59 protein-coding genes (2 of these 59 running past the window's edge) are annotated in these 57122 nt (G+C 57.0%); 24 read left to right on the plus strand and 35 right to left on the minus strand.

Annotated elements, in window-relative coordinates; all coding sequences use genetic code 11:
• A protein-coding gene (gene serA / locus PGR23_RS17690) for a phosphoglycerate dehydrogenase (RefSeq protein WP_015369774.1) crosses the window boundary here: on the minus strand, positions 1–595 show its start. The gene continues 638 nt to the left of window position 1, outside the view; the window shows 595 of its 1233 coding nt (coding positions 1–595); it begins with the start codon at positions 593–595; its stop codon lies off the left edge, out of view.
• A gap of 268 nt (positions 596–863) precedes the next feature.
• A complete protein-coding gene (rpiA, locus tag PGR23_RS17695; RefSeq protein WP_045392023.1) occupies positions 864–1526 on the minus strand; it encodes a ribose-5-phosphate isomerase RpiA in 663 nt (220 codons plus the stop codon).
• 167 nt (positions 1527–1693) lie between these two features.
• Between rpiA and argP the strand changes: the two genes are divergently transcribed.
• Entirely contained in the window at positions 1694–2587 is an 894-nt protein-coding gene (gene argP, locus PGR23_RS17700; protein WP_008806448.1) for a DNA-binding transcriptional regulator ArgP, read from the plus strand.
• 54 nt (positions 2588–2641) lie between these two features.
• Here argP and PGR23_RS17705 read toward each other — a convergent pair whose 3' ends face one another.
• From PGR23_RS17705 to tkt, 7 genes are all read right to left on the minus strand, one after another.
• A complete protein-coding gene (locus PGR23_RS17705; RefSeq protein WP_015369771.1) occupies positions 2642–3409 on the minus strand; it encodes an oxidative stress defense protein in 768 nt (255 codons plus the stop codon).
• An 85-nt stretch (positions 3410–3494) separates the two neighbouring features.
• A complete protein-coding gene (argO, locus tag PGR23_RS17710; protein ID WP_015703435.1) occupies positions 3495–4136 on the minus strand; it encodes an arginine exporter ArgO in 642 nt (213 codons plus the stop codon).
• A gap of 154 nt (positions 4137–4290) precedes the next feature.
• The gene (locus PGR23_RS17715; protein ID WP_015369769.1) at positions 4291–5148 is read right to left on the minus strand and encodes a small-conductance mechanosensitive channel MscS; all 858 of its coding nucleotides are present in this window, start codon (positions 5146–5148) and stop codon (positions 4291–4293) included.
• 190 nt (positions 5149–5338) lie between these two features.
• Positions 5339–6418 carry a class II fructose-bisphosphate aldolase gene (gene fbaA / locus PGR23_RS17720; protein WP_004144748.1) on the minus strand — a complete coding sequence of 360 codons (1080 nt, stop codon included), beginning with the start codon at positions 6416–6418 and terminating at the stop codon, positions 5339–5341.
• Between the two features lie 110 nt (positions 6419–6528).
• Positions 6529–7692, minus strand: a complete 1164-nt coding sequence (gene pgk, locus PGR23_RS17725) for a phosphoglycerate kinase (RefSeq protein ID WP_015369762.1) — start codon at positions 7690–7692, stop codon at positions 6529–6531.
• A gap of 51 nt (positions 7693–7743) precedes the next feature.
• Positions 7744–8763, minus strand: a complete 1020-nt coding sequence (gene epd, locus PGR23_RS17730; RefSeq protein WP_015369761.1) for an erythrose-4-phosphate dehydrogenase — start codon at positions 8761–8763, stop codon at positions 7744–7746.
• 384 nt (positions 8764–9147) lie between these two features.
• The gene (tkt, locus tag PGR23_RS17735; RefSeq protein ID WP_045359402.1) at positions 9148–11139 is read right to left on the minus strand and encodes a transketolase; all 1992 of its coding nucleotides are present in this window, start codon (positions 11137–11139) and stop codon (positions 9148–9150) included.
• Between the two features lie 279 nt (positions 11140–11418).
• Here tkt and PGR23_RS17740 point away from each other — a divergent pair, with 279 nt between their 5' ends.
• Together PGR23_RS17740 and PGR23_RS17745 are read left to right on the plus strand one after the other, a co-directional pair.
• Positions 11419–12177, plus strand: a complete 759-nt coding sequence (locus tag PGR23_RS17740) for a M48 family metallopeptidase (RefSeq protein ID WP_015703437.1) — start codon at positions 11419–11421, stop codon at positions 12175–12177.
• 377 nt (positions 12178–12554) lie between these two features.
• Complete coding sequence (locus PGR23_RS17745) at positions 12555–13823, plus strand: OprD family outer membrane porin (RefSeq protein WP_015958965.1); 1269 nt, start codon at positions 12555–12557, stop codon at positions 13821–13823.
• Positions 13824–13959: 136 nt separating this feature from the next.
• Here the strand turns inward: PGR23_RS17745 and PGR23_RS17750 are convergent, their stop codons facing one another.
• From PGR23_RS17750 to PGR23_RS17815, 14 genes are all read right to left on the minus strand, one after another.
• The gene (locus PGR23_RS17750; RefSeq protein WP_320482715.1) at positions 13960–15600 is read right to left on the minus strand and encodes a thiamine pyrophosphate-binding protein; all 1641 of its coding nucleotides are present in this window, start codon (positions 15598–15600) and stop codon (positions 13960–13962) included.
• 13 nt (positions 15601–15613) lie between these two features.
• Positions 15614–17083, minus strand: coding sequence for an aldehyde dehydrogenase (locus tag PGR23_RS17755; RefSeq protein WP_396279418.1), 1470 nt, complete (start codon positions 17081–17083; stop codon positions 15614–15616).
• A gap of 15 nt (positions 17084–17098) precedes the next feature.
• Positions 17099–17863, minus strand: coding sequence for an aspartate dehydrogenase (locus tag PGR23_RS17760; protein ID WP_396279417.1), 765 nt, complete (start codon positions 17861–17863; stop codon positions 17099–17101).
• A gap of 9 nt (positions 17864–17872) precedes the next feature.
• Positions 17873–18667: an SDR family oxidoreductase gene (locus PGR23_RS17765; protein ID WP_047065724.1), complete on the minus strand. Its 795-nt coding sequence runs from the start codon at positions 18665–18667 to the stop codon at positions 17873–17875.
• A complete protein-coding gene (locus PGR23_RS17770) occupies positions 18651–19421 on the minus strand; it encodes an alpha/beta fold hydrolase (RefSeq protein ID WP_122542288.1) in 771 nt (256 codons plus the stop codon). The genes PGR23_RS17765 and PGR23_RS17770 overlap by 17 nt, the downstream gene beginning before the upstream one ends.
• A gap of 9 nt (positions 19422–19430) precedes the next feature.
• A complete protein-coding gene (locus PGR23_RS17775; protein WP_045392044.1) occupies positions 19431–19961 on the minus strand; it encodes a cupin domain-containing protein in 531 nt (176 codons plus the stop codon).
• Positions 19962–19971: 10 nt separating this feature from the next.
• Positions 19972–21228: an MFS transporter gene (locus PGR23_RS17780; RefSeq protein WP_047078918.1), complete on the minus strand. Its 1257-nt coding sequence runs from the start codon at positions 21226–21228 to the stop codon at positions 19972–19974.
• Positions 21229–21254: 26 nt separating this feature from the next.
• Positions 21255–22451: an NAD(P)/FAD-dependent oxidoreductase gene (locus PGR23_RS17785; RefSeq protein ID WP_396279415.1), complete on the minus strand. Its 1197-nt coding sequence runs from the start codon at positions 22449–22451 to the stop codon at positions 21255–21257.
• Positions 22448–23374 carry a VOC family protein gene (locus PGR23_RS17790; RefSeq protein WP_289575921.1) on the minus strand — a complete coding sequence of 309 codons (927 nt, stop codon included), beginning with the start codon at positions 23372–23374 and terminating at the stop codon, positions 22448–22450. The genes PGR23_RS17785 and PGR23_RS17790 overlap by 4 nt, the downstream gene beginning before the upstream one ends.
• An 88-nt stretch (positions 23375–23462) precedes the next feature.
• The gene (locus PGR23_RS17795; protein WP_045392053.1) at positions 23463–24251 is read right to left on the minus strand and encodes an IclR family transcriptional regulator; all 789 of its coding nucleotides are present in this window, start codon (positions 24249–24251) and stop codon (positions 23463–23465) included.
• A gap of 13 nt (positions 24252–24264) precedes the next feature.
• Positions 24265–25014 (minus strand): SDR family oxidoreductase, encoded by a 750-nt coding sequence (locus tag PGR23_RS17800; RefSeq protein WP_396279413.1) that lies wholly within the window; start codon positions 25012–25014, stop codon positions 24265–24267.
• A complete protein-coding gene (locus PGR23_RS17805; protein WP_020077956.1) occupies positions 25014–26036 on the minus strand; it encodes an aromatic ring-hydroxylating oxygenase subunit alpha in 1023 nt (340 codons plus the stop codon). Before PGR23_RS17805 ends, PGR23_RS17800 begins: the two co-directional genes overlap by 1 nt.
• Before the next feature lie 10 nt (positions 26037–26046).
• Positions 26047–26355: a recombinase-like helix-turn-helix domain-containing protein gene (locus PGR23_RS17810; protein ID WP_004144765.1), complete on the minus strand. Its 309-nt coding sequence runs from the start codon at positions 26353–26355 to the stop codon at positions 26047–26049.
• A complete protein-coding gene (locus tag PGR23_RS17815) occupies positions 26352–26675 on the minus strand; it encodes a Rieske (2Fe-2S) protein (RefSeq protein WP_004151769.1) in 324 nt (107 codons plus the stop codon). Before PGR23_RS17815 ends, PGR23_RS17810 begins: the two co-directional genes overlap by 4 nt.
• A gap of 427 nt (positions 26676–27102) precedes the next feature.
• Between PGR23_RS17815 and PGR23_RS17820 the strand changes: the two genes are divergently transcribed.
• The gene (locus tag PGR23_RS17820; RefSeq protein WP_396279412.1) at positions 27103–28323 is read left to right on the plus strand and encodes an MFS transporter; all 1221 of its coding nucleotides are present in this window, start codon (positions 27103–27105) and stop codon (positions 28321–28323) included.
• 3 nt (positions 28324–28326) lie between these two features.
• Here PGR23_RS17820 and speB read toward each other — a convergent pair whose 3' ends face one another.
• From speB to PGR23_RS17850, 6 genes are all read right to left on the minus strand, one after another.
• Positions 28327–29247, minus strand: coding sequence for an agmatinase (gene speB / locus PGR23_RS17825; RefSeq protein ID WP_015369744.1), 921 nt, complete (start codon positions 29245–29247; stop codon positions 28327–28329).
• Between the two features lie 153 nt (positions 29248–29400).
• The gene (locus PGR23_RS17830) at positions 29401–30075 is read right to left on the minus strand and encodes a hypothetical protein (RefSeq protein WP_047044077.1); all 675 of its coding nucleotides are present in this window, start codon (positions 30073–30075) and stop codon (positions 29401–29403) included.
• A gap of 150 nt (positions 30076–30225) precedes the next feature.
• Positions 30226–32202, minus strand: coding sequence for a biosynthetic arginine decarboxylase (gene speA, locus PGR23_RS17835; RefSeq protein WP_020077953.1), 1977 nt, complete (start codon positions 32200–32202; stop codon positions 30226–30228).
• A gap of 8 nt (positions 32203–32210) precedes the next feature.
• Positions 32211–32327, minus strand: a complete 117-nt coding sequence (yqgB, locus tag PGR23_RS17840; RefSeq protein WP_015369741.1) for an acid stress response protein YqgB — start codon at positions 32325–32327, stop codon at positions 32211–32213.
• An 84-nt stretch (positions 32328–32411) separates the two neighbouring features.
• Entirely contained in the window at positions 32412–32561 is a 150-nt protein-coding gene (locus tag PGR23_RS17845; protein WP_418269008.1) for a hypothetical protein, read from the minus strand.
• Positions 32562–32731: 170 nt separating this feature from the next.
• Positions 32732–33004: a hypothetical protein gene (locus tag PGR23_RS17850; protein ID WP_152906363.1), complete on the minus strand. Its 273-nt coding sequence runs from the start codon at positions 33002–33004 to the stop codon at positions 32732–32734.
• Positions 33005–33140: 136 nt separating this feature from the next.
• On the opposite strand from PGR23_RS17850, the gene metK reads away from it, so the two are divergent.
• From metK to ruvX, 8 genes are all read left to right on the plus strand, one after another.
• The gene (metK, locus tag PGR23_RS17855; protein ID WP_004149807.1) at positions 33141–34295 is read left to right on the plus strand and encodes a methionine adenosyltransferase; all 1155 of its coding nucleotides are present in this window, start codon (positions 33141–33143) and stop codon (positions 34293–34295) included.
• 391 nt (positions 34296–34686) lie between these two features.
• Entirely contained in the window at positions 34687–36081 is a 1395-nt protein-coding gene (locus tag PGR23_RS17860; protein WP_045379571.1) for a sugar porter family MFS transporter, read from the plus strand.
• 78 nt (positions 36082–36159) lie between these two features.
• A complete protein-coding gene (locus tag PGR23_RS17865; RefSeq protein WP_396279411.1) occupies positions 36160–36660 on the plus strand; it encodes a SprT family zinc-dependent metalloprotease in 501 nt (166 codons plus the stop codon).
• 94 nt (positions 36661–36754) lie between these two features.
• Complete coding sequence (gene endA / locus PGR23_RS17870; RefSeq protein WP_045392065.1) at positions 36755–37462, plus strand: deoxyribonuclease I; 708 nt, start codon at positions 36755–36757, stop codon at positions 37460–37462.
• A gap of 88 nt (positions 37463–37550) precedes the next feature.
• Entirely contained in the window at positions 37551–38282 is a 732-nt protein-coding gene (gene rsmE / locus PGR23_RS17875; protein WP_015369736.1) for a 16S rRNA (uracil(1498)-N(3))-methyltransferase, read from the plus strand.
• Positions 38283–38330: 48 nt separating this feature from the next.
• A complete protein-coding gene (gene gshB, locus PGR23_RS17880) occupies positions 38331–39281 on the plus strand; it encodes a glutathione synthase (protein WP_045392071.1) in 951 nt (316 codons plus the stop codon).
• Between the two features lie 130 nt (positions 39282–39411).
• Positions 39412–39975: a YqgE/AlgH family protein gene (locus PGR23_RS17885; RefSeq protein ID WP_045392076.1), complete on the plus strand. Its 564-nt coding sequence runs from the start codon at positions 39412–39414 to the stop codon at positions 39973–39975.
• On the plus strand, positions 39975–40391 hold the full coding sequence (ruvX, locus tag PGR23_RS17890; RefSeq protein WP_015369733.1) for a Holliday junction resolvase RuvX: 417 nt from the start codon (positions 39975–39977) through the stop codon (positions 40389–40391). The genes PGR23_RS17885 and ruvX overlap by 1 nt, the downstream gene beginning before the upstream one ends.
• 362 nt (positions 40392–40753) lie before the next feature.
• Here the strand turns inward: ruvX and PGR23_RS17895 are convergent, their stop codons facing one another.
• Positions 40754–41407: a LuxR C-terminal-related transcriptional regulator gene (locus tag PGR23_RS17895; RefSeq protein WP_047078911.1), complete on the minus strand. Its 654-nt coding sequence runs from the start codon at positions 41405–41407 to the stop codon at positions 40754–40756.
• A 341-nt stretch (positions 41408–41748) separates the two neighbouring features.
• Positions 41749–42738, minus strand: coding sequence for a type IV pilus twitching motility protein PilT (locus PGR23_RS17900; protein WP_396279410.1), 990 nt, complete (start codon positions 42736–42738; stop codon positions 41749–41751).
• A 16-nt stretch (positions 42739–42754) separates the two neighbouring features.
• Between PGR23_RS17900 and PGR23_RS17905 the strand changes: the two genes are divergently transcribed.
• From PGR23_RS17905 to PGR23_RS17940, 8 genes are all read left to right on the plus strand, one after another.
• Complete coding sequence (locus PGR23_RS17905) at positions 42755–43459, plus strand: YggS family pyridoxal phosphate-dependent enzyme (RefSeq protein ID WP_063416375.1); 705 nt, start codon at positions 42755–42757, stop codon at positions 43457–43459.
• A 17-nt stretch (positions 43460–43476) separates the two neighbouring features.
• A complete protein-coding gene (locus tag PGR23_RS17910; protein WP_015369729.1) occupies positions 43477–44043 on the plus strand; it encodes a YggT family protein in 567 nt (188 codons plus the stop codon).
• A complete protein-coding gene (gene yggU / locus PGR23_RS17915) occupies positions 44040–44330 on the plus strand; it encodes a DUF167 family protein YggU (RefSeq protein WP_015369728.1) in 291 nt (96 codons plus the stop codon). Before PGR23_RS17910 ends, yggU begins: the two co-directional genes overlap by 4 nt.
• A 12-nt stretch (positions 44331–44342) precedes the next feature.
• On the plus strand, positions 44343–44936 hold the full coding sequence (locus PGR23_RS17920) for an XTP/dITP diphosphatase (RefSeq protein WP_047044090.1): 594 nt from the start codon (positions 44343–44345) through the stop codon (positions 44934–44936).
• Positions 44929–46068, plus strand: coding sequence for a radical SAM family heme chaperone HemW (hemW, locus tag PGR23_RS17925; protein ID WP_396279409.1), 1140 nt, complete (start codon positions 44929–44931; stop codon positions 46066–46068). Before PGR23_RS17920 ends, hemW begins: the two co-directional genes overlap by 8 nt.
• Positions 46069–46361: 293 nt before the next feature.
• Positions 46362–47408 carry an ABC transporter substrate-binding protein gene (locus PGR23_RS17930; protein WP_045392084.1) on the plus strand — a complete coding sequence of 349 codons (1047 nt, stop codon included), beginning with the start codon at positions 46362–46364 and terminating at the stop codon, positions 47406–47408.
• Positions 47409–47467: 59 nt separating this feature from the next.
• Positions 47468–48277 (plus strand): ATP-binding cassette domain-containing protein, encoded by an 810-nt coding sequence (locus tag PGR23_RS17935; protein WP_004181271.1) that lies wholly within the window; start codon positions 47468–47470, stop codon positions 48275–48277.
• A 4-nt stretch (positions 48278–48281) separates the two neighbouring features.
• Positions 48282–49529, plus strand: a complete 1248-nt coding sequence (locus PGR23_RS17940; protein WP_047044097.1) for a sugar ABC transporter permease — start codon at positions 48282–48284, stop codon at positions 49527–49529.
• A 46-nt stretch (positions 49530–49575) separates the two neighbouring features.
• Here PGR23_RS17940 and PGR23_RS17945 read toward each other — a convergent pair whose 3' ends face one another.
• Genes PGR23_RS17945 through trmB form a run of 3 tightly spaced genes read right to left on the minus strand, consistent with a single transcriptional unit; the run spans position 49576 to position 51391 of the window.
• Entirely contained in the window at positions 49576–50292 is a 717-nt protein-coding gene (locus PGR23_RS17945; protein WP_015369723.1) for a DUF2884 domain-containing protein, read from the minus strand.
• A gap of 53 nt (positions 50293–50345) precedes the next feature.
• Complete coding sequence (locus PGR23_RS17950) at positions 50346–50672, minus strand: YggL family protein (RefSeq protein ID WP_015369722.1); 327 nt, start codon at positions 50670–50672, stop codon at positions 50346–50348.
• A complete protein-coding gene (trmB, locus tag PGR23_RS17955; RefSeq protein WP_045392086.1) occupies positions 50672–51391 on the minus strand; it encodes a tRNA (guanosine(46)-N7)-methyltransferase TrmB in 720 nt (239 codons plus the stop codon). Before trmB ends, PGR23_RS17950 begins: the two co-directional genes overlap by 1 nt.
• A gap of 136 nt (positions 51392–51527) precedes the next feature.
• Between trmB and mutY the strand changes: the two genes are divergently transcribed.
• From mutY to PGR23_RS17975, 4 genes are all read left to right on the plus strand, one after another.
• Positions 51528–52586, plus strand: coding sequence for an A/G-specific adenine glycosylase (gene mutY / locus PGR23_RS17960; protein ID WP_396279408.1), 1059 nt, complete (start codon positions 51528–51530; stop codon positions 52584–52586).
• 28 nt (positions 52587–52614) lie between these two features.
• Positions 52615–52890, plus strand: a complete 276-nt coding sequence (locus PGR23_RS17965) for an oxidative damage protection protein (RefSeq protein ID WP_396279407.1) — start codon at positions 52615–52617, stop codon at positions 52888–52890.
• Between the two features lie 48 nt (positions 52891–52938).
• Complete coding sequence (mltC, locus tag PGR23_RS17970) at positions 52939–54021, plus strand: membrane-bound lytic murein transglycosylase MltC (protein ID WP_045392092.1); 1083 nt, start codon at positions 52939–52941, stop codon at positions 54019–54021.
• A 189-nt stretch (positions 54022–54210) separates the two neighbouring features.
• A complete protein-coding gene (locus PGR23_RS17975) occupies positions 54211–55464 on the plus strand; it encodes a nucleoside permease (RefSeq protein ID WP_045387267.1) in 1254 nt (417 codons plus the stop codon).
• Between the two features lie 309 nt (positions 55465–55773).
• Here the strand turns inward: PGR23_RS17975 and PGR23_RS17980 are convergent, their stop codons facing one another.
• Positions 55774–57122, minus strand: partial view of an ornithine decarboxylase gene (locus PGR23_RS17980; protein WP_396279406.1) — the 3' portion only. Its footprint extends 790 nt past the window's final position; only the last 1349 of its 2139 coding nucleotides appear in the window; the start codon falls outside the window, past its right edge; its stop codon occupies positions 55774–55776.

A 57122-nucleotide genomic window follows, 5' to 3' on the forward strand; every position in this document is an offset into this window, starting at 1 on the left:
CGGAGAGGTGCTGAACCTGCGTGGCGTTGCCCAGCGGCAGTTTGTTTTCGATATCATAAAAATAGACGTGCATCCCCAGCGATTCCGCCAGAATGCCGAGCTGGGTGCCGATATGGCCGTAACCGATAATCCCCAGTTTTTTGCCGCGCGCTTCAAAGCTGCCTACCGCCTGCTTATTCCACACGCCGCGATGCGCCTTGGCGTTAGCTTCCGGCACGCCGCGCAGCATCAGCAGTAGCTCGCCGATGACCAGCTCAGCCACCGAACGGGTGTTCGAGAACGGGGCGTTAAATACCGGGATACCGCGCTTCGCCGCCGCATCCAGATCGACCTGGTTGGTGCCGATACAGAAGCAGCCCACCGCCACCAGTTTTTCCGCCGCGGCGAAGATCTCTTCAGTCAGATGAGTACGGGAACGCAGGCCGATAAAATGGGCATCACGGATCGACGCTTTCAGCTCTTCAGTATCCAGCGCGCCTTTGTGAAATTCGATGTTGGTGTAACCTGCCGCACGAAGGTTATCGATTGCTTTCTGATGCACGCCTTCAACTAGCAGAAATTTAATCTTGTCTTTTTCCAGTGATACCTTAGCCATTTCCCCGTCCTGTTTTTATTGGTACTGATGTCGTGCTGAACAAAAACTCTTCCAGCAACATATCAAAAAAAACTATCGCGGCAATATGAACGTTTGCCTCGCCGACCTGAAGAAATATCACGTTGAAGCAAAAGACAGGACAAAACACCAGAAAGAGAATAGATGGCAGATTGTTACTCAGAAAGGTTACGTAAATGTGACACAAGTCACCAAATTAAGGCCATAGAAAAAAATTTAGGGGGAAGCGCGAAACTTCCCCCCGATCGTCTTATTTACTGACGATGGTCTTCACGCCGTCGGCGGTACCGATCAGCGCCACGTCGGCGCCGCGGTTGGCGAACAAGCCGACGGTCACCACGCCCGGGATACCGTTAATGGCGTTTTCCAGCGCGATAGCGTCCAGGATTTCGAGGCCGTGTACATCGAGGATCACGTTGCCGTTATCCGTCACCACGCCCTGACGATATTCCGGGCGGCCGCCCAGCTTCACCAGCTGACGCGCGACGGCGCTGCGCGCCATCGGGATCACTTCCACCGGCAGCGGGAAGTTGCCGAGGATATCAACCTGCTTGGAGGCGTCGGCGATGCAGATAAACTTATCGGCAACCGAGGCGATGATCTTTTCGCGGGTCAGCGCCGCACCGCCGCCTTTGATCATCTGCATGTGGCCGTTAATTTCATCCGCGCCGTCAACGTAGATGCCCAGGCGGTCGACGGAGTTAAGGTCGAATACCGGGATACCGAGGCTTTTCAGCTTTTCGGTAGAGGCGTCGGAGCTGGATACCGCGCCTTCAATCTGCCCTTTCATGGTCCCCAGCGCATCAATAAAATGCGCCGCCGTGGAGCCGGTGCCGACACCGACAATGGTGCCCGGTTGTACATATTGCAGCGCTGCCCAGCCGACTGCTTTTTTCAGTTCATCCTGCGTCATGATTATCGTCCGAGATGTGAATACTTACCGCGCATTATAGAACATCGACGGATGAAATGTCCCTGCGATGGCGATCACACATCTGAGCAGACCATTTTCGTCTTTATCAAAAACAAATTTATGTCATAGTGCGGGTTAACGAAAAGTTATGGGGGTACGCCAGAATAATGAAACGACCGGACTACAGAACATTACAAGCGCTGGATGCGGTGATTAGGGAACGTGGGTTTGAGCGCGCCGCGCAGAAGCTATGCATTACACAGTCCGCCGTCTCACAGCGTATCAAACAGCTGGAAAACATGTTTGGCCAACCACTGCTGGTGCGTACCGTACCGCCGCGCCCGACCGAGCAGGGGCAAAAACTGTTGGCTCTGCTGCGCCAGGTTGAGCTGCTGGAAGAAGAGTGGCTTGGCGATGAGCAGACCGGCTCCACGCCGCTGCTGCTGTCGTTGGCGGTCAACGCCGACAGTCTGGCGACCTGGCTGCTGCCGGCGCTGGCCAACGTGCTATCCGACTCCCCTATTCGCCTCAATCTGCAGGTTGAAGATGAAACCCGCACCCAGGAGCGCCTGCGCCGTGGGGAAGTGGTCGGCGCGGTGAGTATTCAGCCGCAGGCGCTGCCAAGCTGCCTGGTCGATCAACTCGGCGCGCTCGATTACCTGTTCGTCGCCTCGAAGGAGTTTGCGCAACGCTACTTCCCTAACGGGGTAACGCGTTCTGCGCTGCTGAAAGCGCCGGTGGTCGCCTTCGATCATCTCGACGATATGCACCAGGCGTTCCTGCAGCAAAACTTCGACCTGCCGCCGGGCAGCGTGCCCTGCCATATCGTCAACTCGTCGGAGGCCTTCGTGCAGCTGGCGCGTCAGGGCACCACCTGCTGTATGATCCCGCATCTGCAGATCGAGAAAGAGCTGAAGAGCGGCGAGCTTATCGACCTGACGCCAGGGCTGTTCCAGCGCCGGATGCTCTACTGGCACCGCTTTGCACCGGAAAGCCGCATGATGCGCCGGGTGACCGATGCGCTTATTGATTACGGCCACAAGGTGCTGCGCCAGGATTAAACGGCGGGCATAAAAAAAGCCACTTCACTGAAGTGGCTTTTTTGTCGCTGTGGCTTACTGAGCCGGTTTCGGCGCTTCCGCTGGTTTCGCCGGCGCGGCAGGCGCAGCGGCCTGTGCTGGCTGCAGTTCGAAGACCACGTCAACCTGATCATCAAACTGGATGGTCGCCTGCTCGTAGGTTTCCTGCGCGGAGACCGGCGCGGCGTCAGCCGCCTTCATCATGCGAACCATCGGGCTCGGCTGATAGTTGGAAACATGGTAACGCACGCTATAGACCGGACCCAGCTTGCTGTGGAAGCCAGCAGCCAGCTCCTGCGCCTGATGCACCGCATCATCGATAGCCGCTTTACGCGCTTTATCTTTGTAGGCATCCGGTTGCGCAACGCCCAGCGATACGGAACGAATTTCGTTCAGCCCCGCTTTCAGCGCGCCGTCCAGCAGGCCATTCAGCTTATCGAGCTGACGCAGGGTAACTTCGACGGTACGCACCGCGCGATAGCCTTTAAGGATGCTTTTCCCGTTCTGATAGTCGTAATCAGGTTGGGTACGCAGGTTCGCCGAGCTGATATCCTTTTTGGCAATGCCGCTCTTTTCAAGGAAAGAGAGATATTGCGCAACGCGATCGTCAGCCTGTTTTTTTGCCGATGCCGCATCTTTTGCCGCGACGTTAACTTCAATCGCCAGAGTGGCGATATCCGGAACCGCTGCAACGCTTGCTGTGCCTGAAGTCACAATATGCGGGCCATCCGGCAATTCACTTGCCTGCGCCGCCATAGTACTGAATCCGAGTGCTGCCGCCAGGGCTAAGACTTTTAACTTCACTGTCGTTTCTCCATCTTGCTTAGGTCGCCCATTTTAAGGACGCATGCCAGCTAGCTTAGCGCTTACGCGCGGAAAGTCCATCGGACTAAGCCTGGTTGATGAGCATCTGTATATGTTGCAGGCCATCTTTTGCCAACTGCAGGGCGATAAACCACATCACCAGCCCGACAAGCACGTTGATGATTCGCTGCGCCCGCGCGGTGCGTAAACGCGGCGCCAGCCACGCGGCCAGCAGCGCCAGGCCGAAGAACCATAAGAATGACGCGCTAATCGTCCCCAGCGCGAACCAGCGTTTGGGCTCGACTGCCAGCTGTCCGCCGAGGCTTCCAAGCACCACAAAGGTATCGAGATACACATGAGGGTTAAGCCAGGTCACCGCCAGCATGGTAACAATGATTTTCCAGCGCCCCTGCTTCATCACCTCGGCGCTGGCCAGCTCGAGATTATTGCTCATCGCCGTCTTCAGCGCGCCGAAGCCATACCATAACAGGAAAGCGACGCCGCCCCAGGTGACCAGCGCCAGCAGCCACGGCGACTGCATCAGTAGCGCGCTACCGCCGAAAATTCCGGCGCAGATCAACGCCAGATCGCTAAGCGCGCACAACAGCGCAATCATTAAATGATACTGGCGGCGGATACCCTGATTCATCACGAAAGCGTTTTGCGGCCCGAGCGGCAGGATCATCGCCGCGCCCAGCGCAAGCCCTTGAAAGTAATAAGATAGCATCGTTTAATTTTCCGGTTTCATCGTTAATGCCGGAGAATATAGCGCGCCGTCAACATTAGCGGAAATTGATAATTTTAATCATTAATAAGTGAAGCTAATAGCTACAGGCAAAAAAAGACCGGCGATGCCGGTCTTGTGCCATTGCTGGAAAAAATTACTGCGCTTTTTCCTGCTGATTCACCATATGTACGTCCATCTGCGGATACGGGAAGCTGATGCCATTGGCGTCGAAATCACGCTTAATGCGCTCCAGCACGTCCCAGTAGACGTTTTGCAGGTCGCTGCTTTTGCTCCATACGCGAACCACGAAGTTTACCGAAGAGGCGCCCAGTTCGTTAAGACGAACGGTCATTTCGCGATCGCGCAGAATGCGGTCGTCGGATTCGATAATCGCGGTCAGCAGTTGTTTCACCTTATCGATATCGGCATCGTAGGAGACGCCGATAATAAACTCATTACGGCGCGCCGGCTCACGGGAGAAGTTAATGATATTGCCAGCGATGATTTTGCCGTTCGGCACCACCACGATTTTGCCATCGACGGTACGCAGAGTAGTGGAGAAAATCTGCACGTTCTGCACGGTGCCCGCGATGCCGCCGAGATCGACATATTCACCGGCGCGGAACGGGCGGAACATCACCAGCAGCACGCCTGCGGCAAGGTTCGACAACGACCCCTGCAGCGCCAGACCCACGGCCAAACCGGCGGCGCCCAGCACGGCAATCACTGAGGCGGTCTGCACGCCAACGCGGCCCAGGGCGGCAATCAGCGTAAAGGCGATAATCGCATAGCGTACCAGCGCGGAGAGAAAATCGGCGACAGTCGCGTCGATCTTACGCGCCAGCATCAGGCGGTTGACGGTGTTAGAAACGATGCGCGCCACGATCATCCCGATGATCAGGATAACGATAGCGGCAACGATGTTGACGGCATAGCTCAGCAGCAACTCCTGGTTGCGCGCCAGCCAGGTCCCGGCATGGTTGATGCTATCGACAACGTTCAAATCTTCCATTTAACATTCCTTATGAATCCCCGTACGGGTAATAAAAAAACCAAACCAGAAAAATGACAATCAGGTTATAGGGTAAACAATAAGTGCGGATTTTGCCAAACCGATCACAGTTTGTTGACGAGATTTAGTCTGGGAAGATAAATAAAAAAGCCCGCATTATGCGGGCTTTCAGGTAAGAAAGAGAATTTTCTTACAGAACGTCGATCGCGTTCAGCTCTTTGAATGCCTGCTCCAGACGAGTCACCATAGAGGTCTGAGCGGCACGCAGCCATACGCGCGGATCGTAGTATTTCTTGTTCGGCTGGTCTTCGCCTTTCGGGTTGCCCAGCTGGCCCTGCAGGTAAGCTTCGTTCGCTTTGTAGTACTGCAGGATACCGTCCCAGGTCGCCCATTGGGTGTCGGTATCGATGTTCATTTTCACAACGCCATAGCTGACGGAGTCTTTGATTTCCTGAGCGGAAGAACCGGAACCGCCGTGGAAGACGAAGTTCAGGCTGTTGTGCGGCAGGTTGTGTTTCTTAGAAACATATTCCTGAGAGTCGCGCAGGATAGTCGGAGTCAGAACCACGTTACCCGGCTTGTAAACGCCGTGTACGTTACCGAAGGAAGCGGCGATGGTGAAGCGCGGGCTGATTTTGCTCAGCTCGGTGTACGCGTAATCAACATCTTCCGGCTGGGTGTACAGTGCGGAAGCGTCCATGTGGCTATTGTCCACGCCGTCTTCTTCACCGCCAGTGCAGCCCAGTTCGATTTCCAGAGTCATGCCCATTTTGGCCATGCGAGCCAGGTACTTAGAGCAGATCTCGATGTTTTCGTGCAGGGACTCTTCAGACAGGTCGATCATGTGGGAAGAGAACAGCGGTTTGCCGGTGGCAGCGAAGTGTTTTTCACCCGCGTCCAGCAGACCGTCGATCCACGGCAGCAGTTTCTTCGCGCAGTGGTCAGTGTGCAGGATAACCGGCACGCCGTAGTGTTCAGCCATCTGGTGCACGTGATGCGCGCCAGAGATAGCGCCGAGGATAGCAGCGCCCTGCGGAACGTCAGTTTTCACGCCTTTGCCCGCGATGAACGCAGCGCCGCCGTTAGAGAACTGAACGATAACCGGAGAACGAACTTTCGCAGCAGCTTCCAGAACGGCGTTGATGGAGTCAGTACCCACGCAGTTTACCGCTGGCAGAGCAAAGTTGTTTTCTTTAGCTACCTGGAACACTTTCTGAACGTCGTCGCCAGTGATGACGCCCGGTTTTACGAAATCAAAAATTTTAGACATGTTACTTAGTCCTGTATCTGTATCTTCGACCGTTGAAGAAGGTTCGCGAGCTGTACAAAATTGTACGTTAGCGCGCTGAAAAACAGGCGGGTTTCCCCGCCTGAACTAAATTACTGCTTAGCGCGCTCTTCGAGCATTGCTACTGCCGGCAGAACTTTGCCTTCCACGAATTCGAGGAATGCGCCGCCGCCAGTGGAGATGTAGGAGATTTTGTCAGCGATGCCGAACAGGTCAATCGCCGCCAGGGTATCACCGCCGCCTGCGATAGAGAAACCTTCGCTGTCTGCGATAGCATTAGCGACGATTTCAGTACCTTTACGGAAGTTCGGGAATTCGAATACGCCAACCGGGCCATTCCACAGGATGGTTTTGGCGTTTTTCAGGATTTCAGCCAGTTTCTGTGCGGAAACGTCGCCGAGGTCCAGAATCTGCTCGTCATCTTTGATGTCGTTAACGGATTTCAGGGTCGCGGTGGCGGTTTCAGAGAACTCGGTAGCGACGCGAACGTCAGTCGGAACCGGGATATCGCAGGTGCTCAGCAGGCGCTTAGCTTCGTCAACCAGGTCCGCTTCGTACAGGGATTTACCGACGTTATGGCCTTGAGCGGCAACGAAGGTGTTAGCGATACCGCCGCCGACGATCAGCTGGTCAGCAATTTTGGACAGAGAGTCGAGAACGGTCAGTTTGGTGGAAACTTTAGAACCGCCAACGATAGCAACCATCGGACGAGCCGGCTCTTTCAGCGCTTTACCCAGCGCGTCGAGTTCAGCGGCCAGCAGCGGGCCTGCACAAGCGACATCGGCGAATTTACCGATACCGTGGGTGGAAGCCTGCGCGCGGTGCGCGGTACCGAAAGCATCCATGACGAATACGTCGCACAGCGCAGCGTATTTCTTAGACAGTTCTTCGTCGTCTTTTTTCTCGCCTTTGTTGAAGCGAACGTTTTCCAGAACCACCAGTTCACCGGCAGCAACGTCAACGCCATCCAGGTAATCTTTAACCAGACGAACCGGGTTAGACAGTTTGTCTTTCAGGTAATTAACAACCGGCAACAGAGAGAATTCTTCGTTGTACTCGCCTTCGGTCGGACGACCCAGGTGAGAAGTAACCATTACTTTAGCACCCTGTTTCAGCGCCAGTTCGATGGTCGGCAGGGAGGCGCGGATACGCGCGTCGCTGGTCACTTTGCCATCTTTAACCGGTACGTTCAGATCAGCACGGATGAAAACGCGTTTACCAGCCAGATCCAAATCGGTCATCTTAATTACAGACATGGTGAATCCTCTCGTTGATTCTTGATAAAGTTTTGCAAGCGCCGCAGCGCCTTACCTGAAACCTTGCGCGGCCATCGCTAACGTCGTGTCGAGCATTCGGTTAGCAAAGCCCCATTCGTTATCGCACCAGACCAACGTTTTGATCAGATGCGCGCCACTGACCCGGGTTTGCGTGCCATCGACGATGGCGCTGTGCGGGTCGTGGTTAAAATCTGTCGAGACCAACGGTAATTCCGTATAGTCAACTATACCATGAAATGCTCCCTGTGCTGCTTTTTGCAGCAACTGGTTGACTTCACAAGCCTTTACCGGTTTTTTCACCGTCACGCTCAGGTCTATTGCGGTGACGTTAATCGTCGGTACGCGTACCGCGATCGCCTCAAAACGGTCGTTAAACTGCGGGAAAATACGGGTGATCCCCGCCGCAAGTTTAGTATCAACCGGAATAATTGACTGGCTGGCCGCACGGGTGCGCCGCAGATCCGGATGATAGGCATCGATCACCTGCTGGTCGTGCATCGCGGAGTGGATTGTCGTGACCGTTCCTGACTCAATGCCGTAGGCATCATCTAGCAGTTTAATGACCGGAATAATGCAGTTGGTAGTGCAGGAGGCGTTGGAGACAATGCGGTGCTCCGCGCGCAGTTCATCATGGTTGACGCCGAAGACTACCGTTGCGTCGAGATCGTTGCCGCCAGGATGTGAAAAGAGCACTTTCTTCGCGCCAGCCTGAAGATGGGCTTCGCCATGTTCACGGCTACCGTATACGCCGGTACAGTCCAGCACCACATCCACCGCCAGCTCCTGCCAGGGCAGCGCGGCGATAGAAGGCTCATGCAGTAGACGAATGACGTCATCGCCGACATACAGCTGTTCCCGCTCCTGGCGAACATCCCAGGAAAAACGGCCATGGCTGGTGTCGTACTTCAATAAATGCGCGATGCCTGCGGCATCCGCCAGTTCATTGATCGCCACCACGGTGATTTCCGCACGACGCCCGGATTCATACAAAGCGCGAACCACGTTGCGTCCTATGCGACCGAAGCCATTAATCGCGATGCGTATGGTCATAGGTCTCCTGCAAGGTTATCCCTGATTTGAGGTGGCTGACAGAGTAATCCAGCAACGCCTTTAGGGGAACCTTACCTGTCGCAAACTGCGACTGATTGATTAATTGTCGAACATTTATACGACTGAAACGCTTCAGCTAGAATAAGCCAAAGTCGGAATAAAAGGAATGTTTGTCCAGAGCAATAAACCAGCTATATGACTTGCGTCACATTTTCTTTGGAATAATTTACAGGGTAGTTACATGTTCGAGGAATAGTGCCTACAAAAAAACCGGGTGGCGAGATAAAGCAAAACGGTAACCCAGGGGTTACCGTTTTTGGTGTTCGCACCCTCTCCTGTGGGAGAGGGTTGGGGTGAGGGCATCAGCCCGCACCGTACCAGCGATTACAGCAGCGCTTTCGCTTTAGCGACAACGTTGTCAACGGTGAAGCCGAACTCTTCGAACAGCTGCTCAGCCGGCGCAGACTCACCGAAGGTGGTCATGCCAACGATGGCGCCGTTCAGGCCCACGTATTTGAACCAGTAGTCCGCGATACCGGCTTCTACCGCCACGCGGGCAGAAACGGCTTTCGGCAGTACGGATTCACGATAGGCCGCATCCTGCTTGTCGAATGCGTCGGTGGACGGCATGGAGACCACGCGCGCCTTCACGCCTTCGGCGGTCAGTTTGTCCCACGCGGCAACCGCCAGTTCCACTTCTGAACCGGTAGCGATGAAGATCAGTTCCGGCTGGCCGGCGCAATCTTTCAGCACATAACCGCCGCGGGCCACGTTTGCCAGCTGCTCTGCGGTACGCTCCTGCTGCGCCAGGTTCTGACGGGAGAGGATCAGCGCGGTCGGGCCGTCCTGACGCTCTACGCCATATTTCCACGCAATTGCGGATTCAACCTGGTCACACGGACGCCAGGTGGACATGTTCGGCGTGACGCGCAGGGAAGCGACCTGCTCTACCGGCTGGTGAGTCGGGCCATCTTCGCCCAGACCGATGGAGTCGTGGGTGTAGACCATCACCTGACGCTGTTTCATCAGCGCCGCCATACGTACCGCGTTACGCGCATACTCGACGAACATCAGGAAGGTGGAGGTGTACGGCAGGAAACCGCCGTGCAGCGCGATACCGTTGGCAATCGCGGTCATACCGAATTCACGTACGCCGTAATGGATGTAGTTACCGGCGGTGTCTTCGTTGATCGGCTTAGAACCGGACCACAGGGTCAGGTTGGACGGCGCCAGGTCGGCAGAACCGCCGAGGAATTCCGGCAGCAGCGGGCCAAACGCTTCGATGGCGTTCTGCGATGCTTTACGGCTGGCGATCTTCGCCGGATTCGCCTGCAGCTTAGCGATGAACTCGTTAGCTTTCGCGTCGAAGTCAGACGGCATTTCGCCTTTCATACGGCGGGTGAATTCGGCAGCTTCCTGCGGGAAGGCTTTGGCGTAGGCGGCAAACTTGTCGTTCCACGCGGCTTCTTTCGCCTGGCCGGCTTCTTTCGCATCCCACTGCGCATAGATGTCAGACGGGATTTCAAACGGAGCGTATTTCCAGCCCAGCGCTTCACGGGTCAGCGCGATTTCAGCGTCGCCCAGCGGCGCGCCGTGGGAATCATGGGTGCCTGCTTTGTTCGGCGAACCGAAGCCGATGATGGTTTTGCACATCAGCAGGGACGGTTTGTCGGTGACCGCGCGCGCTTCTTCTACCGCGCGTTTGATGGCGTCAGCGTCGTGACCGTCAACGCCGCGCACCACGTGCCAGCCGTAGGCTTCAAAGCGTTTCGCGGTATCGTCGGTGAACCAGCCTTCAACGTGACCATCAATGGAGATGCCGTTGTCATCATAGAACGCCACCAGTTTACCCAGTTTCAGGGTACCGGCCAGGGAGCACACTTCGTGAGAAATGCCTTCCATCATGCAGCCGTCGCCCATGAAGGCGTAGGTGAAGTGATCGACGATGTCGTGCCCTGGACGGTTAAACTGCGCCGCCAGCGTTTTTTCCGCGATAGCCATACCGACTGCGTTAGCGATACCCTGACCCAGCGGGCCGGTGGTGGTTTCCACGCCTGCGGTGTAGCCGACTTCCGGGTGGCCCGGAGTCTTAGAGTGCAGCTGACGGAAGTTTTTCAGTTCTTCAATCGGCAGATCATAACCGGTGAGGTGCAGCAGGCTGTAAATCAGCATGGAACCGTGACCGTTGGACAGCACGAAGCGGTCGCGATCGGCCCAGGACGGGTTCTGCGGGTTATGGTTCAGGAAATCACGCCACAGGACTTCGGCAATGTCAGCCATGCCCATCGGGGCGCCAGGGTGGCCGGATTTGGCTTTCTGTACAGCGTCCATGCTCAGCGCACGAATAGCGTTGGCAAGCTCTTTACGTGAGGACATTTTGACTCCAGTTCGGATGTTATAAGGCCATGCCCTTAACGACTTGACGAGAGCGCGTTTTGGGCTACGCCGGAAAAAAGTGTGAACAATGTAACCCAAGCGACAAAGCATGTACATGGAGCATCCTTTTGCCCATTAAGAAATCTCTGGAACACGTTGTGCTGCCGCGGAATCCACTCGCCCGGATCATGAGATACTATTTATACTTTGCACAGGACGAGGCGGGTCCGTCGTCGCCCATTATTCAGATAAAAAACCATAAGATTGTGGAAGATAAAAATGAAAATTCGCTCAACCCTTCTTGCCTTCGGGATCGCAGCAACATTAACCGGATGTCAGAACATGGATTCCAACGCCCTGCTGAGCTCCGGCGCGGAAGCATTCCAGGCCTACTCTCTTAGCGACGAACAGGTAAAAACCTTAAGCGACCAGGCGTGTAAAGAGATGGACGCCAAAGCCACTATTTCCCCGGCCAGCAGCGAGTACAGCAAACGCCTGAGCAAGATTGCCGCCGCGCTGGGCGATAACATCAACGGCCAGCCGGTCAACTACAAGGTCTATGAAACGAAAGACGTCAACGCCTTCGCGATGGCCAACGGCTGCATCCGCGTTTACAGCGGCCTGATGGATCTGATGAACGATAACGAAGTAGAAGCGGTTATCGGCCACGAAATGGGCCACGTTGCGTTGGGTCACGTGAAGAAAGGCATGCAGGTCGCGCTGGGCACTAACGCCGTGCGCGCGGCGGCGGCCTCCGCTGGCGGCATCGTCGGCAGCCTGTCGCAGTCGCAGCTGGGCGATCTCGGCGAAAAACTGGTGAACTCGCAGTTCTCCCAGCGCCAGGAGTCGGAAGCGGACGACTACTCTTACGACCTGCTGCGTAAACGCGGCATCAATCCATCGGGGCTGGCCACCAGCTTCGAAAAACTGGCCAAGCTGGAAGCCGGCCGTCAGAGCTCCATGTTTGACGATCACCCGGCGTCGGAAGCCCGCGCGCAGCATATTCGCGATCGCATGAAGGCCGACGGCATTAAATAAGCGACAGCGGGAGGCATTATCGCCTCCCTTTTTTATATACCCGTAAAAATATTTAGCCGCATCAATTGATAATTTAAGCGCACAAACCGTTAATTATTATCACAGCGCATCACAGCCAATTATTTTATGCCCGGCGATTCAGAAATATATTATTTGGTAAATTAAAAAGGTCGCACATTATCTGGCTTTCAGAATCGTCTTTACCCGAATAATAAATAGTCCACCCCTTACTGCCTGGCGCACGGCTCACGCGCCATACAGCCTGTTTCCGGCTGCAATAACTGCTCACACAATGATTGCTTTCGACATTATTTCAGGAGAATATCTGACTGGCAGTGATTCCCATGAATATATCGACAGACAGAGAAGTGCCCTCAGTGAAAAAAGAATTACCATTAATCGCACTTGGCATTATTGCCGCCGCGCCGGCTTTCGCCAGCCAACAATCTACCAGTCAGGGCTTTATTGAAGACAGCCACCTGGATCTCTTTTTACGTAACGCTTATATCAAACGCGATTATCGCGATGGATTGCCGGATAAAGCCGAATGGGGTCAGGGTATTATCGCTACCTTCGAATCCGGCTTCACCCAGGGACCGGTCGGCTTCGGCGTTGACGGCATTGCGCAGTACGCCGTGCGCCTCGACGGCGGTCGCGGCCGCAGCGGCGCGGGCGGTATCGACTTTTTCGCCCAGGATGATGATGGCCGCGCGAAGTCCGATTTAGCCAAATTCGGCGCTACCGCCAAAATGCGCTTCTCGAATACCGTACTCAGCTACGGCAGCCAGCGCCCGATGCTGCCTATCGTCTACGCCGATGACTCGCGGCTGCTGTACGAGAGCTATACCGGTACCATGCTGACCTCAAGAGAAATCGACGGTCTGGAAATTAACGCCGGTTATCTCACCGATCAGCAGCGCAAAAGCGACGACAGCCACAACAGCGGCCTGAAGAGCCTGACCTTTGGCGGCGCCAGCTATCAATTCAACGACCAGCTCAGCGGCGCGCTATACGCTTCACACGTCGAGGACGTGCTGAATAAGCAGTATCTCGGCCTGAACTACAAGCAGCCGTTCGCCGCCGACCAGCAGCTGATTGTTGACTTCAACGGCTATAACTCGCGCTTAGATCAAGAATATGCCGACGCCAATGACACCGGGCGCAGCAACAGCATCTGGAGCCTGGCCGCCAGCTATATCTGGGATATTCATACCTTTAAAGTCGCGTACCAGCAAAGCAGCGGCAGCACCGGCTACCACTACGGCGGGTATCAGAATCAGGGCGGCGTCGGCGATGGCGGCAACACCATCTGGCTGGCTAACTCCTACTGGTCAGATTTTAACGGCGAGGATGAGCGTTCCTGGCAGGCCTCCTATGGCCTGGATTTTGCCGGACTGGGCGTACCGGGCCTGAGCTGGACTACCGCCTACGTTCGCGGCGATAACATTAAAACCGCCGAGACCAGCAACGGTAAAGAACACGAATGGTTCAACCAGGTGCAGTACCAGGTGCAAAACGGTATGGCGAAAGATTTGAAATTGAGACTCCGCTATTCGGTACTGCGCGTTTCCAGCAACGCCAGCGACTATAACGTCAGCGGTAATGAAGTGCGGTTCTACGTCGAATATCCGTTTAACGTATTTTAACCGTGTAATGAACCCTCTCCTGCGGGCCGGCCCTCTCCCGACGCGCAGGAGCAACCGTCCGGCGCCTTGATTAACCCCCTGTGCCGTGCGGTACCCTCTCCCCGGAAGGGAGAGGGTTGGGGTCACTGGGTTATCATTAATACAGCGTCTTCTGCGGCGGGCCGGCAAAGCGCAGCGCGCCAATCTGGCCCATTTTCACTTCCACCACCGATGGCCCAGGCATCGCCAGCGCTTCGGTCATCACCGCCTGGAAATCCTCAGCGCGTTCCACGCTCCACGCCTGCAGACCAATCGCCTGCGCCAGCAGGGTAAAGTCCGGCGTGTGCAGCTCGTTGTAATACTGGCGGCCGCCAAAGTATTTATCCTGAATACCGCGCATCACGCCGTAGCCGCCATCGTTCATAATCAACAGCGTCACGTTGGCCTTCTCCTGCGCCAGGGTCGCCAGCTCGCCAAGGTTGAGGCTCAGGCCACCGTCGCCGACCAGGCCGACCACTTTCCGTTGCGGATTGGCAATCGCGGTACCCACCGCCATCGGTAGCCCCATACCGATGGCTCCGGCCAGAGAATGGATATTCATCAGCGGGCCGTGAGCGCGGAACAGGCGGCTGCCCCACAGGCTGCCGGAAACGGTAATATCGCGCACCAGAATGCCGTCATCGGGCAGCGCCTGCGCAATCGCGTCATTCAATTTAGCGTAAGCGCCGCACTGGTCGCGCAGCCCCTGCTCCGCCGCCTCTACCGCCGCTTTAAGCTGGCTATCCCAACGCGCATCGCCCCACATCCGGCCCTGTACCCGCGCTGCCAGCGCCGCTAATAGCGCCCGGCAGTCCGCCACCAGCGTGTTGTCCATCAGGTAGTTACGACTAGCCGCCGCCGGATCGATATCAATCTGCACCCGCGGCGCGGGCAGTTCCAGCGTCCACGAGCGCGTTTCGTTGCTGCGCAGCCGGGAACCGGCCACAAGTGTGAAATCACATTGTGAAATCAGCGCTTCAACCGAGGGAGAATTATGAAACGCGCGCAGGCTGGCGCGATGGCTGTCCGCCAAAATGCCGCGGCCGTGGGTACTGGAAATCACCGTCACCCCGGCATCCGCCAGCGTCTTCACCGCCTCAACGCTCTCTAACGCGCCGCCGCCAAGCCACAGCAGCGGCTGCTTCGCCTGCTTAAGCTGCGCCCACAGCGCATCGACCATCGACGCCTCCGGCTCAATCGCCGGAGCGCGTTTCAACGGCGCGGTCAGCAGCGAAAGCGGAATTTTGGCGCTCTGAATGTCGATTGGGATCTCCACCGAGACCGGGCCGCACGGCGGCGTCTGCGCCTCCTGAATCGCCTTATGCAGTATTGCCACCGCCTGGTTGGCGTTGCTAATGCGGTAAGCGCGCTTCGAACTGGCTTTCAGGAAGGTCAACTGATCGCGGGTTTCATGAATAAAACCGGTATCGGCGTCCAGCCAGGCTTTTTCGACCTGTCCGGTCAGGTGCAGCAGCGGCGTACCGGCGTTCATCGCCTCAACCAGCGCGCCGACCGCATTACCCGCGCCCGCGCCGGTGCTGGTCAGCGCCACGCCGAGCCCTGAAAAACGGCCATGGGCGTCGGCCATGGTCACCGAGCCCGCTTCGCCGCGCGCCGGAACAAAGCGGATTTTTTCCCGCTGGCCGACGGCATCGGCGATCGGCAGGTTATGGATAGAAATGACGCCATAAATGGCTTCAACGTGATACTGCTCCAGCGTTCTGGCGATGGCATCGCCGACGGTTATCATTTCGCTCATTGCTCACCCTTTCTCAGTCGCACCAGTGGTTGACGCTATTACCCGTCGCCAGATAAATGCTCTTTTGTTGCATCCAGGCTTTCAGCCCCTGGATCCCTTTTTCGCGGCCCAGACCGCTCTCTTTAAAGCCCCCGAACGGGGTCGAAATGGAGAAAACTTTGTAGGTGTTGATCCACACCGTACCGGCTTCCAGTTGTTCGCTCAGACGCAGCGCGCGGCCGGTATCGCGAGTCCAGATCCCCGCCGCCAGTCCGAAGACCGAATCATTGGCCTCGCGGATCAGCGCCGCTTCATCGCGAAAACGCATCGCCACCAGCACCGGCCCGAAGATCTCTTCCTGGCAAACGCGGGCCTGATTGTTCAGCCCTTCAATAATGGTCGGCAGGAAGTAGCTCCCCGCCGCCAGCGCCGGATCCGCCGGGATCTCGCCGCCGCATAGCACGCTGCCGCCTTCGCGTTTCGCCAGCTCGACGTACTCCAGCACGCTCTGGCGATGTTTATCGTTGATCAGCGGCCCGACGTGGGTGCCAGCGCTGAACGGATGACCAACCCGCAGCCCTTGGGTTAACTCCAGCAGGCGGGCCATTAATTGCGGATACACTTTTTCATGGACAAACAGCCGTGAGCCGGCAATGCAGGCCTGGCCGCCGGAGCTGAAAATGCCGTAGCAGATGCCCCGCGCCGCCTGTTCGATATCGGCATCTTCCAGCACGATGGTCGGCGATTTACCGCCCAGCTCCAGCGACGCCGGGATCAGTTTTTCCGCCGCTACGTGCGCCAGGTGACGCCCGGTGGTGGTGCCGCCGGTAAAGGAAATTTTGCGTACCTTAGGATGACGGGCCAGCGCATCGCCGATAATCGATCCTTTACCCGGCAGCACGCTCAGCAGTCCGGCGGGTAAACCGGCCTGCTCGAAGGTCTTCGCCAGCTCCAGCGCCATGAGCGGCGTGGCCTCCGCCGGTTTGAGGATCACCGCGTTCCCGGCGGCGATCGCCGGGGCCACCTTCTGCATTTCACTGGCGATCGGCGAGTTCCACGGCGTGATCGCCGCCACCACGCCCAACGGCTCATAGCGACTCAGGGTCAATAGATCCGCCTGCCGCGGCGTCGGCAGCTCGCCCTCCAGCAACTCGCAGGCGGCGGCAAAATAGCGTGCGGTACCGGCGGCGCTCATCACCAGCCCTCGCGCTTCCGCCAGCGGTTTACCGTTATCGCGGCTCTGCTTTTGGGTGAGCTCATCAACCTGTGCTTCAATCAGATCGGCAACCTTATGCAGGATCTTCGCCCGCTGATGCGGCAGCATCGCCTGCCACGTTGGCTCCCGCCAGGCGCGGTCGGCGCAGTCGATCGCCTCCTGCAAATCATCGAGGCTTGCCGCATGCAGCGCCGCGTTAATAGCGCCATCCGCCGGAAACAGGCTGTGCATTAAATTGCCGCCGCCGCGACGCCACTGGCCGCCGATAAAAATGTCTAATTCGTCCATCTCAGCCTCTCTGCGTTATGCCAGTTCACGGCAGGCGCGTACCGCGCTCAGTGCCGCGAGGGTCGATGTTTTCGGATTGCTGGCGAGCGGCAGGCCGCTCAGCTCCAGGTGAAACTCGCCGAACAGTCCTTCGGCGTGTAGCGTATGGGTGTTGCGTTGCGTCGCCGGATCGACCATCAATTGCACCCGAGTCGCGTCAAGGCCGATACCGCCCAGCGCAATGGTTGCCGCCACGTTGGCATTTGCCGGGAATAGCCGCGCCGCCTCGCGAGCGCTGCCTTCAAAGAAAATTTGCGCTTCATTGATCGCACTGAGGTCGATAAGCTGTTCGGCATAGCTGCCGCGCCAGCTGGCCGGGCTTTTACGCGACTGATAGGTCACTCGTTCAAGACCGCCCTCTTTCGCCGCCGCCAGGCCGTCAATCCCGGCGACTGCACCAGCCAACAGCGTCAGCCTGCCGCCCGCCTGGCGTAAACGCTGTTCCAGTTCGCTGTCCGCCAGCGCGCCGGTTGAGATCACCGCCAGATGCCAGCCGCGCGCCAGCACCGCTTCGCCGTACTGCGCGACCGCCTGCTGGCTGGCGCATTCCAGCACCAGGTCCGGTGTCTCTTCGCACTGCAGCGGATCGGTAAGCGGCGTCACCGCGTGGCCGAACTGCTGGCGGATCGCCGCATGATGCGATTCGCGGGCGACGATCCAGCCCAACGTCACCTGCGGCGGCAGGCGTTCAATCACCGCCAGGGCCATCGCGCCATAGCCGATTAACATGACCTTTTTCATCATCTTTCCTTACAGATGGCGGCAGAAACCGCCGGAAACGTCCAGCGCCGCGCCAGTGGTAAAGGAGGCCAGCGGCGAAGCGAGGAATAGCAGCGCCTGTGCCGGTTCCTGCGGTTTGCCGAGGCGCGCCATCGGGATCCCACGCTTGCGGGCGATTTCGGCGGTCCACTGCGGCCAGCTCTGGCTCTTATCGCTGCGGTTTTCGAAACGGCGCTGCCACTGCCCGGATTCGACCATTCCCAGCAGGATGGAATTCACGCGGATGCCTTTCTCCACCAGCTCTTTCGACAAAGTCAGCGTCATATTGAGCAGCGCGGCACGGGCGGCTGAGGTGGCAATCATGTGCTCTTCCGGCTGCAGCGCCAGCAGCGAGTTCACGCAGGTAATCGAGGCGATATCCGACTGCTCAAGCTGCGGCTGGAAGGCCTTTACCGGATTAATCACGCCGAACAGTTTCAGCTCGGCTTCGTGCAGCCAGGCCTCGCGCGGGGTATCGGCGAAGTGGGCGACATAACCCTGCCCGGCGTTATTAATCAGCATGTCGGCGCCGCCGAAGCGCGCGGCGACCGCGTCAGCGAAGTCCTGAACTTCCGCTTCGTTCAGTACGTCGCAGCGCCAGGAGAACACCTCGCCTTCTGGATATTCGTTTTGCAACGCCGCATGAGCGCTGGCCAGCCGATCCGGGTTGCGGCCGCAAAAGGCGACCTTCGCCCCTTCGCCCAGCAGCAGGCGCAGCGTTTCAAAGCCGATCCCTGACGAGCCGCCGGTGACTACCGCGACGCGTCCTTCAATTTGTGCATTCATCGCGCACCTCTTCCCCTATGCGTAAAAGCTGTTGATTAAAAAAGGTTTCGTTATCGAGATAGCTGGCATGTCCAGCCTGCGGGATGGCGATGTAAGGGGCGCCGTAACGCAGCGCCACTCCCTGCACCAGCTCCGGTTGGGTAATGGCATCCTGCTCGCCACACCACACCGTGAGACGGCCGCGATAGTCGGCGAGCCAGCGGTGGATGTCGTCATGCGCCAGCATCCAGGCAGCGGCGAGGTAGCCTTCGCTACGCAGCCTGCGCATGCCTGCCGCCACCGTCGCCACATCGGCTTCGCGCGCGCCGGGGCGCAGCAGTTTTGCCGCCCGCCCCTGCGCCATCGCCTCGCCGCCCAGCGCCATCTGCTGTTGGCGTCCCTGCCAGACTTTTTCCCGCTGCGCGGCTTCCGCCTGACCGTAGCCCTGCGCGACGTCGGCGAGTACCAGATAAAGCACCCGCTGCGGGTATTTCGCGGCGAAGGCGGCCGCCACCAGCGCACCCAGCGAATGGCCGACCAGTATGGTTTGCTCTACTCCAGCGCGGTCCAGCATTCGCGCCAGCGCGTCGGCGTAATCACCGGCATCCGCCGGCGTTGCCGACAGCATCGGGCTCTCGCCATAACCGGGCATATCCCAGGCCAGCACGCGGTAACCGGGCAACGCCATCTGTTTATGCCAGGAGGACGCGCCGGAACTGATGCCGTGCAGCAGCGTCAGCGGAATGCCGCTTCCTTGTTCACGAAAACCCGTCATCATCGCCCCTTAGTTACGTTTTACTTTTGCCAGCGGATGATCTTCCGGGTAGGTCGGAATATGTGGCTTATGGGTGCCGAGCATCACGCACATCAGCGCCTCTTCTTCGCCGTGGTTGAACAAACCGCGGTAGATGCCGGGCGGTACCGAGATCAGATCGCGTTCGCGCAGTACGGTTTCGGTATAGTTGTCGCCGTCCTGAATCATCAGGGTGATCTGCCCTTTGAGCATGAAGAACACCTCTTCTACGTCATCATGCAGGTGCAGCGGGCCTTCACATTTGGACGGCAGCACCATGGTGGAGAAGGTGAAGTGCTCTGCCGGAACGGTGTTGGTATCGCTGGCGACGCCGGTGGCGCCGGTGCCGATATAGCGCATCTGCGCGCGGCGATATTTCGGATCGAAATCGGCCTGGAATTTCAGCGCATTCCAGTCGTATTTACGGCCTTCGAAGCGCGCGATACGCGACTCCACCCACTCTTCCATCGTCAAATGTTCAGGTTTCAGACTCTGTTTTGCAGTTACGGTTGAATCAGTCATCGTTTTATCCTCAGTAACGTCTCAGCAGCGGCAGTAACAGGGCGCAGCCCACCGCCGCCATCACCGCCAGAAAAATCAGCCCGGAATCCATGCTATGGGTGAAGGCGATAAGCGCGCCCATCACCGCCGGCGATAAGGCCCCGGCAAAGTTTCCCAGCCCGTTGAAAATCCCGCCCGCCGTGGCGCTGACCCGTGGATGGGTCGCTTTAGCCAGCAGCGCGAAAATGTTTGGCGCGCCGGTGCCCCACATAAAGGTGCTAAAGCTCATCGCCGCAATCACCGGTAATGGCGCGCTAAAATGCATCACCGCCGCCAAACCGATTCCGGCGCCCGCCAGGGAAATAAAGCAGGCGGCGGCGCGCTTATCGACGCGGTCGGACAGCCAGGCGCCGATAATTTCGCCCAGCAGCATGGCGATAAACGGCATCGACGACAGCCAGCCGGCGTGTTCCAGATGAATGCCTTTGCCTTTAATCAGGTAGCCCGGCAGCCAGCCGTTGATCCCCCACAGATAGGCGAGAAAGGCGATATTGAAGATGCAGATCATCCAGAAATGCGGGCTAACGAAGAGCTCGCGCCGCGCGCTGCGGCGCGCTTCCTGCGACGTTTTATCGCTGCCGACTTTCGCCTCCAGCTGCACGCCGCGCAGCCCGATACGCACAAAAATCAGCACCGGCACCGTCAGCATCGCCATCACGAAAAAGGTGCTCTGCCAGCCGAAGGTATTGAGTAGCCAAATTGACAGCGGGAAACCTAGCGCCGCGCCAACCGGCGTGCCGAGCAGCCACAGCATGGTGGCGCGAGCCTGCAGCCGCTGCGGGAAGGTGTGGCGCACCACGGCGAACGCCAGCGGGAACAGCGGCCCTTCGGCGATGCCCAACAGGATGCGCAGCGTCACCATCAGCGCGTAGTTGTGGGTGAAGCCCATGATCACCATCAGGATGCACCACACCACCATCATTCCAGTTAGCAAGCGCAGCGGCGCAATCCGGTCGCCAAGACCGCTTAATAACACTGACGAGAAGCCGTAGCTCAGCAGAAAGGCGCTCATCAAAATACCCAGCCGGGTGGTATCGAAATCGATCCCCATCGCCTGCTGGAAGTGGCTATCGGAAAACAGCGCGGCGATACTGATTTTGTCGAAAAACGCCAGCAGTACGCAGGCCAGCAGCGACAGCGGAATGGCCCAACGCACCGCCTTTTCAGGCGTGCGGACGCCCTCGCCGCGCGCCTCAGCAGGCGCGGCGTTAGTCTCTAATGTGGTCATTTCTCCCCCTTAAGGGTTCGCGTTAATTATCGCAATGACATCAGCGAGAAAGTCGGGTCAGCGAGCGGGACGTCAGAGAGATCCCTCCCCGCCGCCATCCAGCGCTTCGCCAGCTTCACGGTACGTGCATTATTGAAGGCCACCAGCTGCGTTAAACGTCCATCGGCATTGAGCGAGAAATAGAGCGCGCCCTGCGGCTCGTCACGCACGATGGTACGGCTGCCCGCCTGCGGGATCCCCAGGATCTGGATATTGCGATCGTATTGATCCGACCACAGCCACGGCGCCTCGTCGTAGCCGCTGGCCTGCGGATCGAGCATCGCTTTCGCCGTCGCGATGGCCTGATTTTGCGCAAAGGCCCACGACTGAATGCACAGGCCATACTGATGATGCTGAGCGACATCGCCGGCGGCGAAAATCGCCGGATCGCTGCTGTGTCCCTGGGCATCGACGACAATCCCGCGCTCGACAGCGAGCCCGGCATCGCGCGCCAGTTCCAGATTGAGATCGACGCCGATCCCCACCACCACCGCATCGAAGGTTTCCCGCTGGCCGTCGCAGTGCAGCGTCGGCAGGCCGTTATCATCTTCCAGCTCCAGCGCGCCGCAGCCGCGGCGAATATCAACGCCCTGCCGGCGATGCAACTCATCCAGCGCCTGCGAGACCTCCATACTGACCGAGCGCATGCACAGCGCCGGCTGCTGTTCATAAAGGGTCACGGCTACGCCGCTTTTGCGCGCCGAGGCGGCGATTTCGAGGCCAATCCAGCCGCCGCCGACGATCGCCAGCCGCGTTGCCGATGCCAGCCGCTGCTTCAGACGCTGCGCGTCCTGCCAGTGGCGCAGGGTATAGACCTGCGGATGCTGCGCCCAGGCCTCGGACGGCAGGCGCGCGCGGCCGCCGGTGGCGATCAGCAGTTGGTCGTACGCCAGCGTTTCGCCGTTGCTCAGCGCCAGGGTTTTATTTTGCCGGTCGATCGATTCCGCGCGCAGCGGGCGGTACCAGCGCAGATCCAGCGCCTGTTGCGCCTCGGCGCTGAATAATCGCGGCAGCGCCGGTTCGGCCTCCAGCAATGCCGCTTTCGACAGCGGCGGGCGCTCGTAAAAATCCCATTGCTCTTCGGCAACCACGCAAATCTCGCCGCTAAACCCTTCATCACGCAGCGTTTTCGCCGCCCAGCCGCCAGCCTGACCGCCGCCGATAATGACTATCCGCGCCGTCATACCGCCTCCGGTTTTTTCTGCTGGCGACGGGTATCGTGATCGATACCGCCTTCCACCGCCCATTCGGTAAAGGACACGAGTGAATGCTCCAGCTCGCGCGGCTGCCAGTTTTCCGTCAGATAGTCATCGTTGGTGTAGTACTCAAAAGCGCCGCCGGTCGGGCTGTTGACATACCAGAAGTAGGCCGAGGAGACCGGATGGCGGCCGGGGCCGATAAACGTGCTCCAGGCGTTTTTATTCATCGCAATGCCGCCGCCGATCACTTCGTGAATATCACGTACGGTAAATGCGACGTGGTTAAGTCCACGTTTGCGGTTGGGCAACTGCAATAAGAAGAGGTTATGGTGGCCGCCGCGCACGCCGCAGCGCAGGAACACCGCGCGATTGATATAGCGGTCTGACACCTGGAAGCCGAGCACTTCGCGATAGAAACTTTCTACCGCCGCCAGTTCTTCCACGAAGAACACCACGTGACCGACGTTAATCGGCTGTGCGCGGTCGTACACCGGGCTTGGGGTGTCGATGCGACGTACATCGCCCCACTGGTTGATCGGCTCGACGTTCAGTTCCACCGCTGTTTGCTGGCTTACCTGCACCCGCAGCGTCATACCGTTAGGGTCGCGGCACTCCAGCGCGCCGTCGATTTCACGGAAAGCGGGCTGACGTTCCAGCTTCGGGCGCAGCGCATCCAGCGCCGCCCGATCCGCCACGCCCCAGGTCATGCGACGCAGGGTGTTGCCCGCCTCAAAGGCTAGCGGCAGGTCGGCGCTATCGGTCGGGTTAAGTTCGACCCGCGCGCCGCTGAGGGTGGTAAACGCGCGGCCGCTGGCGTCGCCGGTCAGGCCAAAATCGCGCATGAATTTCGCGCTGTGGTTCAGGTCGTCTACGCCAAATTCCAGCTTTTCAATTCCGGTAATACTCATTCTTCGTCGCCTCTTTACCGTTCAGTCGCCCGAATTTGGGCGTAAAACATGCCCGACGCAATCAAGCGCCTGCCGTTAAGTTGTTGATTTAACTTGCCTGTGACAAATATCCGAGGAAACCGGAAATTTTGTCCGCCGCCATACTGACCTCGTTCTGTAACCGCTCGCGATCGCTTTGCGGGATCTCGTCCGACGGCACCAGAATGCTAACGACCGCCGCCACCCGGCCGCTGCGGTCAAAGACCGGATAGACAATCGATGAGATACCGTGGCGATAGAACGATTCGCCAATCACATAGCCGCGAGCTTTATCCTGCTGCACCATCTGCCACAGCGCTTCGCGGTCGTACAGCTGGCCCGGCGTATTGCCCGGCAGACGTTCATCCGGGAACAATTGCTCAAACTCGCTGCGGGAAACATCGGTCAGCAGCATTCGGCCAAGCGAGGTGCAGTGCACCGGTAGCCGCGTTCCGACGCTGACCTGGTTGATACGCGAACCGGCGGCGCTGACGCGGGCGATGTAAATGATGTCGCGGCCATCGCGGATCGCCAGATGGCTGCTGCACTGGCTGATATCGCGCAGTTGCTCGATGACCGGCTGACCCACCTGGGCGACATCCAGTGAAGCGATATATTCAAAGCCCAGACGCAGTACGTTCATGCCCAGCGAAAAGGTATTGGTGCGGGCGTTACGCTCGAGAAAGCCCATATATTCCAGCGTCTGCACCACGCGATAGGCGGTCGCTTTCGGCATATCCACCAGCCGATGCAGCTCGGCAAAGGTCAGATCGCGATGCTGCTCGCCAAACGCCAGCAGCAGTTGTAAACCGCGCTCAAGCCCCGGTACCAGGTACTTCACTTCCTGATCGTTCGCCATACCGCCTCACTTGTTAGTTAAAGACAAAACCGCCGTTGACCGGGATCAGCTGGCCGGTGATAAAGCGCGAAAGATCGCTCAGCAGCCAGACCACGCTGCCGGTGACATCTTCCGGCTGCTGCGCGCCGCTGAGCGCGCGGCCGTTCTCATACAGCTGATGACGCTCGGCGGGAACATATTCCGTGGCCTCGACGCGAGTCAGCCCCGGCGCAATGGCGTTGATACGGATCCGCTTTTCACCCAGCTCGCGGGCCATGGAACGGGTCATCGCAATTACCGCGCCCTTGCTGGCGACATAGGCCATCAGCCGCGGCGCGCCCCACAGCGCGGTGTCCGAGGCGACGTTGACGATCGCCGCGCCTTCCCGCAGCAGCGGTACCGCAGCGCGGGTCACCAGCCAGGTGCCTTTAACGTTGACCGTCATCACCCGATCCCACAGTTCCGGATCGTAATCGATCATATTTTTACCGCCGACGCCGGTCGCCATCGCCGCGTTATTGACTAAGCCATCGATAGGCCCCTGCGCGCCGATGGCGCTAAAAACCTGCTCGATCGACGTTTGACTGGCAAGATCGATGGCGTGGGACTCGACCTGATAGCCCTTCTGCTGCAGGCGATGAGCGCTTTCCGCCAGCTCCCCCTGTAGGATGTCGCACATCACTACCGTCGCGCCCTGCGCGGCGCAGGCTTCGGCAAAGTGGTAACCCAGGCCGCGCGCCGCGCCGGTGACGACAATGCGTTTACCGTTCAGCAGGCCGTTCATCAGGCGGCACCCTGCTGCGCTTCGCGGAGCGCTAGCTGCTCTTTCGCCGCTTTCTGCATCATGCGGCGCAGTCGGGACAGACCGACATCATGTTGATAGAGATATTCATGATCGCGGGCGTTCGGCGCCAGGCTCTCCAGCACCACGCGATCCTGTTCCAGTACTTCCCAGTGCAGTTTTTCCAGACGGTTGCGGTACATAAAGCGCCACAGATCGCGCTGCCAGCCCTGTACGCCGCGGATGCGCCAGAAGAAGACGCGGCAGTTGTCGTTATCTTCCGGAACCACCATGCCGACGATCCAGAAGTGGCCGCCCGGCCCGAAACGCTTTTTGTACGGAATAGACAGGCGCATCCAGTAGGCGCCGCTGTTGCCCAGTTCAACCCAGTCAAAGTTGACGCCGCTCTGCCCTTTTTTCTCGAAGATAAAGCCGGTTTTCGTCGGCTGCAGCACCATATCGGCTTTGCGATCGCCTTCCGCCATCGAGTGCGATGACGAGTGCAGATAGGTACCGTGCATCGGGTCCATCACGTTTTCCAGCGCGTACTGGTAGTTGCATTTCCACGCCGCGGTGCACAGGAAGTTACTGTATTTTTCGTGGTCGGCCAGTTCCTCCGGGAAGCTCAGTTCATCAGGCTGCTGGTCGGCGGTGACGCCGAACCACAGGAAGATTGCCCCATGCGCTTCCTGCACGCTGTAGCTGCGCACGCACTGCTGGCCGACCAGCGGGCAGCGGTCAACCGCCGGGACGTCTTTGACTTCGCCGTTACCGGCGACTTCCACCCCGTGATACCAGCAGGCGATACGATCGCCTAAGTTCCAGCCCATTGACAGACGCGCGCCGCGATGCGGGCAGCGGTCTTCCAGCGCCTGCACCTGACCGTCTTTATTCCGCCAGACCACGATCTGCTCGCCGAGACGGGTAATGCCCACCGGCGCAGACTGCACCTCCCAGCTCGCCAGCACCGGATACCACAGACCGCGCAACCCTTTATCAAGATAGTTTTGTACCGTTGTCGTCATTACTGTGTCCTCAGTAGCCGTTGACCTGTAAAAATGCCTGGAAGCTGCTTTCACTCCACGGTTCGCCCTGCTGGTCATGCATCCTGACGCCATTGAGACCGTTCACCAGCTCACCGAGACTTTCCGCGCCCTGTTCGAACAGCGTTTCCAGGGTCGCGATAAGCTGAAGCTCCCAGTTTTCCGGCACCCGGCTGCGGGTTTGCCAAATCAGATTGTGATAGTCGCCAGGCTTATGGATATTGCCGTTTCCGCCTTCCGCCGGTGGCGTAAACTGGCGGCTTTCCGGTAGCGCCGGGTTGAAGTCCAGGGATTCGCTCATGCCACGTTCTCCTCGATAAAAGTAATCTGGATCTGATTGTCGTATACCCGCACCGGGTAACGATTAAGGTTGCGGCCGCCGGGGCCATGCAGGCACTGGCCGGTTTTGACGTCGAATACCGCCTCATGCAGCGGGCATTCCACCTTGCCATCTTCGACAAAGCCCTGGCTCAGGAGCGCATAGGCATGAGGGCAAACGTCTTCCAGCGCGTAATATTCGCCATCAATCAGATAAATACCGATTTCCTTACCATCGATATTGCCGCTATAGGGAAAATCTTCCTGTACTTGCTCCGCGTCACATACGCCTATCCAGCTCATCGCAATCCTCCAGGCTTTTGTTTCATATATGAAACTCTGTTTCTTATTTAATACGGTCAATATAAAAGCGGTGAATGTTTCGTCAAGCGTTAATGTGACGAAGTTGTTAATGAAAGGCTTTTAAATTAGCTAAGTGTGCAATTGATCACGAAAAACTGCATTCAGATGAAATGATGATATTTAAAGAGGTGATCCATTATAAATAAAAATGCCGATTTAAATTTCACATGCGGCTATTGACTTCTTTTCCAGACGATCATTAAAAATGTGCAATAGCGGAAAACATGATGTTTCACCCATGAAACAATACTTTATTTAATCGTTAAAAAACAATGAGTTTCACAGGTGAATCATTTTACTTATGTGACTATTTCTGGCGTTAAAAAATAATAACCGGCAATCATTAAATTAAGCGTGGAGATAACGAATGGCGGCAAGATGGCAAGGGGTAATAGCACTACTTTTGTTAATAATTATTTCCTACGTCGATCGGGTAAATATCTCGGTGATGATCCTTAACCCGGAATTCGCTGCCCATTTCCAGTTAAATGAAAACAGAATGTTACAAGGAATGCTAATGACATGCTTTCTTCTGGGTTATGGGTTTTCGGCATTATTATTAACACCAGTTATAGAAAGTAGATGGCATTATCGTCAGGGACTGTTAAGCAGCATTGCGATATGGGCGCTGGTGTGCGCCATTTCCCCGTTACTCGGTTCACTAATGGGAATGTTAATCGCGCGCATTGTTCTTGGCTTGGCGGAGGGGCCGCTGTTCTCACTGAAAACGCGCTTTATCAACGACAACTTCGCCGCCGATGAAATAGGTAAACCGAATGCGGTGACCGCTCTCGGCGTATCGTTGGGGCTGGCGGTGGGCTTCCCGCTGGTCACCTGGCTGATGGCGCACGTTGGCTGGATCGGCGCCTTCTACGCGCTGGCGCTGCTGAATTTGCTGCTCGGCGGTGGATTAATCTGGCGCTTTCTCCCCGCGCCGCAAGTGGCCGCACAGCGCGCGAAGCCTGGCCTCAGCCAAACTTTTGCCCTCGCCTGGCGTACGCCGCTGCTTGGCTGGATCTTGCTGGTGGAAATCGCCACGCTCAGCTATCTATGGGGGAGCAGCGCCTGGTTGCCCGCCTGGCTGCGCGATGAGCACCACTTCTCACTACAGGCCACCGGGCTGCTGGCGGCAGTCCCCTTTCTGTTAAGCCTGGGCTCAAAGTTTCTTGGCGGCGTGCTCCTCGACAAAATGCGCCCGGAGCAGGCGCCGCTGCTGTTTATTATCGGCGGCCTACTCACTGCCGGTTCCGTGCTGGCGCTGATGCTCAGCCAGCAGCCGGCGATGCTGGCGCTGTTTATGCTGGCGGCTAACGTTTTCTGGGGATTACAGGGGGCGGCGATCCCGGCGGTGGTGCAGCATCACGCCCCGCGCGAAGCGGTGGGCAGCGCCTATGGGATCATTAACGGCATTGGCAATATCTGCGCGGCGTTTATTCCGCTGCTAATGGGAGTGGTGATGAAATCGGTGGGATCGGTAAGTTCAGGTTTTTCCGTTCTGGTGGCCTCGCAGCTGATCACGCTGTGCGCCGGCGGCGTACTGCTGCTGCGCATGCGTCGCGCAGCAGCAGCAGCAGCAGTAAACGCTTAAAAATTAGTCGCCTTTCTTCGCCGCCTGAATATAAAGCATCTCCAGCGCCAGAGTCGCCGCCGCCAGGGCGGTAATTTCAGACTGGTCATAGGCCGGGGCGACTTCAACCACGTCCATTCCGACGATGTTCAGATCCTTCAGGCCGCGCACCAGTTTAATCGCACGGTCAGAGGTCAACCCACCGATCACCGGCGTACCGGTACCTGGCGCAAATGCCGGATCCAGACAGTCGATATCGAAAGTCAGGTACACCGGCATATCACCGACGATCTGCTTCACCTGAGCGATGATGTCATCGACGCTGCGGTCGTTAACCTGGCCCGCATCAAGCACGGTGAAACCGTTATCTTTATCAAATTCGGTACGAATACCGATCTGCACGGAGTGGTTCGGATCGATAAGCCCTTCATTCGGCGCGGTGTAGAACATGGTACCGTGGTCGAATTCACAGCCGTTGGCGTAGGTATCGGTGTGGGCATCGAAGTGTACCAGCGCCATTTTACCGAAATGCTTGGCGTGGGCGCGCAGCAGCGGCAGGGTGACGAAATGGTCGCCGCCGAAGGAGAGCATGCGTTTGCCGGCCGCCAGCAGTTTCTCCGCGTGCGCCTGCAGTTTCTCGCTCATTTCGCGGGCGTCGCCGAAGGCGTAGACCAGATCGCCGCAGTCCACGACGTTCAGGCGTTCGCGCATGTCGAAGTTCCATGGGAAACGGTTGTGCTCCCAGGCGAGGTTGGTTGACACCTGACGGATCGCCGCCGGGCCATGGCGGCCACCCGCGCGCCCGGAGGTCGCCATATCAAACGGCACGCCGGTGATGACCCAATCCGCATCGCTTTCATACGGCATAAAGTTCATCGGCAGACGCAGGAAACCAAAAGCGTTGGATACCAGGGAGTTATCGTATTGATGACCTAAAGTGCTCATGGATATGACCTCTTTTCACAGTCGTGGAACGTAAAAAATAAGTATAAAAAAACCCCTCCGCGTCGTTAGGCCCGACGAGGAAGGGTTTGAATTGGGTTACTGCTTATAAGGACAAATTATCGCCTGAAAACCGCCCGGCGGCAAGCGGGACGTTTATTTTTGACAAGGCGCCGGCGCTTTTCCGCGTAAGGCAAAAGCGGCAAAACCGATTGCCCCGACGTTGCGACCAATCTCCTGGGCAGATTGGACAGCGTAAGACGCTGAGACGTTTGAAAACTCAAATGCCGTTTCAACGCGGCTGTTTTTACGAAAACCTTTGATCGCCAGCGAGCCGCCAGCCGGCACAATATAGCCGCTATTATTGAGCGAAGCGGCCTTACCGCTCAGCACATCAAGACCATCTACCGTGGCGACAATTTCATAATCCATGCTGCGGCTATAATTGCGGACGTATAATTGATACTGCGTACCATTATGCGCCTCAATGGCATATTGCCATTCGCCCGTATCATGATTATAACTACGAGTGATAGGAAGAAAATTATAATTAGCATCACGTACCGTATATTCCAGGTCACCTGGATGAATATTATACTGTTGATCAAAACCAGTTTGATACGGGCCGGAATAATCAATCGATACCATTTCGTCAGGGTAACGACCCATGCGTTCCGCGGACCTGTGTTTAATCGTTGAGCGCAGGTCGTTCTCTTCATGAGGGCCGGCCACAGAGGGGCGCGCCGCGCAACTATTGTTTGCTATTGGGCGCGAACAGCCGCTTAATAGTAATACACCGATTATAAAACCGTAATACGGCATGCTTTTCATATACCATCCCTGTCCCACTGCTGTAATTTCCTTGCGGCAGTGTACGGGCCTTTACGGTTTTAAAAAGCATGCAATATGATGTTTCAGATTTCATTTATAAAAAAGGCCGGTTTATGAATCTAAACCGGCCTTTCCACAGAGGGCTCTTAATTACTCATCTTCAAGATAAGTATATCCGTATAGCCCCGCTTCGAACTCTTCAAGGAACTGCTGCTGCAGCTCGGCGTCGAGACCGGTATTTTTCACCTGATCGCGGAACTGAGTCAGCAACGTATTCGGATCCAGTTGGACGTACTGCAGCATATCCGCCACCGTATCGCCCTCATCGGAGAGCTCAACCTCAACGCTACCATCAGGGAAGACGAAAACGTCTACCGCTTCGGTATCACCAAACAGGTTGTGCATGTTGCCGAGGATCTCCTGATAGGCACCAACCATGAAGAAGCCCAGCATCGGCGGGTTCTCCGGGTCGTATTCCGGCATCGGCATGGTGGTGGCGATCCCGTCGCCGTCAACGTAATGATCGATGGCCCCATCGGAGTCACAGGTAATATCCAGCAGCACCGCGCGGCGTTCCGGCGACTTGTTCAGCCCTTCCAGCGGCATTACCGGGAACAGCTGATCGATACCCCAGGCATCCGGCATCGACTGGAACAGCGAGAAGTTGACGTAGATTTTATCCGCCATACGTTCCTGCAGCTCATCGATGATCGGGCGATGGGCGCGGTTGCTCGGATCAAGCTGTTTTTGCACCTCATGGCACATGTTCAGATACAGCTGTTCCGCCCACGCGCGCTCCTGCAGATTGAAGGTGCCGGAGGAGTAGCCGATATGGATATCGTGCAGATCCATTTGGCTGTCATGCAGCCATTCACGCAGCGAGCGGCGGTTGCCGGTTTCGTGCATCTCCAGCCAGGTTTCCCACATGCTCTGCAGCGGACGCGCGGCGTCTTCCGCCGGCGGGGTCGCCTCGGTGTATTCGTTGCGTTCAACGCCGATGATATTGGAAACCAATACGGTGTGGTGCGCGGTCACCGCGCGGCCGGACTCCGTAATCACCGTCGGGTGCGGCAGGCCGTTCTCTTCACAGGCATCGCCGATAGCCCAGATAATATTGTTGGCGTACTCATTCAGGCCGTAGTTCACCGAGCAGTCGGACTGCGAGCGGGTCCCTTCGTAATCGACACCCAGACCGCCGCCGACGTCGAAGCACTGAATATTGACGCCCAGCTTATGCAGCTCGACGTAGAAACGCGCCGATTCGCGCACGCCGGTGGCGATATCGCGAATGTTGGCCATCTGCGAGCCGAGGTGGAAGTGCAGCAGTTGCAGGCTCTCAAGATGACCTGCCTCGCGCAGAATCTCGACCAGTTGCAGCACCTGCGTCGCCGCGAGGCCAAATTTTGATTTCTCGCCGCCGGAGGACTGCCATTTACCGGATCCCTGCGAAGCCAGACGCGCACGCACGCCAAGGCGCGGCACCACGTTCAGACGGGCGGCCTCTTCCAGCACGATGGCGATTTCCGACATCTTCTCGATGACCAGATAGACCTTATGGCCCATCTTCTCGCCCACCAGCGCCAGACGGATGTATTCGCGATCTTTATAACCGTTGCAGACGATCACGCTACGGGTCATGCCCGCGTGCGCCAGCACCGCCATCAGTTCAGCCTTCGAACCGGCCTCCAGCCCCAGCGGTTCGCCGGAGTGGATCAAGGATTCAATCACGCGACGGTGCTGGTTGACCTTGATCGGGTAGACAAGGAAATAGTCGCCGTTGTAACCGTAGGATTCACGCGCGCGCTTGAAGGCGGCGTTAATCGAGCGCAGACGGTGTTGCAGGATCTGCGGGAAGCAGAACAGCGCCGGTAGGCGTTGTCCCTGGGCTTCGCGCGCTTTGACCAGCTCGGCCAGATCGACGCGCGCTTCCGGGACGTCAGGATCCGGGCAAACGCTGATATGGCCCAGTTCGTTAACGTCGTAATAGTTATTACCCCACCAGGCAATATTGTAGGTACGTAGCATTTTGCTGGCTTCCTGGGAGCTCATCGCAACCTCCTGCATGGAACGTAGTACACCGTGTTCGCCTGCTGACGAAAGCGAACCCAAAGACATGTCGTCAGACATAGCGAACCTCAACTTGTAATATTAACTACTATCGCAGTCGACAGACGCGATAACAACCCATGAACAGCCTTTAATCCCAGCAGATAGTGCTGGCACTGCAGCTGCGCGACCGGTTTCTTATTCATATATAGTAAAACACGTACCCGAAGCTGGTATGACAGCCCGGAGAAACCACGAGAAAACCCTTGCTCACGCAAGAGCGCCCTTGTTCAGTTTTCAAAAAGCCTGGAGGCCCTGGAATCCTGAGAAGCGCCGAGATGGGTAGAACATCGGCAGGTTTGCACGAAAGAGATGCAGATTGCGGGATAGAATTGCGCGACAGAACGACGCGACGAATCAGGCGAAAAACGTTGGTTCATTATCTGGTATCACCTCCACACTGCCCCGAAAAAGGCCAGCGACAAGCCAAAGCTATACCCGTCATACTTCAAGCTGCAGATGCGTTGGCTGCGTGCGTTCATCCCAGTCACATAGTTATCTATGCTCCTGGGAATTCGCGCCCTTGCCGCCTTCCTGCAACTTAAATTATTTAGGGTATATACATATCGTACAGCCGGCGAAACCGCCGCTGTGTAACAGAGTGCTTAACCCGGCTGGAAGTGGCGTCACGAGATGGAGCTTCGTGCGCTTTTTTAATGAGCCGCGCGCGGCGTTTTATACCGAGAAGCGGGGTAAAATGCAAAATAAAAATACGCGCCTTGCCGGGGTTGTCAGGAAAAATTTCCACCACGCTTTTTCCATTAATGCGGGCGATGTCAAAAAAATGTGGAAATGCGATGAAGTTCTGACCTAAAATAGCCATCCAGAAGTTAATCCATCTATACTGATTAACACTCAGACTGCTCGTGTCACTACCTGCAAGCTTTGGTAGGGTCATCTAACAAAGCCTCTCTACACAACAGTATGAGCTACACGAATACTCACAGGTAAAATAAAACATGGCAAAACACCTCTTTACGTCCGAGTCTGTATCAGAAGGGCATCCAGACAAAATTGCTGACCAAATCTCCGATGCCGTGCTGGACGCGATCCTCGAACAGGATCCGAAAGCGCGCGTAGCGTGCGAAACCTATGTCAAAACCGGCATGGTTCTGGTTGGCGGTGAAATCACCACCAGCGCATGGGTTGATATCGAAGAGATCACCCGTAACACGGTGCGTGAAATTGGCTACGTGCATTCCGATATGGGCTTTGACGCCAACTCTTGCGCCGTCCTGAGCGCTATTGGTAAACAGTCCCCGGATATCAACCAGGGCGTTGACCGTGCCGACCCGCTGGAACAGGGCGCGGGCGACCAGGGCCTGATGTTTGGCTATGCCACTAACGAAACTGACGTGCTGATGCCGGCTCCGGTGACTTACGCGCACCGTCTGGTACAGCGCCAGGCTGAAGTTCGCAAAAACGGTACCCTGCCGTGGCTGCGTCCGGATGCGAAAAGCCAGGTCACTTTCCAGTATGACGACGGCAAAATCGTCGGCATCGATGCGGTTGTGCTTTCCACTCAGCACGCTGAAGATATCGATCAGAAATCCCTGCAGGAAGCAGTGATGGAAGAGATCATCAAGCCGATTCTGCCGACCGAATGGCTGAACGCTTCCACCAAGTTCTTCATCAACCCGACCGGACGTTTCGTCATCGGCGGCCCGATGGGCGACTGCGGTCTGACCGGTCGTAAGATCATCGTTGATACCTACGGCGGCATGGCTCGTCACGGCGGCGGCGCGTTCTCCGGTAAAGATCCATCTAAAGTTGACCGTTCCGCAGCCTACGCGGCGCGCTATGTGGCGAAAAACATCGTTGCCGCAGGCCTTGCTGACCGTTGTGAGATTCAGGTTTCCTACGCTATCGGCGTCGCTGAACCGACTTCAATCATGGTCGAAACCTTCGGCACCGAAAAAGTGCCTTCTGAACAGCTAACCCTGCTGGTACGCGAGTTCTTCGACCTGCGTCCGTACGGCCTGATTCAGATGCTGGATCTGCTGCACCCAATCTACAAAGAGACCGCGGCTTACGGTCACTTTGGTCGCGAACATTTCCCATGGGAAAAAACCGACAAAGCAGCCCTGCTGCGCGAAGCGGCTGGCCTGAAATAAGCCACCCCGCTTGACTGCTTAAGGCCAGCCCCGCGCTGGCCTTTTTGTTGCCCTGAATCTCTCTCCCCGACGTTTGACCATCGTTGATCCATTTCCCTCCTCCACGTGATGAAAGCGATTACATATATACCGCAAGGGCGGGATTGTTTTAGCTGCCAGTAGGCACGAACTCTTTTCACAATGTTACATAACATGTCGAATATTGCCGTTTCAGCGCAATCTTATTGGCGAGGTTTGATTTTTATATCTATGATTTGAATATATTTTTACTGATTACATATCTTTACCTTAGTGTAACCGATTACACAGTCGTGATTGTAATCACGTTTTTTTGTCCGGCACTGCCCTACTCTTAGCAGCGACAGAATCAATCACTCAACTGGAGGGCGTTATGCCTGACAACAAAAAACAAGGGCGTTCAAACAAGACGATGACGTTCTTTGTCTGTTTCCTCGCCGCGCTGGCCGGCTTATTGTTCGGCCTTGATATCGGCGTTATTGCCGGCGCCTTACCGTTCATTGCTAATGAATTCCAGATCAGCGCACACACCCAGGAGTGGGTGGTCAGCTCCATGATGTTCGGCGCCGCCGTCGGCGCAGTGGGCAGCGGCTGGCTCTCTTTCAAACTTGGGCGTAAAAAAAGCCTGATGATCGGCGCGATCCTGTTTGTGGCCGGTTCACTCTTTTCCGCCGCCGCGCCGAACGTCGAAATTCTGCTGATTTCCCGCGTATTGCTGGGGCTGGCGGTTGGCGTCGCTTCTTATACCGCGCCGCTGTACTTGTCGGAAATCGCCCCGGAGAAAATCCGCGGCAGTATGATTTCGATGTACCAGTTGATGATCACCATCGGCATCCTCGGCGCCTACCTCTCTGACACCGCCTTCAGCTACAGCGGCGCGTGGCGCTGGATGCTCGGCGTGATTATCATCCCGGCAATCCTGCTGCTGATCGGCGTAATCTTCCTGCCGGATAGCCCGCGCTGGTTTGCCGCTAAACGCCGTTTCGTCGATGCCGAGCGCGTCCTGCTGCGCCTGCGCGATACCAGCGCGGAAGCCAAACGCGAGCTCGATGAAATCCGCGAAAGCCTGAAAGTCAAACAGTCCGGCTGGGCGCTGTTCAAAGAGAACAGCAACTTCCGCCGCGCGGTGTTCCTCGGCGTACTGCTGCAGATCATGCAACAGTTCACCGGGATGAACGTCATCATGTACTATGCGCCGAAGATTTTTGAACTGGCGGGCTATGCCAATACCACTGAGCAAATGTGGGGCACGGTGATCGTCGGCCTGACCAACGTACTGGCCACCTTTATCGCCATCGGCCTGGTCGATCGCTGGGGCCGTAAACCGACGCTGATCCTCGGCTTTATCGTGATGGCCGCCGGTATGGGCGTGCTGGGCAGCATGATGCATATCGGTATTCATTCTGCTACCGCGCAGTACTTCGCGGTACTGATGCTGCTGATGTTTATCGTCGGCTTCGCGATGAGCGCCGGCCCGCTGATTTGGGTACTGTGTTCTGAAATCCAGCCGTTGAAAGGCCGTGATTTCGGCATCACCTGCTCCACCGCGACCAACTGGATTGCCAATATGATCGTCGGCGCCACCTTCCTGACCATGCTGAACTCTCTCGGCAGCGCCAACACCTTCTGGGTCTACGGCGGTCTGAACGTGCTGTTTATCCTGCTGACTATCTGGCTGATTCCGGAAACCAAAAACGTCTCGTTGGAACATATCGAACGCAACCTGATGCAGGGACGTCCGCTGCGCGAAATCGGCGCCCGCGATTAATCCCCTCTGTGCTTCCTCCCCATCCGGGAGGAAGCTTCTTCTTGCTCTCCCCCGCGCGGCGCACTATCCTCTGGCGCTATGAAAACACCCCGAATTCCCATCGCTATCCAGCAGGCCGTCATGCGTAGCCTACGGGAGCATCTCGCCACCGCCAATCTCAAGCTGGAACGCCGCTATGCGGAACCGACGCTGGTTTATCAGCAGCGCGGCACCTCCGCCGGCACCGCGTGGCTGGAGAAAAACGAGATCCGCCTCAATCCAGTGCTATTGCTGGAAAATCAGCAGGCGTTTATCGATGAAGTGGTGCCGCACGAACTGGCGCATCTACTGGTGTGGAAGCACTTTGGCCGCGTCGCGCCGCACGGCAAAGAGTGGAAATGGATGATGGAGGCCGTGCTGGGCGTCCCCGCCCGCCGCACCCATCGCTTTGAGCTCGATTCAGTCCGCCAGAACACCTTCCCCTATCGCTGCCAGTGCCAGCAGCATCAGCTCACCGTCCGTCGCCATAACCGCGTGATGCGCGGTGAAGCCACTTACCGCTGCGTTCGCTGCGGCGATCTGCTGGTGGCCGAAAAGTAACCACTGGAATTAATTAGAAACTTTCTGATCTGACTGATTGCATCTGACACCCTCATTCGCTACGTTGCGGGCTCGTTTTGACACGGAGTTTACGATGTCCCGTATGTATGTTTTCGCCGTCGCGTTATTCAGCGTGGCAGCCAGCGGCCAGCTTGCGGCCGCTGGTATTAATAGTTTTTCCCAGGCGAAAGCCGCTGGCGTAAAAGTGAATGCCGACGTCCCCGGCGACTTTTATTGCGGCTGTAAAATCGACTGGCAGGGTAAAAAAGGCGTTATCGATCTGGAATCTTGCGGCTACAAAGTGCGTAAAAATGAGAACCGCGCCAGCCGGGTCGAATGGGAACATGTGGTCCCGGCATGGCAGTTCGGCCACCAGCGCCAGTGCTGGCAGGATGGCGGGCGTAAAAACTGCGCCAAAGATCCGGAATACCGCAAAATGGAAAGCGATATGCATAACCTGCAGCCTGCGGTCGGCGAGGTCAATGGCGATCGCGGCAACTTTATGTACAGCCAGTGGAACGGCGGCGATGGACAGTATGGTCAATGCGCCATGAAGGTCGATTTCAAAGATAAAGTCGCCGAACCGCCGGTACGCGCCCGCGGCTCGATCGCCCGCACCTACTTCTATATGCGCGACCGCTATCAGCTAAATCTTTCCCGCCAGCAAACCCAGCTATTTACCGCCTGGGATAAGCAGTATCCGGTGACCTCCTGGGAATGCGAGCGCGATGAACGAATCGCCAAAGTTCAGGGCAACCATAATCCTTACGTCCAGCAGGCTTGCCAGGCGCAAAAGAGCTAACCTACACTAGCGGCAATTGTTAATTTGCAGCCGCCGCCTTCCCCGCCGAGGGGAAGGCGCAATCTGCGCGAAGAACGGAATATTAAGCATGCGCATCCCCCGCATCCACCACCCGGAACGCATTACCCCCGGCAGCCACATCGCCCTCAGCGAAGACGCAGCCAACCACGTTGGCCGCGTCCTGCGCATGAGCAAAGGCCAGGAAATACAGCTATTTGATGGCAGCAATCAGGTTTTCGACGCGGTCATCACCGAAGCGGGCAAGAAAAACGTCATGGTCGAGGTTATCCGCGGCCAGATCGACGATCGTGAATCTCCGCTGCATATCCATCTCGGCCAGGTGATGTCACGTGGCGAAAAAATGGAATTCACCATCCAGAAATCGATCGAACTTGGCGTAAGCCTCATAACGCCACTGTTTTCCGAGCGCTGCGGCGTTAAACTGGATGCCGAACGCTTGCAGAAGAAGATTCAGCAGTGGCAGAAAATCGCTATTGCCGCCTGCGAACAGAGCGGTCGTAACATCGTGCCGGAAATACGCCCGGCGATGCAGCTGGAAGCCTGGTGCGCCGAGGAAGAAAACGGCCTCAAGCTCAACCTGCACCCGCGCGCCAGCGCCAGTATCAATACGCTGCCGCTGCCGGTTGAACGTGTTCGCCTGCTGATTGGCCCGGAAGGCGGCCTGTCGGCGGAAGAGATAGCGATGACCGCTCGCTACCAGTTTACTGATATCCTGTTGGGACCGCGCGTTCTGCGTACTGAGACTACCGCGCTCACCGCCATCACCGCGCTGCAGGTGCGTTTTGGCGATCTGGGCTAAAATCTGGCGCAACGATCCGCAAACACGACAGCGCTAATGGAGAGAACAATGATCAAGCTCGGCATCGTGATGGACCCTATCGCATCCATCAACATTAAAAAAGACACCAGCTTCGCGATGTTGCTGGAAGCGCAGCGTCGCGGCTATGAACTCCATTATATGGAGATGAACGACCTGTACCTCATCAACGGCGAATCCCGCGCCCGTACGCGCACGCTGAGCGTCGAGCAGAATTACGACAAATGGTACGCGTTCACCGGCGAACAGGATCTTCCGCTGGCGGATCTCGACGTTATCCTGATGCGTAAAGACCCGCCGTTCGATACCGAGTTTATCTACGCCACCTACATTCTCGAGCGCGCCGAAGAAAAAGGTACGCTTATCGTCAACAAGCCGCAGAGCCTGCGCGACTGTAACGAAAAGCTGTTTACCGCCTGGTTCTCCGAACTCACCCCGGAAACGCTGGTGACCCGTAATAAAGCCCAGTTGAAAGCGTTCTGGGAGAAACACGGCGATATCATTCTCAAACCGCTGGACGGTATGGGCGGCGCCTCAATCTTCCGCGTGAAAGCGGGCGATCCGAACCTCGGCGTCATTTCCGAAACCCTGACCGAACTGGGTAGCCGCTACTGCATGGCGCAGAATTACCTGCCTGCCATCAAAGACGGCGACAAACGTGTGCTGGTTGTGGACGGCGAACCGGTGCCATACTGCCTGGCGCGTATCCCGCAGGGCGGTGAAACGCGCGGCAACCTGGCCGCCGGCGGCCGTGGCGAAGCGCGTCCGCTGACCGAAAGCGATTGGGAAATTGCCCGCCGCGTCGGCCCGACGCTAAAAGCCAAAGGCCTTATCTTCGTCGGCCTGGATATCATCGGCGATCGCCTGACCGAAATTAACGTTACCAGCCCGACCTGCGTGCGCGAAATCGAAGCCGCTTTCCCGGACGTGTCGATTACCGGCATGCTAATGGACGCTATCGAAAAACGTATCAATAAATAAGTACTGGGGCGGGCAAACGCCCGCCCGCCAGGCGTCTTCCGGCGCCGGTAAAATAAAGTGCATCGACACGTTTCTACTTTACCCGCATACTGGGTGTTGTTTTTTTAAACCAGGAACAGAACCTCTGACAATGAATTTACAGCATCACTTTCTGATTGCCATGCCTGCGCTACAGGACCCTCTTTTCCGTCGCTCCGTCGTCTATATCTGCGAGTACAACGACGATGGCGCCATGGGCATTATCATCAATAAGCCGCTGGAAAATTTGCAGGTGGAAGGGATCCTGGAAAAACTGAAAATCGCGCCGGTGGCGCGCAACCCGGAAATTCGCCTGGATAAACCGGTGATGGTCGGCGGCCCGCTGGCGGAGGATCGCGGTTTTATCCTGCATACGCCGCCGTCTGATTTTTCCTCCAGCATCCGTATCTCCGACAACACGGTGATTACCACCTCACGCGACGTGCTGGAAACTCTCGGTACCGATAAACAACCGAGCAACGTGCTGGTTGCGTTGGGCTACGCGTCGTGGGAAAAAGGGCAACTGGAGCAGGAAATTCTCGATAACGCCTGGCTTACCGCGCCGGCCGATCAGAATATTTTGTTTAAAACGCCGATTGCCGATCGCTGGCGCGAAGCGGCCAAACTTATCGGTATCGATATCGTGACGATGCCTGCCGACGCGGGGCATGCATAATGAGCGGTACCTTTCTGAGTTTTGATTTTGGCACCAAAAGCATCGGCGTCGCCGTTGGGCAGCGCATTACCGGCACGGCGCGTCCGCTCCCGGCGCTGAAGGCGCAGGACGGCAAACCGGACTGGAACATCATCGAAAAGCTGCTGAAAGAGTGGCAGCCGGAAGCGGTGATTGTCGGCCTGCCGCTGAACATGGACGGCACTGAACAACCGCTAACCGCGCGCGCACGTAACTTCGCCAATAAAATTCATGGCCGCTTCGGCGTAAAAATCACTCTCCACGACGAGCGTTTAAGCACCGTCGAAGCCCGCGCCGGGCTGTTCGAACACGGTGGTTTTCGCGCACTCAATAAAGGCAGCGTTGATTCCGCCTCTGCCGTGGTTATCCTCGAAAGCTATTTCGAACAAGGATACTGATCGGTAGCTCTGGGATGAAAGCGAAGCATAGATTCGCTTTTGCGCCGGGTGGCGGCTTCGCCTTACCCGGCCTACAAAACTTCCGCTGGCATCACCCATAGGCCCGCGCAAGCGTAGCCCCGCCGGGCAATCATGGCAGCGGACGCGGAGCCGCTTTCGCGCCGGGTGGCGGCTTCGCCTTACCCGGCCTACAACCCCTCGCTGGCATCACCCGTAGGCCCGCGCAAGCGTAGCCCCGCCGGGCAATCATGGCAGCGGACGCGGAGCCGCTTTCGCGCTGGGTGGCGGCTTCGCCTTACCCGGCCTACAACCCCTCGCTGGCATAACCCGTAGGCCCGCGCAAGCGTAGCGCCGCCGGTCAATCAGTGACGCAGATGTTCATTCGCCCAGCTCACCGCCTGGGTACGGTTCTTCACGCTCAGCTTACGGAACACATTGTACAGATGAGTACGTACGGTGTTTTCGCTGATAAACAGCGCGCGAGCGATATCCATATTTGTTGCGCCGCAGCGCAGCTCGTTGAGGATCTCACATTCTCGCTCGGTCAACGGTGAGTTCTCCGTCGGCGCCGCAACCTGATCCGCAGAATACAGCGCCGGGTGCATCACGCTCAATTCAGCCGTCTGTTCACCGTTTAATACGGCTTTGACGCCCTCAATTAAGCGCGATTGGTCATCGTCATGACGGAATACGCCATATAACGCAGGCCATTGCGCCATTTCGTACAACTCATACTTTTGCGCGCTATTGATAATCAACAAACGCGGATTATCTGCCTGTACGCGAATAATATCTCGCCACACGCTATTCAATTTCTTATTGGAAACAGCAATATCAAACAATATTACGGAATCTTTTGCCAGGCGTTGAGTTAGCGGTTTGTTGATATTATGCAGAGTTACGTTTACGGATAGCTTCTCAGTCAACCACGTCGCAAATGCATTACTCTGAATGGACGGATGAGTAATGAAAGTCACCTGACGCGAATGCAGTAAATTCTCCGATAAATTAATCACTTGAAACTCTCCTTAGCAGTGCCCCGCCATCTTAGCGGTTAAATTAACTGAAAATTAAACGTTCAATAATGTATTTATATTTTCAAATACATTTTGGTTATTGAAACATCATTTCATGAGAATCTTCCTATTCCCGTAAACAGCATAAATCGAACCCCGCAAAAGTGTCAAAAGGTAATCCCACTTTTTTCCTGGTTAAGCGGGGTAAATGTAAGCCCGCTGTCATAACATTCATTATTTAGGCTTAGGTCGTACCACTTATTTGTATTATAAAAACATTTATCAAAACATTAATTGAACACTGAATTAACAATTTAATGAATACCATCTTAGTTTCATCACTACGAGGGGGATAACTCACCTGCCGCTGCACGTTGTTGAAAACTCTGCGCAAAGGTTTGCATCCCAGCCTGCTGGCTGGTTTGCATCACGCCGGGTAGTTGATGCGTTTTCCCTTCGCGGATCAAATTTGCCACCGCCGGCGTGTTCACTAAAAGTTCGTATAGCGCAACCCGGCCGCCAGAAGCATTTGGCAACAATTTTTGCGCCGCCACGGCGCATAAACTCCCTGCCAGCTGGCTACGAACCGGCTCTTTTTCTTCCGCTGGAAAGACATCCACCAGCCGCTCGATGGCCTGCGCCGCGCTGCGGGTATGCAGCGTCGCCATCACCAGGTGCCCGGTTTCGGCTGCGGTCAGCGCCAGGCGAATGGTTTCGCTATCGCGCAGCTCGCCTAATAAGATGACGTCAGGGTCCTGGCGCAGCGCCACGCGTAGCGCCGCCGCGAAGGAGGAGCAATGGCGGCCGATTTCGCGCTGCTGGATCAGGCAGTTTTTGCTGGCGTGAATAAACTCCACGGGATCCTCAAGGGTTAAAATATGACCATGGCGATGTTGATTGAGGTAGTCCACCATCGCCGCCAGGGTGGTCGATTTGCCGCTACCGGTAGCGCCGGTAACCAGGATCAAACCACTCTCTTCATTTAGCAGTTCGCTAAGCGCGGCGGGCGCGCCCAAATCAACCAACTGCGGGCATTGCTGCGGCAACAGACGCAAAGCCAGCGACAGGCCGCGCGTGTGGGCAAAAGCGCTGGCGCGCAGCCGAGGCCCGTTCGGGAGGGCCAAAGCGAAGTCAACCTGACCATCGGCACGCCACTGCGCCAGCTGTGGGTCGTTAAGCCAGCGAGTGAGGATTTTCTCAACATCCGGCGAAGTAAAGGGCGCAGGCTCAAGCTTTCCCAAACGACGCCAGCGCGGCGGATACGCGCTGCACAGGTGTAGATCGGAGACATTATGCTTTACACTAAGGGCCACGATTTCTTCCAGCTCCATAACTGATCCTCGGAATATGAACGATATTGCGCATAACCTGGCACAGGTCCGGGATAAAATCTCAGGCGCTGCCGCCCGCTGCGGCCGCGCTCCAGAAGAAGTTACGTTGCTTGCAGTGAGCAAAACCAAACCTGCGAGCGCTATCGAAGAAGCAATGGCCGCAGGACAGCGGGCATTCGGCGAAAACTACGTCCAGGAAGGGGTGGATAAAATCCGCTATTTCCAGCAGGCGGGCGTCAGCGGTCTGCAATGGCACTTCATCGGCCCGCTGCAGTCCAACAAAAGCCGGCTGGTGGCCGAACATTTTGACTGGTGCCACACCGTCGACCGGTTGAAAATCGCCAGCCGCCTGAGCGAGCAACGTCCGGCGGATCTAGCGCCGCTGAACGTGCTGATTCAAATCAACATCAGCGATGAACAGAGTAAATCCGGGATCCCGCTGGCGGAGCTTGACGCTTTAGCCGCCGGTGTCGCCGCCTTACCGAACCTCCAGCTTCGCGGGTTAATGGCCATTCCGGCGCCAGAGTCAGAGTATGAAAGGCAGTTTGCCGTCGCCCAACAAATGGCGGTAGCATTCGCGCAACTGAAAACGCTCTACCCTTCGGTTGATACGCTCTCTCTGGGCATGTCGGATGACATGGAAGCCGCTATCGCGGCGGGAAGCACTATGGTGCGCATCGGGACCGCAATCTTCGGCGCGCGCGACTACAGCAAAAAATAAGGAATCTGAGGAACGCCATGAAGACGTTGACCTTCCTGCTCTCCACGGTCATTGAACTCTACACAATGGTCATGTTGTTACGCGTCTGGATGCAGTGGGCGCGCTGCGACTTTTACAATCCGTTTTCGCAGTTCGTGGTGAAAGCCACCCAGCCTATCGTCGGGCCACTGCGCCGGATTATCCCGGCAATGGGGCCGCTGGATAGCGCCTCCCTGCTGGTCGCCTTCGTGCTCTGCGTTATCAAGGCGATCGTGCTGTTTATGGTAGTCACCTTCCAGCCGATTATCTGGATTGCCGCGGTGCTGATCCTGCTGAAAACCATCGGTTCGCTGATTTTCTGGGTGCTGCTGCTGATGGCTATTATGAGCTGGGTAAGTCAGGGTCGCAGCCCGGTGGAATACGTGCTGATGCAGTTGGCCGACCCGCTGCTGCGCCCGATTCGCAACCTGCTGCCATCCATGGGTGGCATCGACTTTTCGCCGATGGTGCTGGTGCTGCTGCTGTACGTGATTAATATGGGGATCGCCGAGCTGCTGCAAGCTACCGGCAATGTCCTGCTTCCGGGGCTGTGGATGGCGCTATGAGTGCCGTTGAAGTCTGTGCTGACGGGCTGGTGCTCAGGCTGTATATTCAGCCAAAGGCCAGCCGCGACAGCCTTGTTGGTCTGCATGGCGACGAGCTCAAAGTCGCCATCACCGCCCCACCCGTCGACGGCCAGGCAAATGCCCATCTGGTAAAATATCTCGCTAAACAGTTCCGCGTCGCGAAAAGCCAGGTGCTTATCGAAAAAGGCGAACTGGGCCGTCATAAACAGGTAAAAATCATTCACCCGCAGCAGATCCCGCCCGCCGTCGCGGCGCTGACTGACTAAACAGGATTGAATATGCAAAAAGTTGTACTCGCTACCGGCAACGCCGGTAAAGTTCGCGAGCTGGCCTCGCTGCTGGAAGATTTTGGTCTCGACGTCGTCGCCCAGACCGAGCTTGGGGTCGATTCCGCCGAAGAAACCGGCCTGACCTTTATCGAAAACGCGATCCTCAAAGCGCGTCACGCCGCGCAGGTCACCGGCCTGCCGGCCATCGCCGACGATTCGGGCCTGGCGGTGGATGCGCTGGGCGGCGCGCCGGGAATTTACTCCGCCCGCTACTCGGGCGAAAACGCCAGCGACCAGCAGAATCTGGAAAAGCTGCTGGATGCTCTGCAGGATGTGCCCGATGAGCAACGTCAGGCCCAGTTCCACTGCGTGCTGGTGTATCTGCGTCATGCCGAAGACCCGACGCCGCTGGTATGCCATGGCAGCTGGCCGGGCGTGATTACTCGCCAGGCGGCAGGTAACGGCGGCTTTGGCTATGACCCAATTTTCTTTGTGCCGTCCGAGGGTAAAACCGCGGCGGAGCTGAGCCGTGAAGAGAAAAGCGCCATTTCCCACCGCGGGCAGGCGCTGAAACTGTTACTGGAAGCATTACGTAATGGCTAATTTGCCGCCTCTGAGTCTTTATATTCATATCCCGTGGTGCGTGCAGAAATGCCCGTACTGCGATTTCAATTCGCATGCGTTGAAGGGCGAAGTGCCGCACGACGACTACGTCCAGCACCTGCTTGCCGATCTACGCCACGATGCGCCATACGCACAGGGACGTGAAATTAAGACTATTTTTATCGGCGGCGGTACGCCGAGCCTGCTTTCCGGCCCGGCGATGCAAACCCTGCTTGATGGCGTGCGCGCCTGCCTGCCGCTGGCGGCGGATGCGGAGATCACCATGGAAGCCAATCCGGGGACCGTGGAGGCCGATCGCTTCGTTGACTATCAGCGTGCCGGCGTCAACCGTATCTCCATCGGCGTGCAGAGCTTTAGCGAGCCCAAATTGCAGCGTCTGGGACGTATTCACGGCCCGGAAGAGGCAAAACGCGCGGCGCGGCTGGCGAGCGGCCTCGGGCTGCGTAGCTTTAACCTCGATTTAATGCATGGCCTGCCGGACCAGTCGCTGGAAGAAGCGCTGGATGACTTACGCCAGGCGATCGCGCTGAATCCGCCGCATCTGTCGTGGTATCAGTTGACTATTGAACCGAACACGCTGTTTGGTTCGCGTCCGCCGGTGTTACCGGATGACGATGCTCTGTGGGATATTTTCGAACAGGGACATCAATTGCTGAGCGCCGCAGGTTATCAGCAGTACGAGACCTCCGCTTACGCCAAACCAGGCTATCAGTGCCAGCACAATCTCAACTACTGGCGCTTTGGCGACTACCTCGGTATCGGCTGCGGCGCACACGGCAAAGTGACCTTCGCTGATGGCCGCATTCTGCGTACGGCAAAAACCCGTCACCCGCGCGGCTACATGGAAGGCCGTTACCTGGAGCGTCAGCACGACGTGGAGGCGGCGGATAAACCGTTCGAGTTCTTTATGAACCGCTTCCGCCTGCTGGAGGCCGCGCCGCGCGCGGAGTTCAGCTTGTATACCGGACTTGATGAGCAGGTTATCCGTCCGCAAATCGATGCCGCCATCGCCGAAGGCTATCTGCTGGAAGATGCGCAAAACTGGCAGATTACCGAGCACGGTAAGCTGTTTTTAAATTCGCTGCTGGAGCTGTTCCTCAGCGAAGAATAATCCCTGCGGGCGGCGCATCGTCGCCCGTATCTTCCCCCTACATCCTCTCCCGCTACGGTCAAATCGACTGGCGTTTTTTTGTTCGCTTATTTGCTGCGAATCACAAAATCCGATCGACTTTTTTCCTTTTCTTGACTCATTTTTTGCGCAGTGGTAATCCTGCTTCATCGGTTGAGCAAATGTAAAACCGACGTATCCTACATGTGAATTATTGGTAACTCTGATTAAAAAAAAGTCTCTGTAACGTCGGCGCAACCCGGCGGGCTTAAGCCTATAAAAAAGAGGGTAACACAATGAATTACCGTAATATATTTATCACACTCGCCGCACTAACCGGCACCGTCACGGCTTCAGCCTGGTCTGCAGAGTCCGCCACCGTGGCCTTTTTAATGCCCGATCAGGCCTCTACCCGCTATGAGCAGCACGACTTCCCCGGTTTTAAGGCGGAAATGAGCAAGCTTTGCGCGGAATGTAAGGTCATCTATCAGAATGCCAACGCCAACGCGTCGCTCCAGCAGCAGCAGTTCAACTCGGTAATCGCCCAGGGGGCGAAAGTGATCGTCCTGGATCCGGTTGACTCTTCCGCCGCCGCCGCGCTGGTCGAAAACGCCCAGGCGCAGGGGGTCAAGGTCATTGCCTATGACCGCCCGGTGCCAAACAAACCGGCCGATTTCTACGTCTCATTTGATAACGAGGGCATTGGCTACGCCATCGCGAAATCTCTCACCGACCATTTGAAAGCGAGCGGCGTGCCGCAGGACGCCGGGGTGCTGCAAATTAACGGTTCGCCAACCGATGCCGCCGCAGGGCTGATCCGCGACGGTATCCATCGCGGATTGAAAGAGTCCGGTTACAAAACGCTGGCCGAATTCGACACCCCGGAGTGGGCGCCGCCGAAAGCCCAGGAGTGGACCGCCGGGCAGGTTACCCGCTTTGGCGACAAAATTAAGGGCGTGGTCGCGGCGAACGACGGTACCGGCGGCGGGGCGATTGCCGCCTTTAAAGCTGCCGGCGTCCAGCCGCTGCCGCCGGTCACCGGCAATGACGCCACTATCGCCGCGCTGCAGCTGATCATCGCCGGCGACCAGTACAACACCATCTCCAAGCCATCGGAGATCGTTGCCGCAGCGGCGGCCAAAGTGGCGGTTGATTTTATTCAGGGCAAAAAACCGCAGGCCAGCACCACCCTGTACAACACCCCTTCCCAGCTATTTACCCCGGAAGTGGTGACCGCCAAAAACATCAAAGCGGAAATCTTCGATAAAAAAATCCAGACCTGGGATCAGGTGTGTAGCGGCGAATACGCCGCCGCCTGCCAGAAGTTAGGCATCAGCAAGTAACCTGTGACCCTGCGCCCGCCGCGGCGGGCGTGATTTCGCCATTATTGAGGTCGTTTTGTATGCCGCAACAACAACACAACTCCGCCGCCGGGCGGCCAATACTGCAACTGCGCAACGTCTCTAAACATTTTGGCGCGGTGTCGGCGCTGACGGATATCGAATTAGAAGTCCACGCCGGCGAGGTGGTCGCGCTGGTCGGCGACAACGGCGCGGGCAAATCCACGCTGGTGAAGATCCTCGCCGGCGTCCACCAGCCGACCTCCGGCACCATTGAGTTTGACGGCAACCCTGTCACCCTCGATAGCCCCGGCAAAGCGCTGGAATACGGTATTGCCACGGTGTTTCAGGATCTGGCGCTGTGCGAAAACCTTGATGTGGTGGCAAACCTGTTTCTGGGCCATGAAATTTCGCCGTTCCAGCTTGATGAAGTAGCGATGGAAGTGAAAGCCTGGACGCTACTGCAGGAGCTGGCGGCACGAATTCCATCAGTACGCGAACCGGTGGCATCGCTTTCCGGCGGCCAGCGGCAGACCGTCGCCATCGCCCGTTCGCTGCTGCTGAATCCTAAAATCATCATGCTCGATGAGCCTACCGCGGCGCTGGGCGTCGCGCAGACCGCGGAAGTGCTCAACCTGATTGAGCGCGTTCGCGAGCGCGGGCTTGGTGTCATCATCATCAGTCACAACATGGAAGACGTTCGCGCCGTCGCCGACCGTATCGTGGTGCTGCGTCTCGGGCGCAACAAAGGGATCTTCACGCCCGATGCTTCTAATCAGGATCTGGTCGCCGCGATCACCGGCGCGACGGAAAACGCCGTCTCACGCCGGGTTGAACGTAAATCACAGCCCACGACTTCCGGAGCGATGTAATTTTATGAACAGTAAGACCGCATCCCACACCGCGCTGGACCGCAGCGATGAGCGCGTTCGTCACGACGAGGGCCTGTTCGGCGCCCTGCGCGCGCAGATAACCCGCATCAAAACCGGCGATCTCGGCACCGCGCCGGTGATCGCCGGGCTGATTGTGATTTCCCTGGTCTTCACCTTCCTCAATCCGGTCTATATCGCGCCGAATAACCTGGTGAACCTGCTGTTTGATTGCGCGACGGTCGGGTTTATCTCGCTCGGCATCGTCTGCGTTTTGATGCTTGGCGAGATAGACCTGTCGGTCGGCTCGATGAGCGGCCTGGCATCGGCTATCGTCGGTGTGCTGTGGGTGAACGCAGGATGGCCGCTGGCGGGAGCCATCGCCGTGGCGCTGGCCTGCGGCGTGGCCGTCGGGCTGGTCTACGCGCTGCTGTATAACCGCGTCGGGATGCCGAGTTTCGTCGCCACCCTCGCCGGCCTGCTGGCGCTGCTGGGCATGCAGCTGTATATCCTCGGGCCGAGCGGCAGCATTAACCTGCCCTACACGTCGCCGCTGGTACGCTTTGGCCAACTGCTGGTGATGCCCGGCTGGTTCTCACACCTGATGGCGCTGCTGCCGGGGCTGGCGATTATTGTCTTTGGCCTGAAAAAACGCTCGCGGCGCCTGGCGGCCAATCTTTCCGCCGAGGGAGTCAGCTCGCTACTGGCGCGCGCGATCGCGCTGACGATTATCTTCGAGGCCGCGGTGCTTTACCTCAATCAGGGGCGCGGTATTCCGTGGATTTTCGGTCTTTTCGTCGCCTGCGTGATGATCCTCAACTACGCGCTGAAACGGACAAAATGGGGCCGCTCGATGTTCGCGGTCGGCGGCAACCGTGAAGCAGCGCGCCGTTCGGGCATTAACGTACGGGCGATTTATGTGAGCGCTTTCGTCCTGTGTACCACGCTTGCGACCTTCGGCGGTATTCTCGCGGCGTCACGACTGGCCTCCGCCAGCCAGCAGGCTGGCACCGGCGACGTCAACCTCAACGCCATCGCCGCGGCGGTGATCGGCGGCACCAGCCTGTTCGGCGGACGCGGCAGCGCCTGGTCCGCGCTATTGGGGATCATCGTGATTCAGTCGATTTCAAATGGGCTGACGCTGTTGAACCTGCCGTCATCGCTGCGCTATATCATTACCGGCGCGGTACTGGCGATTGCGGTTATCATTGATTCTCTGGCTCGCCGTTCACGCGTGTCGCACGGCCGGGCCTGAGTGGAGAAGAGCGCGGCCCAAAGGAATGCGGGCCGCGAAATCTTGATTATTTTAACGAGCCAACCAGCGCTTTGCGGCTCTCTTCCAGCGAGACCACCCGGCTGCAGACATCTTTGCCGAACTGCTGGAAATCCGCTTCCTGGTTTTTCCACTCATCCTGGATTGCGGTTTGCAGGCCGCCAAGACTGCCGAGAATGCCCTGCAGCGGATTGCCGCCGCCTTTGAGCACCGCTTTGGCGCCCATCTCGTTAATGCTGTCCTGCAGAATGCCGCCCATCGCCTGATTCACCAGCTGTTGGCCATCGGCGCGAACCTGGTCGATAGCTTTATAGTGGAAAGTCAGGCCATCGCTGCGACGTTCGATAATGCGGTTCATCTGTTCTTTCAGCTGCGCGTCCAGCTTGGTCAGGCGGCTATGCATACTGCTGCTGGCGCCGACCTGCTCGGTGATGATTTTATCCAGCGCCTTGCGGCCCTTCTCGACGCGCGAGCGCGCGCCGTCGTCAATCCACGGCAGGCTGCTGCGCAGACCGGCCTGATAATCTTGCGCCTGTTCGCGCTGGGCGGCGCTAAGGGCATAGGCTTTACCGTTAAAAGTCAGATTGCCGTCCGGCTTAATCACCAGATCGCCGTTTTCCCCCTTCACCTGCACCTGCTGCGGGCTGAGGATCACATCGTCACGCGGCGTGACGCTACACTGGTAGTCCGCGTGGGCAGACAAAGCGGTGACGGAAAGCGCCACCGCCAGCAGCGTTTTGCGCATCTTTTTACTCCCTTAAGACAAATCGGGCCGGCAATTGCCGACCCTTGTCAAACTTAGTCCCACCAGACGTCAAAAAGTTCGCTGGTGCGCACATCCGCTAATTTACGATCTTCCAGCCACTTACGAACGATGGCCTGATGCTCTTCGGTGCATTTACCAATTTCCTGCATGCAGATGAGCCCTTCCCACGAGAGATAGCCGCTGCCGTCAAAGGCCAGTTTGTTCGGCTCAATGACCTCTTCGATCAGATCGTTGACCGTCTGGTCGATCTGCTCTTCGCTGGTCCCTTCCGGGAAACGCCAGGCTACGGAGAAACCTAACTCCTGAAACTCGTCGATATGCATTTTTTTACGCAGACGACGGCTACGATTCTTGGCCATTATTTCACCCTCTCGAACATTAAGTCCCATACGCCGTGGCCAAGACGATGGCCACGTTGTTCAAATTTGGTTACCGGGCGCGATTCCGGGCGCGGTACGTAATCGTTACTTTCCGACAGGTTACGATAGCCTTCCAGCGAAGACATTACTTCCAGCATATGCTCGGCATAGGCTTCCCAGTCGGTCGCCATATGGAAGACGCCGCCCAGCTTCAGCTTGCTTTTTACCAGCTCGGCGAAAGGCGGCTGCACGATACGACGTTTATTATGACGCGCTTTATGCCACGGGTCAGGGAAAAACAGCTGCACCATATTCAGCGAGTTATCCGGGATCATCGTGTGTAGCACTTCGACCGCATCGTGACACATTACGCGCAGATTTTGTACGCCTTCTTCTTCCGCGGACGCCAGGCATGCGCCGACGCCCGGCGAGTGCACTTCAATACCGAGGAAATTTTGCTCCGGTTTAGCTTTCGCCATCGCCACCAGCGAGGCGCCCATACCGAAACCAATTTCTAAGGTGACCGGCGCTTCGCGGCCAAACAGGGCGGCGAAATCGAGCGGCGCATCGTTGAATTCAACGCCCATCACCGGCCAAATGTTATCCAGCGCATGCTGCTGCCCTTTCGTCAGGCGGCCCTGGCGACGGACAAAGCTACGAATACGGCGCAGCGGGCGACCGTTTTCATCGAATTCCGGAGAAATGACGTCGTTTTTCATAAAAGTTAAGTCTGCTTGTGAATGTGTTCGGAAAACGGGCATTATCCAAAGTTACCCGGCGGATGCAAGGGTTTACAGCCACTCGCCCTTGTGCTGCAATCTGCCACCCTGTAATCGCGATTCCGGAGCCGTAGCTTTGACTTTTCTCGCCGCGCAATTTTCAGCCCAGGTCCTGGACTGGTACGACAAATACGGCCGTAAAACCCTGCCCTGGCAAATCGCCAAGACGCCTTACAAAGTATGGCTCTCCGAAGTGATGTTGCAACAAACCCAGGTCACCACGGTTATTCCCTATTTTGAACGCTTTATGGCGCGTTTCCCAACGGTTGTTGATTTAGCCAACGCGCCGCTCGATGAAGTACTGCATCTGTGGACCGGCCTTGGCTACTACGCGCGAGCGCGCAATTTACATAAAGCCGCGCAGCAGGTCGCCACGCTGCACGGCGGCGAGTTCCCGCAAACCTTTGAAGAGGTGGCCGCGCTTCCCGGCGTCGGGCGTTCGACGGCGGGGGCGATTTTATCCCTTTCGCTCGGTCAGCATTATCCGATTCTCGACGGCAACGTGAAGCGGGTACTCGCCCGCTGCTATGCTGTGAGCGGCTGGCCGGGGAAAAAAGAGGTGGAAAAACGGCTGTGGGAAATAAGCGAAGAGGTGACGCCGGCGCAGGGCGTAGAGCGCTTCAACCAGGCGATGATGGATCTCGGCGCGATGGTTTGCACCCGCTCGAAGCCGAAGTGCGAACTGTGCCCGCTGAGTAACGGCTGCGTGGCCTACGCTAACCATTCATGGGCGGAATATCCGGGGAAAAAACCGAAGCAGACCATCCCGGAGCGCACCGGCTACTTCCTGCTGATGCAGTACGGCGACGAGGTGTATCTCTCCCAACGTCCGCCGGTAGGTTTATGGGGCGGATTGTTCTGTTTTCCGCAGTTTGAGGATGAAGCCGGGCTACGCGAGTGGCTAGCGCAGCGTCAGATAAAGGCTGATAATCTGACGCAATTAACCGCCTTCCGCCACACTTTCAGCCATTTCCACCTGGATATTGTGCCGATGTGGCTTACAGTGCACTCATCTGGCGCATGCATGGATGAAGGTAACGCACTCTGGTATAACTTAGCGCAGCCGCCATCGGTCGGACTGGCGGCCCCCGTGGAGCGCTTGTTGCAACAGTTGAAAGCCGGAACGCCGGTCTAGTTTTTTCGGCTATAAAAGAGGATTGATTATGAGCAGAACGATTTTTTGTACTTTCCTGCAGCGTGAAGCGGACGGCCAGGATTTCCAGCTGTATCCGGGCGAGCTCGGTAAGCGCATTTACAACGAAATTTCCAAAGAGGCCTGGGCGCAGTGGCAGCAAAAGCAGACCATGCTGATCAACGAGAAAAAACTCAGCATGATGAACCCGGAGCACCGCAAGCTGCTGGAACAGGAGATGGTGCAGTTCCTGTTTGAAGGGAAAGACGTTCACATCGAAGGCTACACGCCGCCGGAACAACAGTAAGGGCCTCACGGCCTTTACCAAACAAACACAACACGCACTCCCGGAATGATGAAAAAATACTTAGCGCTCGCGCTGATTGCGCCACTGCTCGTGTCCTGTTCCAGTTCCAATAAAAAAGGCGCCGAATATAACGAGGCCTGGGTCAAGGACACTAACGGCTTCGATATCCTGATGGGCCAGTTTGCCCATAACATCGAGAACATTTGGGGGTATAACGAAGTTCTGCTCGCCGGGCCGAAGGACTACGTAAAATATACCGATCAATATCAAACCCGTAGCCACATCAACTTTGATGCCGGTACGATTACCGTCGAGACCATCGCCGGAACCGATCCGCAAGGAAGGTTACGCCAGGCGATTATCAAAACCCTGTTGATGGGCGATGATCCCAACTCTATCGACCTCTATTCCGACGTCGATGATATTCAGATTTCCAAAGAGCCGTTCCTCTACGGCCAGGTCGTCGATAACACCGGCGAATCCATTCGCTGGGAGTGGCGCGCCGCGCGCTATGCCGATTATCTGCTGCAAACCCGCCTGAAGAGCCGTAACAACGGCCTGCGCATGATTTATAGCATCACCATTAATCTGGTGCCTAACCACCTCGATAAACGTGCGCATAAATATCTCGGCATGGTGCGCCAGGCCTCGCGTAAATATGGCGTTGATGAGTCGCTGATCCTTGCGATAATGCAGACAGAGTCGTCGTTTAACCCCTATGCGGTAAGCCACGCGGATGCCATGGGGCTGATGCAGGTCGTTCAGCACAGCGCGGGGAAAGACGTCTTCCGTTCGCAGGGCAAATCCGGCCTGCCGAGCCGCAGCTATCTGTTTGACCCGGCGAATAACATCGATACCGGTACCGCCTATCTGGCGATGCTGAACAACGTTTATCTCGCCGGCATCGATAACCCCACCTCGCGTCGCTACGCGGTGATCACCGCCTATAACGGCGGCGCCGGCAGCGTACTGCGCGTCTTCTCCAGCGATAAAGTCCAGGCGGCGAACATCATTAACAGTATGGCGCCAGGCGACGTCTACCAGACGCTCACCACCCGCCATCCGTCGGCGGAATCGCGCCGTTATCTGTATAAAGTTAACACCGCGCAGAAAAGCTATCGCCGTAAGTAACGCTTCTCCCCCATAGGCCCGGGCATCGCACCGGGCCTCTCTTTTTTTATGACATACTTGGTAATATCTTTCGATTTTCTGCGGCAGTTAACAGAAGCTTGCAATCGCTGAATGATAGAATTACATCAAAATAACGTTGGTTATGTTATTTAAAACACATAACAAGCCCACATTCGTGAGGATAAATACATGAATCTTAAGCTGCAGTTAAAAATACTGTCGTTCCTGCAGTTCTGCCTTTGGGGGAGTTGGCTAACCACGCTCGGCTCGTACATGTTCGTCACCCTGAAGTTTGACGGCGCGGCCATCGGCGCGGTGTATAGCTCGCTCGGTATCGCCGCCGTTCTGATGCCAACGCTGCTCGGGATCGTCGCCGATAAATGGATCAGCGCCAAATGGGTGTATGCCATCTGCCACCTGGTCGGCGCGTTAACGCTGTACCTCGCGGCGCAGGTCACTACGCCAGGCGAGATGTTCCTCGTGATCTTGCTTAACTCGCTGGCCTATATGCCGACGCTTGGCTTGATCAACACCATCTCCTACTACCGCCTGCAGTCGGCGGGGCTGGATATCGTGACCGATTTCCCGCCAATTCGTATCTGGGGCACCATCGGCTTTATCCTCGCCATGTGGGGCGTCAGCTTCTCTGGCTTCGAACTTAGCCATATGCAGCTTTATATCGGCGCGACGCTGTCGGTCTTGCTGGCGCTGTTCACCCTGACGCTGCCGCATATTCCGGTCGCCAACGCCCAGCGCAACCAGAGCTGGACCGAGATGCTCGGCCTGAACGCCTTTGCGCTGTTTAAAAACAAGCGTATGGCAATCTTCTTTATCTTCTCCATGATGCTCGGCGCCGAACTGCAGATCACCAATATGTTTGGCAACACCTTCCTGCACAGCTTCGATAAAGACCCGCTGTTCTCCGGTAGCTTTATCGTCGAGCACGCATCGGTATTGATGTCGATTTCGCAGATCTCCGAAACGCTGTTTATTCTGACTATCCCGTTCTTCCTTAGCCGCTACGGCATTAAGAACGTGATGCTGATTAGTATCGTGGCGTGGATGCTGCGCTTCGGCCTGTTCGCCTTCGGCGACCCGACGCCGTTCGGTACCGTCCTGCTGGTTCTGTCGATGATCGTCTACGGCTGTGCCTTCGACTTTTTCAACATCTCCGGTTCAGTGTTCGTTGAGAAAGAGGTGCGTCCGGAAATCCGCGCCAGCGCCCAGGGTATGTTCCTGATGATGACCAACGGCTTCGGCTGCATCCTTGGTGGGATGGTGAGCGGCAAAGTTGTCGAGCACTTTACCGTTGAGGGGATCACTAACTGGCAAAGCGTGTGGCTGATTTTCGCCGCCTACTCGCTGGTGCTGGCCTTCGCTTTCGTGGCGCTGTTCAAGTATCAACACGTCAGACAGCCTGCCGCCGCGCGCCAGAACGCCTGATTGTCATTGCCCGGTGACGGCTGACGCCTTACCGGGCCTACAGAATTTGTAGATACTGTTATCGGTTGGCAACGGTTTTGTCGCACAGGAGTTTTCCCGGAGGCGGCGCGTTGCGTCTTCTCCGGGCTACCAAACCGCACAGCGCTGTAGCCCCGGTAAGCGGCAGCGCCACCGGGGGTTTTGAGGCCATTGGTACCGGCAGTTTCAGCCAGCACGATGATTAAATTAAAGGCAGGCCGCACGGACCGTAGGCCGGATAAGGCGCCAGCCGTCATCCGGCAAAATACGCGCACAATGCCTGGTCCCGGCTTAGGCTTTCAACACATACCCATACAACCGCTTAATACCATCGGCATCCGTTTCGCTATAAACCCCCTGCAGCTCCGGCGAAAAGCCCGGCAGCATATTGACTCCCTCTTCCAGCGCAAGGAAGTAGCGCAGCACCGCGCCTCCCCAGATCTCGCCCGGCACCACGCACAGCACGCCCGGCGGATACGGTAGCGCCCCTTCCGCCGCGATGCGGCCTTCGGCCTCACACAGGCGCACCAGCTCAACGTTGCCGCGGATAAATTCGCGGTTGGCGTCCTGCGGGTTCATCACCACCGGCGGGAAACTCTGCTTGCGGAACATCGCCTTTTGCAGGTCTTTAACATCAAAACTGACGTACAGATCGTGCATTTCCTGACACAGCTGGCGAATGGTGTAATCGCGGTAGCGAACCGGGTATTTGTTGTAAATCGTCGGCAATACCTCAGCAAGCGGCGAATCCGCTTCGATATGCTGTTCGAACTGGGCCAGCATCGCCACCAGTCGCGCCAGTTTCTCCGCGCTTTCGGCCGGCGTCAGCAGGAACAAAATCGAATTGAGATCGCACTTCTCCGGCACGATGCCGTTTTCGCGCAGGTAGTGCGCCAGGATGGTCGCCGGGATGCCAAACTCGGTATAGTCTCCGCTATCGGCATCGATACCCGGCGTGGTCAGCAGCAGCTTACACGGATCGACAAAGTATTGATTGTCAGCATACCCGCTAAAGCCGTGCCAGCTCGCGCCCGGTTCGAAGCTAAAGAAGCGCCGTTCGCTGGCGATAGTCGCCGTCGAATGCTCCTGCCACGGTTTCCCGCCGACCAGCGGCGGCACAAACGGTCGCAATAATTTACACTGCGCTAGTATCGCTTTACGCGCTTCAATACCCAGCTCAACGCACTCCGCCCACAGCCGCCGACCGCTCTCTCCTTCGTGGATTTTGGCATTCACATCGAGCGAGGCGAACAGCGGATAAAACGGACTGGTGGAAGCATGCAACATAAAGGCGTTATTCAGCCGCTTATGCGGGCAGAAACGCGCCTGGCCGCGCAGATGGTTATCTTTCTTGTGAATTTGCGAGGTCTGCGAAAAACCGGCCTGCTGCTTATGCACCGATTGCGTCACAAAAATGCCCGGATCGTTTTCATTGAGATCCAACAGCAGCGGCGAGCAGTCAGCCATCATCGGGATAAACTGCTCGTAACCGACCCACGCCGAGTCAAACAGGATGTAATCGCAGAGATGGCCGATTTTATCCACCACCTGGCGCGCGTTATACACCGTGCCGTCATAGGTGCCCAGCTGGATCACCGCCAGGCGGAACGGGCGCGGCGCGTCGGCTTTTTCCGGCGCCG

This window comes from Klebsiella sp. 141162 (assembly GCF_050600755.1).
Lineage (GTDB): Bacteria > Pseudomonadota > Gammaproteobacteria > Enterobacterales > Enterobacteriaceae > Klebsiella > Klebsiella aerogenes.

Coding starts and splice junctions, on each gene's coding strand:
- PGR23_RS17770 (WP_122542288.1), bottom strand. CDS start 19,421: ATGACGGGTTTTCGTGAACAAGGAAGCGGCATTCCGCTGACGCTGCTG.
- argP (WP_008806448.1), top strand. CDS start 1,694: ATGAAACGACCGGACTACAGAACATTACAAGCGCTGGATGCGGTGATT.
- rsmE (WP_015369736.1), top strand. CDS start 37,551: ATGCGCATCCCCCGCATCCACCACCCGGAACGCATTACCCCCGGCAGC.
- PGR23_RS17830 (WP_047044077.1), bottom strand. CDS start 30,075: ATGAAAAGCATGCCGTATTACGGTTTTATAATCGGTGTATTACTATTA.
- tkt (WP_045359402.1), bottom strand. CDS start 11,139: ATGTCCTCACGTAAAGAGCTTGCCAACGCTATTCGTGCGCTGAGCATG.
- PGR23_RS17805 (WP_020077956.1), bottom strand. CDS start 26,036: ATGACGACAACGGTACAAAACTATCTTGATAAAGGGTTGCGCGGTCTG.
- rpiA (WP_045392023.1), bottom strand. CDS start 1,526: ATGACGCAGGATGAACTGAAAAAAGCAGTCGGCTGGGCAGCGCTGCAA.
- PGR23_RS17860 (WP_045379571.1), top strand. CDS start 34,687: ATGCCTGACAACAAAAAACAAGGGCGTTCAAACAAGACGATGACGTTC.
- metK (WP_004149807.1), top strand. CDS start 33,141: ATGGCAAAACACCTCTTTACGTCCGAGTCTGTATCAGAAGGGCATCCA.
- PGR23_RS17815 (WP_004151769.1), bottom strand. CDS start 26,675: ATGAGCTGGATAGGCGTATGTGACGCGGAGCAAGTACAGGAAGATTTT.
- PGR23_RS17765 (WP_047065724.1), bottom strand. CDS start 18,667: ATGAATGCACAAATTGAAGGACGCGTCGCGGTAGTCACCGGCGGCTCG.
- hemW (WP_396279409.1), top strand. CDS start 44,929: ATGGCTAATTTGCCGCCTCTGAGTCTTTATATTCATATCCCGTGGTGC.
- PGR23_RS17845 (WP_418269008.1), bottom strand. CDS start 32,561: ATGAACCAACGTTTTTCGCCTGATTCGTCGCGTCGTTCTGTCGCGCAA.
- mltC (WP_045392092.1), top strand. CDS start 52,939: ATGAAAAAATACTTAGCGCTCGCGCTGATTGCGCCACTGCTCGTGTCC.
- argO (WP_015703435.1), bottom strand. CDS start 4,136: ATGCTATCTTATTACTTTCAAGGGCTTGCGCTGGGCGCGGCGATGATC.
- PGR23_RS17945 (WP_015369723.1), bottom strand. CDS start 50,292: ATGCGCAAAACGCTGCTGGCGGTGGCGCTTTCCGTCACCGCTTTGTCT.
- PGR23_RS17940 (WP_047044097.1), top strand. CDS start 48,282: ATGAACAGTAAGACCGCATCCCACACCGCGCTGGACCGCAGCGATGAG.
- PGR23_RS17775 (WP_045392044.1), bottom strand. CDS start 19,961: ATGACTGATTCAACCGTAACTGCAAAACAGAGTCTGAAACCTGAACAT.
- PGR23_RS17800 (WP_396279413.1), bottom strand. CDS start 25,014: ATGAACGGCCTGCTGAACGGTAAACGCATTGTCGTCACCGGCGCGGCG.
- PGR23_RS17755 (WP_396279418.1), bottom strand. CDS start 17,083: ATGGACGAATTAGACATTTTTATCGGCGGCCAGTGGCGTCGCGGCGGC.
- PGR23_RS17790 (WP_289575921.1), bottom strand. CDS start 23,374: ATGAGTATTACCGGAATTGAAAAGCTGGAATTTGGCGTAGACGACCTG.
- fbaA (WP_004144748.1), bottom strand. CDS start 6,418: ATGTCTAAAATTTTTGATTTCGTAAAACCGGGCGTCATCACTGGCGAC.
- PGR23_RS17740 (WP_015703437.1), top strand. CDS start 11,419: ATGAAAATTCGCTCAACCCTTCTTGCCTTCGGGATCGCAGCAACATTA.
- PGR23_RS17785 (WP_396279415.1), bottom strand. CDS start 22,451: ATGACGGCGCGGATAGTCATTATCGGCGGCGGTCAGGCTGGCGGCTGG.
- endA (WP_045392065.1), top strand. CDS start 36,755: ATGTCCCGTATGTATGTTTTCGCCGTCGCGTTATTCAGCGTGGCAGCC.
- PGR23_RS17885 (WP_045392076.1), top strand. CDS start 39,412: ATGAATTTACAGCATCACTTTCTGATTGCCATGCCTGCGCTACAGGAC.
- yqgB (WP_015369741.1), bottom strand. CDS start 32,327: ATGAATAAGAAACCGGTCGCGCAGCTGCAGTGCCAGCACTATCTGCTG.
- PGR23_RS17930 (WP_045392084.1), top strand. CDS start 46,362: ATGAATTACCGTAATATATTTATCACACTCGCCGCACTAACCGGCACC.
- ruvX (WP_015369733.1), top strand. CDS start 39,975: ATGAGCGGTACCTTTCTGAGTTTTGATTTTGGCACCAAAAGCATCGGC.
- PGR23_RS17965 (WP_396279407.1), top strand. CDS start 52,615: ATGAGCAGAACGATTTTTTGTACTTTCCTGCAGCGTGAAGCGGACGGC.
- PGR23_RS17910 (WP_015369729.1), top strand. CDS start 43,477: ATGAAGACGTTGACCTTCCTGCTCTCCACGGTCATTGAACTCTACACA.
- PGR23_RS17780 (WP_047078918.1), bottom strand. CDS start 21,228: ATGACCACATTAGAGACTAACGCCGCGCCTGCTGAGGCGCGCGGCGAG.
- PGR23_RS17795 (WP_045392053.1), bottom strand. CDS start 24,251: ATGGCGAACGATCAGGAAGTGAAGTACCTGGTACCGGGGCTTGAGCGC.
- PGR23_RS17920 (WP_047044090.1), top strand. CDS start 44,343: ATGCAAAAAGTTGTACTCGCTACCGGCAACGCCGGTAAAGTTCGCGAG.
- PGR23_RS17850 (WP_152906363.1), bottom strand. CDS start 33,004: ATGGCTATTTTAGGTCAGAACTTCATCGCATTTCCACATTTTTTTGAC.
- PGR23_RS17865 (WP_396279411.1), top strand. CDS start 36,160: ATGAAAACACCCCGAATTCCCATCGCTATCCAGCAGGCCGTCATGCGT.
- speA (WP_020077953.1), bottom strand. CDS start 32,202: ATGTCTGACGACATGTCTTTGGGTTCGCTTTCGTCAGCAGGCGAACAC.
- yggU (WP_015369728.1), top strand. CDS start 44,040: ATGAGTGCCGTTGAAGTCTGTGCTGACGGGCTGGTGCTCAGGCTGTAT.
- pgk (WP_015369762.1), bottom strand. CDS start 7,692: ATGTCTGTAATTAAGATGACCGATTTGGATCTGGCTGGTAAACGCGTT.
- PGR23_RS17935 (WP_004181271.1), top strand. CDS start 47,468: ATGCCGCAACAACAACACAACTCCGCCGCCGGGCGGCCAATACTGCAA.
- PGR23_RS17715 (WP_015369769.1), bottom strand. CDS start 5,148: ATGGAAGATTTGAACGTTGTCGATAGCATCAACCATGCCGGGACCTGG.
- PGR23_RS17900 (WP_396279410.1), bottom strand. CDS start 42,738: ATGGAGCTGGAAGAAATCGTGGCCCTTAGTGTAAAGCATAATGTCTCC.
- speB (WP_015369744.1), bottom strand. CDS start 29,247: ATGAGCACTTTAGGTCATCAATACGATAACTCCCTGGTATCCAACGCT.
- PGR23_RS17975 (WP_045387267.1), top strand. CDS start 54,211: ATGAATCTTAAGCTGCAGTTAAAAATACTGTCGTTCCTGCAGTTCTGC.
- PGR23_RS17905 (WP_063416375.1), top strand. CDS start 42,755: ATGAACGATATTGCGCATAACCTGGCACAGGTCCGGGATAAAATCTCA.
- PGR23_RS17950 (WP_015369722.1), bottom strand. CDS start 50,672: ATGGCCAAGAATCGTAGCCGTCGTCTGCGTAAAAAAATGCATATCGAC.
- PGR23_RS17750 (WP_320482715.1), bottom strand. CDS start 15,600: ATGAGCGAAATGATAACCGTCGGCGATGCCATCGCCAGAACGCTGGAG.
- PGR23_RS17810 (WP_004144765.1), bottom strand. CDS start 26,355: ATGAGCGAATCCCTGGACTTCAACCCGGCGCTACCGGAAAGCCGCCAG.
- PGR23_RS17820 (WP_396279412.1), top strand. CDS start 27,103: ATGGCGGCAAGATGGCAAGGGGTAATAGCACTACTTTTGTTAATAATT.
- trmB (WP_045392086.1), bottom strand. CDS start 51,391: ATGAAAAACGACGTCATTTCTCCGGAATTCGATGAAAACGGTCGCCCG.
- PGR23_RS17760 (WP_396279417.1), bottom strand. CDS start 17,863: ATGAAAAAGGTCATGTTAATCGGCTATGGCGCGATGGCCCTGGCGGTG.
- gshB (WP_045392071.1), top strand. CDS start 38,331: ATGATCAAGCTCGGCATCGTGATGGACCCTATCGCATCCATCAACATT.
- epd (WP_015369761.1), bottom strand. CDS start 8,763: ATGACCATACGCATCGCGATTAATGGCTTCGGTCGCATAGGACGCAAC.